Origin of the sequence: Streptomyces siamensis (genome assembly GCF_039543605.1) — a bacterium.
In the GTDB taxonomy this organism is placed as follows: Bacteria; Actinomycetota; Actinomycetes; order Streptomycetales; family Streptomycetaceae; genus Streptomyces; species Streptomyces siamensis.
Map to the genome: position 1 here is coordinate 284,534 of NZ_BAABKB010000005.1, position 56,438 is coordinate 340,971.

Annotated in this window: 51 protein-coding genes (2 of these 51 running past the window's edge); 25 read left to right on the top strand and 26 right to left on the bottom strand. The window is 71.6% G+C overall.

The window, feature by feature from the left end:
- From ABEB03_RS13045 to ABEB03_RS13055, 3 genes are all read left to right on the top strand, one after another.
- A protein-coding gene (locus ABEB03_RS13045) for an ABC transporter ATP-binding protein (protein ID WP_345646685.1) crosses the window boundary here: on the top strand, positions 1–693 show its 3' portion. Its footprint begins 444 nt before the window's first position; 693 of the gene's 1,137 nt are visible here — the last part of the coding sequence; its start codon lies beyond the left edge, outside the window; its stop codon occupies positions 691–693.
- 226 nt (positions 694–919) lie between these two features.
- Positions 920–1,378: a hypothetical protein gene (locus ABEB03_RS13050; protein WP_345646688.1), complete on the top strand. Its 459-nt coding sequence runs from the start codon at positions 920–922 to the stop codon at positions 1,376–1,378.
- 145 nt (positions 1,379–1,523) lie between these two features.
- Positions 1,524–2,255: a nucleotidyltransferase family protein gene (locus ABEB03_RS13055; RefSeq protein WP_345646691.1), complete on the top strand. Its 732-nt coding sequence runs from the start codon at positions 1,524–1,526 to the stop codon at positions 2,253–2,255.
- Positions 2,256–2,386: 131 nt separating this feature from the next.
- On the opposite strand, the gene ABEB03_RS13060 is transcribed toward ABEB03_RS13055, so the two are convergent.
- The 6 genes from ABEB03_RS13060 to ABEB03_RS13085 all read right to left on the bottom strand — a co-directional run bounded on the left by ABEB03_RS13060 (position 2,387) and on the right by ABEB03_RS13085 (position 8,906).
- On the bottom strand, positions 2,387–4,069 hold the full coding sequence (locus ABEB03_RS13060) for a DoxX family protein (protein WP_345646694.1): 1,683 nt from the start codon (positions 4,067–4,069) through the stop codon (positions 2,387–2,389).
- Positions 4,070–4,186: 117 nt separating this feature from the next.
- On the bottom strand, positions 4,187–5,128 hold the full coding sequence (gene rlmB, locus ABEB03_RS13065; protein WP_345646697.1) for a 23S rRNA (guanosine(2251)-2'-O)-methyltransferase RlmB: 942 nt from the start codon (positions 5,126–5,128) through the stop codon (positions 4,187–4,189).
- Between the two features lie 99 nt (positions 5,129–5,227).
- A complete protein-coding gene (gene cysS / locus ABEB03_RS13070; protein WP_345646700.1) occupies positions 5,228–6,628 on the bottom strand; it encodes a cysteine--tRNA ligase in 1,401 nt (466 codons plus the stop codon).
- Positions 6,629–6,794: 166 nt separating this feature from the next.
- Positions 6,795–7,289 (bottom strand): 2-C-methyl-D-erythritol 2,4-cyclodiphosphate synthase, encoded by a 495-nt coding sequence (gene ispF / locus ABEB03_RS13075; protein WP_345646703.1) that lies wholly within the window; start codon positions 7,287–7,289, stop codon positions 6,795–6,797.
- Complete coding sequence (gene ispD, locus ABEB03_RS13080; RefSeq protein WP_345646705.1) at positions 7,279–8,055, bottom strand: 2-C-methyl-D-erythritol 4-phosphate cytidylyltransferase; 777 nt, start codon at positions 8,053–8,055, stop codon at positions 7,279–7,281. The genes ispF and ispD overlap by 11 nt, the downstream gene beginning before the upstream one ends.
- 368 nt (positions 8,056–8,423) lie before the next feature.
- Positions 8,424–8,906 carry a CarD family transcriptional regulator gene (locus ABEB03_RS13085; protein ID WP_003953493.1) on the bottom strand — a complete coding sequence of 161 codons (483 nt, stop codon included), beginning with the start codon at positions 8,904–8,906 and terminating at the stop codon, positions 8,424–8,426.
- Between the two features lie 684 nt (positions 8,907–9,590).
- Between ABEB03_RS13085 and ABEB03_RS13090 the strand changes: the two genes are divergently transcribed.
- A complete protein-coding gene (locus ABEB03_RS13090; protein ID WP_345646708.1) occupies positions 9,591–10,277 on the top strand; it encodes a DUF461 domain-containing protein in 687 nt (228 codons plus the stop codon).
- A 118-nt stretch (positions 10,278–10,395) separates the two neighbouring features.
- On the opposite strand, the gene ABEB03_RS13095 is transcribed toward ABEB03_RS13090, so the two are convergent.
- Together ABEB03_RS13095 and ABEB03_RS13100 are read right to left on the bottom strand one after the other, a co-directional pair.
- Positions 10,396–11,076, bottom strand: coding sequence for a response regulator transcription factor (locus ABEB03_RS13095; RefSeq protein ID WP_009340348.1), 681 nt, complete (start codon positions 11,074–11,076; stop codon positions 10,396–10,398).
- On the bottom strand, positions 11,073–12,350 hold the full coding sequence (locus ABEB03_RS13100) for a sensor histidine kinase (RefSeq protein WP_345646711.1): 1,278 nt from the start codon (positions 12,348–12,350) through the stop codon (positions 11,073–11,075). The genes ABEB03_RS13095 and ABEB03_RS13100 overlap by 4 nt, the downstream gene beginning before the upstream one ends.
- A gap of 222 nt (positions 12,351–12,572) precedes the next feature.
- Here ABEB03_RS13100 and phoU point away from each other — a divergent pair, with 222 nt between their 5' ends.
- Together phoU and ABEB03_RS13110 are read left to right on the top strand one after the other, a co-directional pair.
- Complete coding sequence (gene phoU / locus ABEB03_RS13105; RefSeq protein WP_345646714.1) at positions 12,573–13,262, top strand: phosphate signaling complex protein PhoU; 690 nt, start codon at positions 12,573–12,575, stop codon at positions 13,260–13,262.
- 309 nt (positions 13,263–13,571) lie between these two features.
- Positions 13,572–13,724 carry a hypothetical protein gene (locus tag ABEB03_RS13110; protein WP_345646716.1) on the top strand — a complete coding sequence of 51 codons (153 nt, stop codon included), beginning with the start codon at positions 13,572–13,574 and terminating at the stop codon, positions 13,722–13,724.
- Positions 13,725–13,930: 206 nt separating this feature from the next.
- On the opposite strand, the gene ABEB03_RS13115 is transcribed toward ABEB03_RS13110, so the two are convergent.
- A complete protein-coding gene (locus ABEB03_RS13115; protein ID WP_345646719.1) occupies positions 13,931–15,103 on the bottom strand; it encodes a hypothetical protein in 1,173 nt (390 codons plus the stop codon).
- Positions 15,104–15,803: 700 nt separating this feature from the next.
- On the opposite strand from ABEB03_RS13115, the gene ABEB03_RS13120 reads away from it, so the two are divergent.
- From ABEB03_RS13120 to ABEB03_RS13135, 4 genes are all read left to right on the top strand, one after another.
- Positions 15,804–17,717 carry a glycoside hydrolase family 15 protein gene (locus tag ABEB03_RS13120; RefSeq protein WP_345646722.1) on the top strand — a complete coding sequence of 638 codons (1,914 nt, stop codon included), beginning with the start codon at positions 15,804–15,806 and terminating at the stop codon, positions 17,715–17,717.
- Positions 17,710–19,107: an MFS transporter gene (locus ABEB03_RS13125; RefSeq protein WP_345646725.1), complete on the top strand. Its 1,398-nt coding sequence runs from the start codon at positions 17,710–17,712 to the stop codon at positions 19,105–19,107. The genes ABEB03_RS13120 and ABEB03_RS13125 overlap by 8 nt, the downstream gene beginning before the upstream one ends.
- A gap of 342 nt (positions 19,108–19,449) precedes the next feature.
- Positions 19,450–20,985 (top strand): calcium-binding protein, encoded by a 1,536-nt coding sequence (locus ABEB03_RS13130; RefSeq protein ID WP_345646726.1) that lies wholly within the window; start codon positions 19,450–19,452, stop codon positions 20,983–20,985.
- 187 nt (positions 20,986–21,172) lie between these two features.
- Positions 21,173–21,763 carry a hypothetical protein gene (locus ABEB03_RS13135; RefSeq protein WP_345646728.1) on the top strand — a complete coding sequence of 197 codons (591 nt, stop codon included), beginning with the start codon at positions 21,173–21,175 and terminating at the stop codon, positions 21,761–21,763.
- Between the two features lie 107 nt (positions 21,764–21,870).
- Here the strand turns inward: ABEB03_RS13135 and ABEB03_RS13140 are convergent, their stop codons facing one another.
- A complete protein-coding gene (locus ABEB03_RS13140; RefSeq protein ID WP_345646731.1) occupies positions 21,871–22,632 on the bottom strand; it encodes a phosphoglyceromutase in 762 nt (253 codons plus the stop codon).
- A 183-nt stretch (positions 22,633–22,815) separates the two neighbouring features.
- Here ABEB03_RS13140 and ABEB03_RS13145 point away from each other — a divergent pair, with 183 nt between their 5' ends.
- A complete protein-coding gene (locus ABEB03_RS13145; RefSeq protein ID WP_345646734.1) occupies positions 22,816–24,096 on the top strand; it encodes an MDR family MFS transporter in 1,281 nt (426 codons plus the stop codon).
- Between the two features lie 172 nt (positions 24,097–24,268).
- Here ABEB03_RS13145 and ABEB03_RS13150 read toward each other — a convergent pair whose 3' ends face one another.
- Entirely contained in the window at positions 24,269–24,715 is a 447-nt protein-coding gene (locus ABEB03_RS13150) for a DUF2000 domain-containing protein (RefSeq protein ID WP_345646736.1), read from the bottom strand.
- Between the two features lie 49 nt (positions 24,716–24,764).
- Here ABEB03_RS13150 and ABEB03_RS13155 point away from each other — a divergent pair, with 49 nt between their 5' ends.
- On the top strand, positions 24,765–25,586 hold the full coding sequence (locus tag ABEB03_RS13155) for a helix-turn-helix transcriptional regulator (RefSeq protein ID WP_345646738.1): 822 nt from the start codon (positions 24,765–24,767) through the stop codon (positions 25,584–25,586).
- Here ABEB03_RS13155 and ABEB03_RS13160 read toward each other — a convergent pair.
- The 3 genes from ABEB03_RS13160 to mshA form a co-directional block, all read right to left on the bottom strand.
- Entirely contained in the window at positions 25,583–27,373 is a 1,791-nt protein-coding gene (locus tag ABEB03_RS13160; protein WP_345646741.1) for a glycosyl hydrolase family 28-related protein, read from the bottom strand. The genes ABEB03_RS13155 and ABEB03_RS13160 overlap by 4 nt on opposite strands.
- Positions 27,374–27,499: 126 nt before the next feature.
- The gene (locus ABEB03_RS13165) at positions 27,500–28,000 is read right to left on the bottom strand and encodes a type III secretion system chaperone family protein (protein WP_345646744.1); all 501 of its coding nucleotides are present in this window, start codon (positions 27,998–28,000) and stop codon (positions 27,500–27,502) included.
- A 162-nt stretch (positions 28,001–28,162) separates the two neighbouring features.
- Positions 28,163–29,500 carry a D-inositol-3-phosphate glycosyltransferase gene (gene mshA / locus ABEB03_RS13170; RefSeq protein WP_345646747.1) on the bottom strand — a complete coding sequence of 446 codons (1,338 nt, stop codon included), beginning with the start codon at positions 29,498–29,500 and terminating at the stop codon, positions 28,163–28,165.
- 317 nt (positions 29,501–29,817) lie between these two features.
- Here mshA and ABEB03_RS13175 point away from each other — a divergent pair, with 317 nt between their 5' ends.
- The 3 genes from ABEB03_RS13175 to ABEB03_RS13185 all read left to right on the top strand — a co-directional run bounded on the left by ABEB03_RS13175 (position 29,818) and on the right by ABEB03_RS13185 (position 33,658).
- Positions 29,818–30,657 (top strand): class I SAM-dependent methyltransferase, encoded by an 840-nt coding sequence (locus ABEB03_RS13175; RefSeq protein ID WP_345646750.1) that lies wholly within the window; start codon positions 29,818–29,820, stop codon positions 30,655–30,657.
- 252 nt (positions 30,658–30,909) lie between these two features.
- A complete protein-coding gene (locus tag ABEB03_RS13180; protein WP_345646753.1) occupies positions 30,910–31,995 on the top strand; it encodes a C40 family peptidase in 1,086 nt (361 codons plus the stop codon).
- A gap of 334 nt (positions 31,996–32,329) precedes the next feature.
- A complete protein-coding gene (locus tag ABEB03_RS13185; RefSeq protein WP_345646756.1) occupies positions 32,330–33,658 on the top strand; it encodes a PP2C family protein-serine/threonine phosphatase in 1,329 nt (442 codons plus the stop codon).
- Between the two features lie 199 nt (positions 33,659–33,857).
- On the opposite strand, the gene ABEB03_RS13190 is transcribed toward ABEB03_RS13185, so the two are convergent.
- The 4 genes from ABEB03_RS13190 to ABEB03_RS13205 all read right to left on the bottom strand — a co-directional run bounded on the left by ABEB03_RS13190 (position 33,858) and on the right by ABEB03_RS13205 (position 36,869).
- On the bottom strand, positions 33,858–34,184 hold the full coding sequence (locus ABEB03_RS13190; RefSeq protein ID WP_373557557.1) for a DUF2516 family protein: 327 nt from the start codon (positions 34,182–34,184) through the stop codon (positions 33,858–33,860).
- 164 nt (positions 34,185–34,348) lie between these two features.
- Positions 34,349–34,942, bottom strand: coding sequence for a hypothetical protein (locus ABEB03_RS13195; RefSeq protein WP_345646761.1), 594 nt, complete (start codon positions 34,940–34,942; stop codon positions 34,349–34,351).
- A 106-nt stretch (positions 34,943–35,048) separates the two neighbouring features.
- Positions 35,049–35,561: a helix-turn-helix domain-containing protein gene (locus tag ABEB03_RS13200; RefSeq protein WP_345646764.1), complete on the bottom strand. Its 513-nt coding sequence runs from the start codon at positions 35,559–35,561 to the stop codon at positions 35,049–35,051.
- Between the two features lie 303 nt (positions 35,562–35,864).
- Positions 35,865–36,869 carry an ArsR/SmtB family transcription factor gene (locus ABEB03_RS13205; RefSeq protein ID WP_345647032.1) on the bottom strand — a complete coding sequence of 335 codons (1,005 nt, stop codon included), beginning with the start codon at positions 36,867–36,869 and terminating at the stop codon, positions 35,865–35,867.
- 67 nt (positions 36,870–36,936) lie between these two features.
- Between ABEB03_RS13205 and ABEB03_RS13210 the strand changes: the two genes are divergently transcribed.
- The 5 genes from ABEB03_RS13210 (at position 36,937) to ABEB03_RS13230 (ending at position 41,875) form a co-directional block, all read left to right on the top strand.
- Positions 36,937–38,157, top strand: coding sequence for an MFS transporter (locus ABEB03_RS13210; protein WP_345646767.1), 1,221 nt, complete (start codon positions 36,937–36,939; stop codon positions 38,155–38,157).
- 374 nt (positions 38,158–38,531) lie between these two features.
- Positions 38,532–39,050, top strand: coding sequence for a toxin-antitoxin system HicB family antitoxin (locus ABEB03_RS13215; protein ID WP_345646770.1), 519 nt, complete (start codon positions 38,532–38,534; stop codon positions 39,048–39,050).
- An 82-nt stretch (positions 39,051–39,132) separates the two neighbouring features.
- Entirely contained in the window at positions 39,133–39,975 is an 843-nt protein-coding gene (locus ABEB03_RS13220) for a DUF4097 family beta strand repeat-containing protein (protein ID WP_345646773.1), read from the top strand.
- A 125-nt stretch (positions 39,976–40,100) separates the two neighbouring features.
- The gene (locus tag ABEB03_RS13225) at positions 40,101–41,087 is read left to right on the top strand and encodes an ATP-binding cassette domain-containing protein (RefSeq protein WP_345647035.1); all 987 of its coding nucleotides are present in this window, start codon (positions 40,101–40,103) and stop codon (positions 41,085–41,087) included.
- Positions 41,084–41,875: an ABC transporter permease gene (locus ABEB03_RS13230; protein ID WP_345646776.1), complete on the top strand. Its 792-nt coding sequence runs from the start codon at positions 41,084–41,086 to the stop codon at positions 41,873–41,875. The genes ABEB03_RS13225 and ABEB03_RS13230 overlap by 4 nt, the downstream gene beginning before the upstream one ends.
- A 130-nt stretch (positions 41,876–42,005) precedes the next feature.
- Here the strand turns inward: ABEB03_RS13230 and rox are convergent, their stop codons facing one another.
- The 3 genes from rox to ABEB03_RS13245 all read right to left on the bottom strand — a co-directional run bounded on the left by rox (position 42,006) and on the right by ABEB03_RS13245 (position 45,145).
- Positions 42,006–43,433, bottom strand: coding sequence for a rifampin monooxygenase (gene rox, locus ABEB03_RS13235; protein ID WP_345647038.1), 1,428 nt, complete (start codon positions 43,431–43,433; stop codon positions 42,006–42,008).
- A 316-nt stretch (positions 43,434–43,749) separates the two neighbouring features.
- Positions 43,750–44,292 (bottom strand): GNAT family N-acetyltransferase, encoded by a 543-nt coding sequence (locus ABEB03_RS13240; protein ID WP_345646779.1) that lies wholly within the window; start codon positions 44,290–44,292, stop codon positions 43,750–43,752.
- Positions 44,293–44,299: 7 nt separating this feature from the next.
- Positions 44,300–45,145, bottom strand: a complete 846-nt coding sequence (locus ABEB03_RS13245; protein ID WP_345646781.1) for an SDR family oxidoreductase — start codon at positions 45,143–45,145, stop codon at positions 44,300–44,302.
- Between the two features lie 106 nt (positions 45,146–45,251).
- Here ABEB03_RS13245 and ABEB03_RS13250 point away from each other — a divergent pair, with 106 nt between their 5' ends.
- From ABEB03_RS13250 to ABEB03_RS13260, 3 genes are all read left to right on the top strand, one after another.
- Positions 45,252–46,181: a sigma-70 family RNA polymerase sigma factor gene (locus ABEB03_RS13250; protein WP_425589226.1), complete on the top strand. Its 930-nt coding sequence runs from the start codon at positions 45,252–45,254 to the stop codon at positions 46,179–46,181.
- Positions 46,182–46,644: 463 nt separating this feature from the next.
- Positions 46,645–47,505 carry a nitroreductase/quinone reductase family protein gene (locus tag ABEB03_RS13255; protein ID WP_345646784.1) on the top strand — a complete coding sequence of 287 codons (861 nt, stop codon included), beginning with the start codon at positions 46,645–46,647 and terminating at the stop codon, positions 47,503–47,505.
- A complete protein-coding gene (locus ABEB03_RS13260) occupies positions 47,502–48,179 on the top strand; it encodes an SDR family NAD(P)-dependent oxidoreductase (protein ID WP_345646787.1) in 678 nt (225 codons plus the stop codon). Before ABEB03_RS13255 ends, ABEB03_RS13260 begins: the two co-directional genes overlap by 4 nt.
- Positions 48,180–48,228: 49 nt before the next feature.
- Here ABEB03_RS13260 and ABEB03_RS13265 read toward each other — a convergent pair whose 3' ends face one another.
- Positions 48,229–50,289 (bottom strand): HelD family protein, encoded by a 2,061-nt coding sequence (locus tag ABEB03_RS13265; protein ID WP_345646789.1) that lies wholly within the window; start codon positions 50,287–50,289, stop codon positions 48,229–48,231.
- Between the two features lie 36 nt (positions 50,290–50,325).
- Positions 50,326–50,961: a TetR/AcrR family transcriptional regulator gene (locus ABEB03_RS13270; protein WP_345646791.1), complete on the bottom strand. Its 636-nt coding sequence runs from the start codon at positions 50,959–50,961 to the stop codon at positions 50,326–50,328.
- Between the two features lie 138 nt (positions 50,962–51,099).
- On the opposite strand from ABEB03_RS13270, the gene ABEB03_RS13275 reads away from it, so the two are divergent.
- Positions 51,100–52,071 (top strand): zinc-binding dehydrogenase, encoded by a 972-nt coding sequence (locus tag ABEB03_RS13275; RefSeq protein WP_345646794.1) that lies wholly within the window; start codon positions 51,100–51,102, stop codon positions 52,069–52,071.
- Between the two features lie 138 nt (positions 52,072–52,209).
- Here the strand turns inward: ABEB03_RS13275 and ABEB03_RS13280 are convergent, their stop codons facing one another.
- Both ABEB03_RS13280 and ABEB03_RS13285 read right to left on the bottom strand, forming a co-directional pair.
- Entirely contained in the window at positions 52,210–54,444 is a 2,235-nt protein-coding gene (locus ABEB03_RS13280) for a phosphotransferase family protein (RefSeq protein ID WP_425589227.1), read from the bottom strand.
- A gap of 240 nt (positions 54,445–54,684) precedes the next feature.
- Entirely contained in the window at positions 54,685–55,587 is a 903-nt protein-coding gene (locus ABEB03_RS13285) for a winged helix-turn-helix domain-containing protein (RefSeq protein WP_345646796.1), read from the bottom strand.
- 193 nt (positions 55,588–55,780) lie between these two features.
- Here ABEB03_RS13285 and ABEB03_RS13290 point away from each other — a divergent pair, with 193 nt between their 5' ends.
- Positions 55,781–56,005: a hypothetical protein gene (locus tag ABEB03_RS13290; RefSeq protein WP_345646798.1), complete on the top strand. Its 225-nt coding sequence runs from the start codon at positions 55,781–55,783 to the stop codon at positions 56,003–56,005.
- A gap of 95 nt (positions 56,006–56,100) precedes the next feature.
- Here the strand turns inward: ABEB03_RS13290 and ABEB03_RS13295 are convergent, their stop codons facing one another.
- A protein-coding gene (locus ABEB03_RS13295) for an HAD family hydrolase (RefSeq protein WP_345646801.1) crosses the window boundary here: on the bottom strand, positions 56,101–56,438 show its end. It continues 400 nt past the right edge of the window; the window shows 338 of its 738 coding nt (coding positions 401–738); its start codon lies beyond the right edge, outside the window; its stop codon occupies positions 56,101–56,103.

Below are 56,438 nucleotides of genomic sequence, written 5' to 3' on the forward strand. Positions count from 1 at the left end.
GCCATCGTGCGTGAGCCCCAGGTCTTCCTCATGGACGAGCCGCTGTCGAACCTCGACGCCAAGCTCCGCGTCTCGACCCGTACGCAGATCGCGTCGCTCCAGCGCCGCCTCGGCATCACCACCGTCTACGTCACCCACGACCAGGTCGAGGCCATGACGATGGGCGACCGCGTGGCGGTGCTCAAGGACGGTCTGCTCCAGCAGGTCGACTCGCCGCGCAACATGTACGACCGCCCGGCCAACCTCTTCGTCGCCGGCTTCATCGGCTCCCCGGCCATGAACCTGGTCGAGGTCCCGATCACCGACGGCGGTGTGAAGTTCGGCAACAGCGTCGTCCCGGTCAACCGTGAGGCCCTCAAGGCCGCCGCCGACAAGGGCGACCGCACGGTCACCGTCGGCGTCCGCCCCGAGCACTTCGACATCGTCGAGCAGAACGGCGGCGCCGCGAAGACCCTCTCCAAGGAGACCGAGGACGCCCCGGCCGGCCTCGCCGTGTCGGTGAACGTGGTCGAGGAGCTCGGCGCCGACGGCTACGTCTACGGCAGCGCCAAGGTCGGCGACGAGCACAAGGACCTCGTCGTCCGCGTCAGCGGCCGCGCGGTCCCGGAGAAGGGCGCCACGCTGCACGTCGTGCCGCGTCCGGGCGAGACCCACGTGTTCTCCACCTCGACGGGCGAGCGTCTCTCCGACTGACACCGCCGAGGCGGATTCCACACCCGCAGGGGTGGAATTCACCCAAGTTGACGAAGAGGGCCCCGCAGCCTGCTGCGGGGCCCTCTTCGTTGTCGACAAATACCCCGGCAGACCGGGCATTTCGATACGCGTGCGTCAACTCACTACCCACAGAACGCCGTTTTCTCATCCCCCGAACCGGTGACTAAATGTCGCCAAATCATCACCCCGCGCTACCCTCACTCGCGTGAAGCACTCCACCACTAACCAACGGACCCGGCGTGGCCGTGGCCCCGCCCGCCGGATCGGCCGCACCCTCGCCCTCGTTCTGCCTGTCGTCCTGGTGCTCTCCGGGACCCTCGCGGTCACCCGAGTCAACTGGTCGGGGAACCCCGCGGACTCGGTGCTCACCGCGGCCGAAGCCTCGTCGGCGGACGTCTCCACCCGGGCCGCCTCCCGCACCCCGCAGGACGTCCTGCGCGACAAACTGCTCCTGGAACTCCAGGAGAAGGATCCGGGCGTCGCCCTCACCCACCTCCAGGAAGCGGTGAACGGACGGCCGTCGCTGGCGAAGCACTGCGTGTCCATCGCCCGCGCGCTGGGCCGGGCCGCCGTCCGCGCCTACGGCCCGACGCGCGCCCAGGCCTTCGCCCGGCCGGTGTGCGACACCTCGTTCGCCTCCGGGGTCGCGACCACCCGTCTCTGAACCGCGGCACTCCCCCGCTCGGCGGGCGGGGGCAGTCCGGCCGACGACCGGCGCGGAACAGCCCGTTCAGGGCCGCCGGGGAACGGCTGGTCAAGGAACGGTTGCCACCGGAAGCCACGAGCGGGGCGCCACGTACAGTTCGGGCATGACCGATCCGAACGCCGCGTCGCGCCCCGTTCAAGCCGTCGTCCTGGCCGGCGGCCAGGGATCCCGGCTGCGTCCGTACACCGACGACCGGCCCAAGCCGATGGTCGAGATCCCCGGCACCGGGACCCCGATCATCGGACACCAGCTGACCTGGCTCGCCGAGGAAGGCGTCACCGACGTCGTCATCTCCTGCGGCCATCTCGCCGACGTCCTGCAGACGTGGCTGGACTCGGCGGACCTCCCGGTCACCGTCAAGACGGTCGTGGAGACCGAGCCGCTCGGCCGCGGCGGCGGCCTCAAGTACGCCGCCGCGCACCTCCCTCACCCCGACAGGCCCTGGTACGCGACGAACGGCGACATCTGGACCCGTTTCTCGCTGCGCGAGATGGCGGACTTCCACACCGAGCGCGACGCCGTCGCGACCCTCGCGCTGGCCCGGCCGCGCATCCCTTGGGGCGCCGTGCAGACCGACGGGTTCGGCCACATCACGGACTTCATCGAGGCACCGCCCTCCACGTTCGAGATCAATGCGGGCGTCTACGTCTTCTCGCCGGAGTTCGCCGACCTGCTCCCCGAACGCGGCGACCACGAGCGCACCACGTTCCCGCACCTGGCCCGCGAACGCCGCCTGGCCGGCTTCCCGATCCCCCAGGGCGCCTACTGGCGCGCCATCGACACGGCGAAGGACCTGACCGAGGCGGCCAGGGAGCTCGCGGCTCTGGGACGCTGAGCGGCCTCCGCCCGACCACACCCCGTACGACGACGAGGGGCCCCGCACGCTGTTGCGTGCGGGGCCCCTCGTCGTCGTGGCCGGACGGCGTCCGCCCCGGTGACGGGGCGTCGGACCGGCGGCCGGTGGGGTCAGCCCAGCAGTCCGCCCACCAGGCCCGGCTGGCCGCCGGAGGAGCTGCCGCCGCCGCTGCCGGAGCCGCCGCCCGTCGAACCTCCGGTGGTGCCGCCGCTAGCGGTGCCGCCACCGGACGTCGGTCCCGCGCTGGTGCTCGGGGCCTGGTCCACGGGGGAGGACTGCTGGGGCGGGGCCTGGCCGGTGCCCTGGGTCTGGCTGGGCCCGCTGGTGACCGTGCCGCTGCCGCGGGTCGCGCCGGGCGTGGTGGCCGCCGCGCTGGACGGGGACGAGGAACTGCCCTGCGTGGGCGCTTCGGAGGAGGCCGACGGGGACGCCTTGTGGTGGCGCTCGCCGGGCGTCTCGGGGAGCGGGGAGCCGGGCAGTTCGTTGCGCGGTGCCTCGCCGGGGCCGGGCACGACCACGCGGCCGGCGTCGCGGACGGCACCGCCGAGGAGGGAGCCGACGAGCAGGGTGAGGCCGACGACGACGGTCGACACGAGCGCGCCGCGGCGCAGCACGCGCCGTCGCAGTTCCCCGAGCTCCGCGCGCGGCCCGAGCGTGCGCCATGCCTCGCCGGACAGGCGTCCGTCGACGGAGTAGACGGGGGCCCCGGCGATGATCAGCGGGGACCAGGCGGCGAGGTAGATGATGTCCGGCGCGTCGTAGGCGGGGACCGTCTTCCAGCTCACGGTGACGATGAGGGCGGCGGACAGCATCGCGCCCACGACGGCGGCGACCCGCTGCCACAGCCCGAGCACCGTGAGGACGCCGACGATGACCTGGAAGAAGGCGATGACGAGACCGGCGCCGACAGGGTGCTGGAGCGCGAACTGCCGCAGCGGCTCGGCGACTTCCCAGGGGTGCAGGGTGTCGAGCCACTTCACCATGGAGCCGCGCTTGCCGCCGTCGAAGTAGACGGGGTCGCAGAGCTTGCCCATGCCGGCGTAGATGGAGATGAATCCGAGGAAGACGCGCAGCGGGAGCAGCACGACCCCGAGGTTCATGCGGCGGCCGGGGTAGTAGGCGTGCCGGACGCTCCCCGAGGAGGCGCCCGACGCCGCCCTGGAGCCGCGCCGCTCGTCCTGGTCCTCGTCGTCCGCCTCGTCGAGTTCGTCCTCGTACTCGTATGCGTACTCGTCGAACTGGTCGTCGGTGTAAGGGGGTTCGTCGTAGGCGCTGCCCACGGTGCGCATGCGCGGCAGCAGCCGGGTCTCACCGGCTTCCGGGGTGCGCTGGCTGCCGACGATGGGCGTCTCGACCGTGTCGACGCCCATGTCGGCCGCGTAGCCGGGGTGTTCGTCGACACGCGGGATGACCTGGGTCGCCCCGGCGTCGGCCGGACCCACGCTGGAGCCGCGGACGGCCTGGAGCAGCCGGTGGGCGCCGGTGTCGTCCGGGGCGGACCGCCCGCTCCAGACGACGGGTGCGCGGCGGCGGCCCCCGGCCGCCGACCCCGCTCTGCCCGCCGCGCCGACGGCGGGGATGCGCGCGGCGTCACCGGTGGAACTCAAGTGCCGCGCGATGCGCGGGGATTGTTTCCGCGCCGGGGCGCCTAGCTGCACGCGGAAGCTCGCATGATTGACGATGACCTGCGCCGGATCGCTCGGCACCTTCACCATGCTCAGCGCGGGAGCGTCGTCGAATCCCGACGAGCGGTCCCCCGTGGGTGTGCGGGGTGTTCTGGTGTCCACACTCATCTAACCGAGTGATGTGTGTTTAGGACACTGCTTTGACCGCACCGATCTGTCCGGACCGCGTCAAGGTCGTCCCGAACGTCCGGATCGACCCGCGGGGGTGACGACGCGCACGCTTGTTCAGGCGCGCCGCCGTGCCGCCTCGTACAGCACAACTCCCGCCGCGACACCGGCGTTCAGCGACTCGGCGCCACCAGGCATCGGGATCCGCACCCGGAAGTCGCAGGTCTCGCCGACGAGTCGGGAGAGGCCCTTGCCCTCGCTGCCGACGACGACGACCACGGGGCCGCCGAGCGCTTCGAGTTCGCCGAGCTCGACCTCACCGTCCGCGGCGAGGCCGACGACCATGAGACCCGCCTTCTTGTACGCCTCCAGGGCGCGGGTCAGGTTGGAGGCACGGGCGACCGGGGTGCGGGCCGCGGTGCCCGCGGACGTCTTCCAGGCGCCGGCGGTCATGCCGGCCGCGCGCCGCTCGGGCACCACGACACCGTGGCCGCCGAACGCGGAGACCGAGCGCACCACGGCGCCCAGGTTGCGCGGGTCGGTCACCCCGTCGAGGGCGACGATCAGCGGGTCGACGCCCTCGTCGTACGCGGCGGCGGCGAGGTCCTCGGGGTGCGCGTACTCGTACGGCGGGACCTGGAGGACGAGCCCCTGGTGGTTGAGCCCGTTGGTCATGCGGTCGAGCTCGGGGCGCGGGGCCTCCATCAGATGGATGCCGCCGCGCTCGCCGGCGAGCTGGAGCGCCTCGCGCACCCGCTCGTCGTTGTCGATGAACTGCTGGACGTACAGCGTCGTGGCGGGCACGCCCTCGCGCAGCGCCTCCACGACGGGGTTGCGGCCGACGACCATCTCCGAGGTGCCCTTGCCGCCCCGGCCGCGCGGCGCGGGACGGCGCTGCGCCTGCTTGGTCTTGGCGGTGGCGATGCGGTTCTTCTTGTGTCCCTTGCGCATCTCGGCGGGCGGGGTCGGGCCCTTGCCCTCCAGGCCACGGCGCCGCTGACCGCCACTGCCGATCTGCGCGCCCTTCTTGCCGGACATGCGGCGGTTGTTAGCGGCCATGACCTACCTGTCTGTGTGAAGCGTGCGTATGTACGTATATGAAGTGTGCCGCCCGGAGGCCCGGACGGCACAATCGATCAAGGTCGACGGAGCGGGCCGCTAGCGCGGTCCGAGCGTCCAGCGCGGCCCCTGGGGGCTGTCCTCGATGACGAGACCCGACTGGTTGAGCTGGTCACGGATCGCGTCGGCGGTCGTCCAGTCCTTGCGGCCGCGAGCCGCCTCACGCTGCTGGAGCACGAGGCGTACGAGGGTGTCGACGACGCCGTGCAGGTCCTCGCCCCGGTCGCCCTCGCCGACCCACTGCGCGTCCAGCGGGTCGAGTCCGAGGACGCCGAGCATGGCCCTGACCTCGGCGAGGCGGGCGACGGCGGCCTCCTTGTCGTCGGCGGCCAGGGCGGAGTTCCCCTGGCGCACCGTGGTGTGCACCACGGCGAGCGCCTGCGGGACGCCCAGGTCGTCGTCCATCGCCTCCGCGAAGGCGGGCGGCACCTCGTCGGCCGGGGCCACCGCCCCGCCCGCCTTCTCCACCACGCGCTGCACGAAGCCCTCGATGCGCGCGAACGCCGACTCGGCCTCGCGCAGGGCCTCTTCGCTGTACTCGATCATCGAGCGGTAGTGCGGGGTGCCCAGGTAGTACCGCAGCACGATGGGCCGCCACCGCTTGGTCATCTCGCTCACGAGCACCGAGTTGCCGAGCGACTTCGACATCTTCTCGCCGCTCATGGTGACCCAGGCGTTGTGCACCCAGTACTCGGCGAACTCGTCGCCGAAGGCCTTGGCCTGCGCGATCTCGTTCTCGTGGTGGGGGAAGATCAGGTCGATCCCGCCGCCGTGGATGTCGAACGCGGAGCCCAGGTACTTGTGGGCCATGGCGGAGCACTCCAGATGCCAGCCGGGGCGTCCGCGGCCCCACGGCGTCTCCCAGCTCGGCTCCCCCGGCTTCACCGCCTTCCACATGGCGAAGTCGCGCGGGTCGCGCTTGCCGGTCTCGCCCTCGCCGGACGGCTGGAGCAGGTTGTCCAGCTCCTGGTTGGACAGCGACAGATACCCCTCGAACGAGCGCACGTCGAAGTAGACGTTGCCGTCGGCCTCGTAGGCGTGGCCGCGTTCGATGAGCCCGCGCATCATCTCGACCATCTCGGTGATGTGGCCGGTGGCACGCGGTTCGTAGGTGGGCGGGAGGCAGCCGAGGGCGTCGTAGCCGTCGTTGAAGGCGCGCTCGTTCTCGTAGCCGATGGACCACCACGGGCGGCCCTGCTCGGCCGACTTGGTGATGATCTTGTCGTCGATGTCCGTGACGTTCCTGATGAACGTCACGTCGTAGCCGCGGTACTCGAACCAGCGGCGCATGATGTCGAAGTTGAGACCCGAGCGGATGTGCCCGATGTGCGGCGCCGCCTGCACGGTGGCACCACACAGGTAGATCGAGACGCAACCCGGCACGAGCGGGGTGAAGTCACGGATCTGCCGGGCGCTGGTGTCGTACAGGCGAATAGTCACCACTCCAGGGTAGTGGCCCCCGGGTAGTGCCCCGCGACCCTTCCGGCTCAAGGGGCACGTATTCGTGACATGCAGGGGTGACACCCGGGCAAGTCGGGCCCGCCCCGGGGGTCCGAAGGGTGACACCCCGGCAGGTCGGCCCTGCTCCGGGGTACCCGCCCCGGCCTCAGCCGGTGCGCACCACCAGTGCCGTGGCGACCGCCATCAGCCCCTCGTCCCGTCCGGGGAAGCCGAGACCGTCCGTCGTGGCACCGGAGACCGACACGGGCGCCCCGACCGCTTCCGACAGCAGCTTCTGCGCCTCCTCGCGGCGCTTGCCGATCTTCGGCCGGGGGCCGACGACCTGCACGGCGACGTTGCCGACGGTGAAGCCCGCCTCGCGGACGATCCGGGCCGCCTCGGTCAGCAGCGTGACGCCCGAGGCGCCGGACCACTCGGGCCGCCCGGTCCCGAAGTGGGCGCCGAGGTCACCGAGCCCGGCCGCCGAGAACAGCGCGTTGCACGCGGCGTGCGCGACGACGTCGGCGTCGGAGTGGCCGGCGAGGCCGGGGCCCTCCCCTTCCCACTTCAGGCCGGCGCACCACAGCTCTCGGCCTTCCTCGAAGGCGTGGATGTCGGTGCCGATCCCGACGAGCGGGATCACGGGTGCCTCAGAACCCATCGTTGAGCCTCCGTCGCGCGAGAACCGCCTCGGCGAGGACGAGGTCGAGGGGGCGCGTCACCTTGAACGCCTCTTCGTGTCCGGGCACGACCACGACCTGCAGTCCCAGCTGCTCGACCATGCTGGCGTCGTCGGTCACGTCGTCCGTCACGGTCTCGTGGGCCCGTACGAGCGTGTCGCGGTCGAAGCCCTGCGGCGTCTGCACGGCGCGCAGCCGCGCCCGCACGGGCGTGGCCACGACCGGCTCGGGCGACCCGGGGACGGCCGTGGGCTCGACCTCCTTGACGGTGTCGGCGAGCGGCAGGGCCGGTACGACGGCGGGAGCGCCGTCGCGTACCGCCTCGATGACGGCGTCCACGGTGTCGACGGGCACGAGGGGACGGGCCGCGTCGTGCACCAGGACGATGTCGATGCCGGGCGGCAGCGCGTCGAGCCCGTACTTCACGGACTCCTGGCGGCTGTCGCCGCCGGGGACGACGAGGAAGTCGGTCTTCCCCCAGCTGCCGCTGGGGTTGTCCCCGGGCAGGGCGTGCGTGTCGAGCAGCGCCTTCACCTCGGCCGCGCCGTCGGGCGGGGCCACCACGACGACCAGGGACACGGCGCGGGACGCGGCCATCGCGCGTACCGCGTGGATGAGCATGGGGGTGCCGTTCAGCGCGCGGAGCGCCTTGGGGGCGCCCGGACCGAGGCGCACGCCCCGGCCGGCGGCCGGAATCACGACCGCGGTACGTGCGCCCGACGGCGAAGGGCGCGAATCGTCAGACATCGGTTCCTGTCAGGTTTGTGTGCTCGGCCTTGATGGGTATGGCCCTGGGGGTAACCCCCGGCTCACCGAGCTCGGGGGAGTGCCGGGCGCGACGCCTCGACCGGAACCCTTCCGTGACATCCGGTCGAGCGACTGCACGGGCCCGGCACGCCAGTATCGGGCACTTCGGTCACCCGGGACCGGATTCCCGGGTGAACACCGAGTGGGCGCGGGTGAAAGATTTCCGCGGGTACGAACATGCCGCAGCGCCCGGCGACAGCAAATGCGTCATCGGGCACCGCGGCATTTCGTTGCGCAGCTGCGCGGGCGTGTGCGTAGTCGCAAGGACCGCCGTCGAAAGGCGACCGTCTCGGCAACCGCGGCCTACGTCAGGACGCGAGAACCTCGTCGAGCAGGGCCTCCGCCTTGTCCTCGTTCGTGTTCTCCGCGAGAGCGAGCTCGCTCACCAGGATCTGGCGGGCCTTGGCGAGCATGCGCTTCTCACCGGCGGAGAGTCCGCGCTCGCGCTCGCGACGCCACAGGTCACGCACGACTTCCGCGACCTTGATGACATCGCCGGAGGCGAGCTTCTCCAGATTTGCCTTGTAGCGACGCGACCAGTTCGTGGGCTCCTCGGCGTACGGCGCGCGCAGCACCTCGAAGACCCGGTCCAGCCCGTCCTGACCGACCACATCACGCACGCCGACGAACTCCGCATTGTCCGCTGGCACACGCACCGTCAGGTCGCCCTGGGCGACCTTCAGCACCAAGTAGGTCTTGTCCACGCCTTTGATCTGGCGAGTTTCGATGGCCTCGATCAGCGCGGCCCCGTGATGGGGATAGACCACGGTGTCGCCAACCTTGAACGTCATGTGACAGGTACCCCTTCCGTGGCTATCCAGGGTAACACGGATACGGCGTCTTCTGAATGGCGTTTTCGCAGGTCAGGGCATATCTCGGGGCTTGACAACCACAACAGGAACGTGCTGCGAGGGGCGAGCGGAAGAGGGTATTCGCAGGTCGGAGCCGCTGTCCAGGGGGAGCGAAACGCGCACGTTACACACACCGAGAGCCCCTGACCAGCGTCCGAACATCCCGTTTTGTCCCGCTCCAAGGGTGCGACTTCCGCTACTCCGTTCGGTGAGCGGAGCCGAGTACGAGTCGAATCCGGAATTGATCAAGAAGGCCGGTGATCGCCCGCCGATCTGCCGGCCATCCGGCCGCGATCAACCAGTGTTCAGTCCGTGATCGATTTTAGGGAGCGCCGAGCATTCCTTCATCCCCTTACGACGCCTTACGGGAAAATCCGCACGCCGATGACGGGGGAACTTATGTGAATGGCGGACCAGCATGTCACCAAAAGAGTCCCGCCGCGTCGGTGAAGGTGCGACGGACGCACCGTGCACCCCGTGCGGCGGAGCCCGTCGACGCTTAGAGGCGGGTCGGGTGCGGTGGCGTGGGAACGGCTCGGTAACCTAAGGCCGCTGACAGACCCTTAGGGCGGCTTTACAACGAAGTCGCCCTGCTTCGCCCACGTTCAAGGAGTTGCCGCCGCCGTGAGCAGCAGCCTTCGACGCGGCGCTCTCGCCGCCGCCGCCATCGCGTTCTCGATCGCCTCGCTCGCCGCGTGCGGTGCCGGCAACAACGCACAGACGCTGGAGGTCAAGCCGGACAACGCGGCCACCTCCGTCGGCACCATCAAGATCCAGAACGCCACCGTGATCACGCAGCCCGACCTCCAGTCGACGGGCCCCGCCGTGATCTCCGCGACCATCTTCAACAACGGCCGCACCCCGCAGACGCTGGACTCGATCACCATCGCCGAGACGAACAAGGCGGCCACGATCTCGCCCGCCAAGGGCTCCGGCAAGCTGACCATCCCCGCCGGCGGCTCGGTCGTCATCGGCGGCAAGGGCAACGCCTCCGCGGTCCTGGACAACAGCAGCGAGGCCGTCCAGGACGGCAACGCCCAGAAGGTCACCTTCGGCTTCAGCAGCACCGGGGACGTGAGCCTGCGCGCCTTCGTCGTCCCGGCCGAGAGCTACTTCTCCAAGTGGGGCCCGAGCGACATCCCGGCGGCCCCGGGTGCCTCCAGGACGGCCACGGCGACCACCAAGCCGTCCGGCACCGCGAGCGGCTCGCCGTCCGGGTCCGCCTCGGGCAAGCCCACGGACGCCGCCTCGTCGAGTGCGACGGCCACGGCGACCGCCACGGGCACGGCGACCGCCTCGGCCGGTCACTGACCTGTCCCTACGACGAAGGGCGGGACCCCGGAAGAGGGGTCCCGCCCTTCGTCGTACTCGCGCGACCGGGCCGCCTCGACGGCACCGCGCCTCACACGCGCCCGGACGTGAGGCCGGTCTACGGCTCGAACTTGTAGCCGAGGCCGCGCACCGTCACCAGGTACCGCGGCGCACCGGGGTCGGGCTCGATCTTCGCGCGCAGCCGCTTCACGTGGACGTCGAGCGTCTTGGTGTCGCCCACGTAGTCGGCGCCCCAGACCCGGTCGATGAGCTGCATACGGGTCAGCACCCGGCCGGCGTTGCGCAGCAGCATCTCCAGCAGGTCGAACTCCTTCAGCGGGAGGTCGACCTTGGAGCCGGAGACGGTGACCACGTGACGGTCGACGTCCATGCGGACCGGTCCGGCCTCCAGCGCGGCCGGGGTGACCTCCTCGGGCTCCCCGCGGCGCCGCAGGACGGCGCGGATGCGGGCGACCAGCTCACGGGAGGAGAACGGCTTGGTGACGTAGTCGTCGGCTCCTATTTCGAGCCCCACGACCTTGTCGATCTCACTGTCCTTGGCGGTGACCATGATCACCGGGACGTTGGAGCGGCCGCGCAGCTGACGGCACACCTCCGTGCCGGGCAGCCCCGGCAGCATCAGGTCGAGGAGGACGAGGTCGGCGCCGTTGCGCTCGAACTCGTCGAGTCCGTCGGGCCCGGTGGTCGCGATGGCGACCTCGAAGCCCTCCTTGCGAAGCATGTACGACAGGGCGTCGGAGAAGGACTCCTCGTCCTCGACGACGAGCACACGGGTCACGGAAGGACCTCCGGGGCAGGAAGCGGTTCGTACGGGGATGAGACGGTGGTCGTCCCGTCGGGCTGCTCGGTCTCGTCCTCTTCGTCGAGTCCGGGCATGTGGTGTTCGTGCGCACGGTCGCGGGCCGCGCCCGCCTCCGGCAGCCGCAGGGTGAACGTGGAGCCCTGACCCTCGGAGCTCCAGACCGTGACCTCTCCGGCGTGCGAGGCGGCCACGTGCTTGACGATCGCGAGGCCGAGGCCCGTACCGCCGGTCTGGCGGGAACGGGCCGGGTCCACGCGGTAGAAGCGCTCGAAGATGCGCTCCTTGTCCTTGTCGGAGATGCCGATGCCCTGGTCGGTCACGGCGATCTCGATGAGGTCCCCGCCCGGCGCGGTCACCCTGCGTGCGGCTATGCCCACACGGGTACGGGCCGGGGAGTAGTTGACGGCGTTCTCGACGAGGTTGCCGAGGGCCGCGGCCAGCTGGCCGCGGTTCCCCCAGATGCTCAGGTCGGCGGTGCCGCCCGCGGCCATGGTGATCTGCTTGGTGCCGGCCTGGTGACGGCACCGGTCGATCGCCTCGGCGACGAGCTCGTCGACCCGCACCGGCTCGGCGTCCTCCAGGGGGTCGTCGTTCTGCACCCGTGACAGGTCGATGAGCTCCTGGACCAGGTTGGTCAGCCGGGTGGCCTCTATCTGCATGCGCCCGGCGAAGCGCTCCACCGCCTCCGGATCGTCCGAGGCGTCCATGACCGCCTCGGAGAGCAGGGAGAGGGCGCCCACCGGGGTCTTGAGCTCATGGCTGACGTTCGCGACGAAGTCGCGCCGTACGGCCTCGATGCGCCGGGCCTCCGTCAGGTCCTCCACGAGCAGGAGCACGAGCCGCGAGCCGAGCGGCGCCACGCGGGCGGAGACGGCGAGGGCCTCGCCCCGGCCCGTCCCACGTCGCGGGAGGTCCAGCTCGACCTGGCGTATCTCCCCGTCGCGGCGGGTGTCACGTGCCATCTGGAGCATCGGCTCCACGGACAGCTTGCCGCCGCGCACGAGCCCGAGGGCGTACGCCGCCGAGCTGGCCTTGACCACGGCGTCCGCCTCGTCGAGCACGACGGCGGAGGACCGGAGCACGGAGAGCACGGTGTCGACACCGGGCGGAAGCACCGGGTCCGTGTGCAGGGAAGTACGGGTAGGGCGTTTCTGGTCGCGCTCGCTCCAGCGGAACGCCAGCATGGCGATGACACCGGTGAGCACTCCGGCGATCGCTGCCGCTGCGGCGACCGCCGCGTTCACGTCCATGCGTCCAGGTTAGGCATGCCGTCATGCCTGGCCACAGCCATCAAGGTGCGACCTCGAACACTCGTCGCCCAGAGTTCACCTAGGAGCTAGGGTCGGTTCACTTGAGGTGACGGAAACGGACGCGTACGGGCCGGAACGTGGGAGCGTGGGGTTCATGGGGCCTGTCCGAGGTCAGGGCCCTGCCCCCGGACCCCCCGGCAGACGTGAGAGAGGGACAACCAGATGCGGGACGCGTACCACGAGGAACTGGACTCGATCGGCGAGGGCCTGGTCGAGATGGCCCGGCTCGTCGGGTCGGCGATCGGGCGCGCCACGACGGCCATCCTCGACACCGACCTGAAGCTCGCCGAGAGCGTGATCGCGGCCGACCAGAAGGTCGACGATCTGCAGCACGACCTGGAAGCCCGGGCGATAGCCCTGCTGGCCCGGCAGCAGCCGGTGGCGACGGACCTGCGCATCGTCGTCACCTCCCTGCGCATGTCGGCGGACCTGGAGCGCTCCGGCGACCTGGCCCAGCACGTCGCGAAGCTGGCCCGGCTGCGCTTCCCGGAGCGCGCGGTCCCCAGCGACCTGCACGCCACCGTCCTGGAGATGGGCCAGCTCGCCCAGCGACTGATGGCCAAGGCCGCCGAGGTCGTCATCACCAAGGACGTCGACCTGGCGCTCCAGCTGGAGCAGGACGACGACGAGATGGACCTGCTGCACCGCACGCTCTTCCAGCACCTGCTGGACGACCGCTGGAAGCACGGCATCGAGACGGCCGTCGACGTCACGCTGCTGGGCCGCTACTACGAGCGCTTCGCCGACCACGCGGTCTCGGTCGCCAAGCGGGTGGTGTACCTGGTCACGGGCGAGCACGCGGACGACCTCCAGCAGGACATCCAGCCGGTGACGGGCGTCGAGGGAGCCTGATCGGGACCTCGCCGGGGCCCGACCGGGGCCTGCTGGCTGCTCGGTCGCGGTCCCTCCGGGGCTCGGTCGAGGTCTGCGCGGGGGCTCGGTCGAGGTCTGCGCGGGGGCTCCGTCGAGGTCCGTGCGGGAGCACGATCGGGGTTCCGCGGGGGCACGATCGGGGTTCGTCCGGCGGTCTTCGTCCCGCCGTGGGGCGCGTGCGCACCTCAATGCGCCGTTGATGCGCCCGCCGTACTGGGCATGAAATGGGCGACAGGAGCTGTGCGGTGCAGTGTGCCTCGCACGCCTTCGCGCCTGAAGGAGGGACCTATGGCCGAATCGCCCAGCACGCCCGACCCCACGCAGGACCGCGACACCGAGCAGCCCGCCGAGATCAAGAGCCTCCCACTGTTCGGAGCCTGCGGATGCGGCTCCGGCTGCGGGTGCGGCTGCCAGTCGGGCAATCCGTGCCAGTGCGGCTGACCGAGTAGGACGACGAAGGGCCCCGCTCGTGCGAGCGGGGCCCTTCGTCGTCGCGCCCGTCGGCTCGGGCCTTTCGACCCCGGGCCGACGACACGACGACGGGGTGAAGGCCTTCGAGACCTCCACCCCGTCGAGGTGGGTTCCGCGGGCCGGGCGTCAGGAGCCCGTCCGGTCCGTCGGTGAGGGGCGGTCAGCGGGTGCGACCGTCACTCACCACCGGAGTCCATCGATCCGCCGTCCATCGATCCACCGTCCGACGAACCGGCGTCCGACGAACCCTGGTCCGATGAGCCCTGGTCCATCGAGCCCTGGTCGGACGAGCCCTCATCGGACGGGCCGGCCTCGGTCCCCGGGTCGGTCTGGCTGCCGTCGGTACCGGGGTCGGTCTGGCTGCCGTCGGTACCGGGGTCGGTCTGGCTACCGTCGGTACCCGGATCGGTCTGGCCGGGGTCCGTCTGGCCCGGATCGGTCTGGCCCGGATCGGTCTGGCCCGGATCGGTCTGGCCCGGGTCCGCCTGACCGGGGTCGGTCTGGCCGGGGTCCGTCTGGCCCGGATCGGTCTGGCCCGGGTCGGTCTGGCCCGGGTCGGTCTGACCGGGATCAGTCTGACCAGGATCGGTCTCCGGATCCGTCTGACCAGGATCGGTCTTCGGGTCCGTCTGACCAGGATCGGTCTCCGGATCCGTCTGACCAGGGTCAGTCTTCGGGTCCGTCTGACCAGGATCGGTCTTCGGGTCCGTCTTCGGATCCGTCTTCGGATCCGTCTTCGGATCCGTCTTCGGATCCGTGCCCGGCTCTCCCGGCTTACCCGGTTCCCCAGGCTTACCCGGTTCCCCAGGCTTACCCGGTTCCCCAGGCTTGCCCGGCTCTCCCGGCTTACCGGGCTCTCCCGGCTTACCCGGTTCCCCAGGCTTGCCCGGCTCACCAGGCTTGCCCGGCTCACCCGGCTTGCCGACCTGGCCCTCGTCCTTCCAGTGGTCCTTGTCCTTGGTGTTCCAGTGGTCCTTGTGGTGCTTCCAGTAGTAGTGGTTGTTGTGGGTGTCCCAGAAGTAGTACACGTGGGTGCCCTGCCACGTGTAGTAGCACTTGTGGTGGTCGTCCCAGTAGTACTTGTAGTGGTCGCCCCAGCAGTAGTGCTTCCTGTGCTTCTTGTCCCAGTGACCCTTGCCCTTGCTCCAGCAGTAGTGCTTCCCCTTGCCCTTGCCGTGGTGTGCGGCGGCATTGGTCACCATCGAGGCGTCGGACATCGGAGCCGCCGATGCGGCCGCGGCCGGCAGAACCACGCCACCGGCGACCACGACGGACGACGCCACGATCGTGGCGATGCTCAGCCGGCGCTTAGGACGGACGGCGCCGTGCTTTCGGATGATAGGGGCCATGATTTGTTTCCTCCTGGCGGTGAATTCGCTTTGTGCGACTCGGTCCCTCGTTTTCTTTCCGGTGTTTCCGGTGAGGGCCGCACCACCAGTAGGCCCGAATCGCGCAGCAGGATCACGTTCCGAGGGTTCGGGACTTGACGAGCGCCAGGACAACGGGTAAAAGCCGCATAAGGGGTACTTCCACGGATCACCCCCACTCCACAAAAGTGGCACTTGAGCTGCGACGACGGCGTCGATGACATGCCGTCCCCGGCACGCCGAACGCGCTCGGCGCCGAAGCGCGCCGCGGAGGACACCGGGCTGATCCGGATCGCGGACGCGCCGCGCAGAGACCGACCGGGAAAAATCAATCCACCCCGATGTCAATCCACTTCGATATCGAAGAAATTCGGAATGGGCCCGGGATTTCACGGACGCGACCGCAGCCACGCCCTCATCACCGCCCCGCCATCACCGCCCCGCCATCGCCACGTCGTCATCGCCACGTCGCCATCGCCGTGCCGCCGTCGCCGTGCCGCCGTCGTCACGCGACCGGAATTCCCGGCCGGGTCACGGCCGTACGCCGGCCGGAGGGCCGTCGCTCCGCCCGGTCTCACCCTCGGAGGGTGATGTCCTGGCGACGCCCCTGGGGAACGCTGGACGCGTGCCGGACGGCCACGCGCGCTCGCCGTGGCCGCATCGGCGCGTCGGAGGAGGGCCCGTGAACCAGTACCCGCCCATCGCGGAGCACGGAATGGTCGGCGATCTCCAGACGGCGGCCCTGGTGTCGTCCGGCGGGACGGTCGACTGGTGGTGCACCCCCCGCTTCGACTCGCCCAGTGTCTTCGCCTCGCTCCTGGACAGCGAGTGCGGCGGCCACTGCCGTCTCGCCGCCGATGAGGCGGACCGGAACGGCATGACGGTCCGCCAGTTGTACCTGTCCGACACGGCCGTCCTCGTCACCCGGTTCATGGGGCCCGGTGGCGTCGGCGAGGTCGCGGACTTCATGGAGCCGATCGATTCCCCCACGCCGACGGACCGTCACCGGCTGGTCCGGATCGCCCGCGTCGTGCGGGGCAGTCTGTCCTTCACCCTCGACTGCCGTCCGCGCTTCGACTACGCGCGGGCCCCGCACACGCTGTCCCTCGGCGACGACCACTCCGCCGTCCTCCACGGCCCCGGGACGGATCTTCATGTGCAGTCCACCGCCGGTGTCCCCCTCCGGCCCGACGGCGACGACCTCACCGCCCACTTCACCCTCGACGTCGGCCAGGCGGCCGCCATCGTGCTGACCAGCACCGCGAGCGGCGGTCCCGCTCCGGCGCCGCCCACGCTGGACGGCATCGCCGAGGCGCTGGAGTCGTGCCGGACGTTCTGGCAGTCGTGGCTGCGCTCGTGCACGTACCGCGGACGCTGGCAGGACATGGTGAACCGCTCCGCGATCACCCTCAAGCTGCTCACGTACGCGCCCACGGGGGCGCCCGTCGCCGCGGCCACCATGGGGCTGCCCGAACAGGTCGGCGGCGAACGCAACTGGGACTACCGCTACACCTGGATCCGTGACGCCTCCCTGTCGGTGAGGGCCCTGATCGATCTCGGCTTCGACACGGAGGCGCACGCGTTCCGCCGCTGGCTGCGCCATCGCATCGAGGCCGGCGGCAACGCCTCCGGCGACCCGCTGCAGATCATGTACCGCGTCGACGGCGACCCCCACCTGGCCGAGGAGACCCTCGACCACCTTGAGGGCTACATGGGTTCGAGGCCGGTGCGCGCGGGCAACGGCGCGGCCGGTCAACTCCAGCTCGACATCTACGGCGAGGCCTCCGACGCGCTCGTCGTGGCCGGCGACATGGGGGCGATCCGCGGCTGGAATTCGCTGCGAGACGTGCTGGACTGGCTCACCGACCACTGGGACCAGCCCGACGAGGGCATCTGGGAGACCCGCGGGGGCCGACAGGACTTCACGTACAGCCGGCTGATGACGTGGGTGGCGTTCCAGCGCGGTGTCCACGCGGCCACCCACTTCTCCCGCCCCGCCGACGTCGCCCGCTGGACCGAGGCCCGCGACGCGGTCTTCCGCCAGATCATCGAGAAGGGCTGGCACGACAAACGACAGGCCTTCGTCCAGCACTTCGGCACCGACGTCCTGGACGCCTCGCTGCTCCTGATGCCCCGGGTCGGCTTCCTGTCGCCGCGGGACCCGGACTGGCTCAGCACGCTCGACGCGATGGACGAGGACCTGGTGAGCGACAGCCTGGTCTACCGGTACGACCCCGCGGCCTCGCCGGACGGACTGCGCGGCTCCGAGGGGACGTTCAACCTGTGCAGCTTCCTGTACGTGGAGGCCCTGGCCCGTGCCGGGCGGCTCACCCAGGCCCGGTACGCCTTCGACAAGATGCTCACGTACGCGAACCCCGTCGGCCTGTTCGCCGAGGAGATCGGCCCCTCGGGCGAACAACTCGGCAACTTCCCGCAGGCGTTCACCCATCTCGCCCTGATCACCGCCGCCACGGCTCTGGACGAGCAACTCGCCGAGGCGGAGGCGGATCACGGCGCAGGCCGCCCGGCGCCGCTCCGCTACCGCTACACGGTGCCCCCCGAGGGCAGGACCGGCGCAGGCGGCACCGGTGGCTGAGACGGTCGCGGCGGGGCGACGGAGCGGACACCGGCGGGAGTTGGCGGCCCTCGCCCTCGCCCAGTTCACCTGCAGCTTCGCCGGCTCCAACATGAACGTGATGATCAACGACATCAGCCGCGACCTGGACACCACCGTGCAGGGCGTGCAGGTGGCGATCACGATCTTCCTGCTGGTCATGGCCGCCCTGATGATCCCCGGCGGCAAACTGACCGACCGCTACGGCCGCAAGCGGTGCCTTCTGACGGGCCTCGTCGTGTACGGCGTCGGCGCGCTGCTCAGCGCCGTCGCTCCGGGCCTGGGCGTGCTCATCCTCGGCAACTCGATCCTGGAGGGCGTCGGCACGGCGCTGCTCATCCCGCCCGTCTACATCCTCACGACGCTCCTCTTCCACGACATGACCTCCCGCGCCCGCGCGTTCGGGGTGATCATGGCTCTGGGCGGCATCGGGGCCGCCGCCGGTCCGCTGATCGGCGGACTCATCACGACGGGTATCAGCTGGCGGGCGGCCTTCGTGTTCCAGGCCCTGGTGATCGTGGTGATCGTCGTGCTGAGCCGGGGCATCGAGGATCCGCTGCCGCCCGAGCCGGACCGTCCCTTCGACACCGTCGGCGCAGTCCTGTCCGCGGTCGGTCTGGTCCTGATCGTCATGGGCATCCTGGCCGCGGACAACGATGTGTGGCTGATGCTCGGTCTGCTGTGCCTCGGCGTCTTCATGCTCTGGTGGTTCTTCCACTGGGTGCGCGCCAGGGAGGCGTCCGGCAAGGAACCGCTGCTCTCGCTCGCCCTGTTCCACAACCGCACCTCGAACCTGGGGCTCGTGACGCAGAACGTCCAGTGGCTGCTGCTCATGGGCTCGTCGTTCACGGTGGCCGCCTACCTCCAGGTGGTACGCGGCTACGACGCCATCGGGACCGGTGTCATCTTCACGTCGGCGACGCTCGGGCTGCTGGTCTCGTCGCTGGCGGCCGAACGTCTCGCCCGGCGGCGCCCGCAGCGGACGCTGATCATGACCGGCTTCGCCGTCTCCGTGGTGGGCGTGGCCGTCCTGATCGTCCTGGCCGGCAGCCTGTCCTCGGCCTGGGCCTTCGCCCCCGGTCTCCTGCTCCTCGGCCTCGGTCTGGGCGTGATGCTCACCCCGTCGGTGAACGTCGTCCAGTCGAGCTTCCCCGAGGAACAGCAGGGCGAGATCTCCGGTCTGTCCCGAAGCGTCTCGAACCTGGGCTCCTCCTTCGGCACGGCGATCGCCGGCACCATCCTGGTCTCCGGCCTCACCAGGGGCGCCTACGCCGCGGCGATGCTCGTCCTCGCGGCGATCGGCCTCGCCGGCCTGGCGGCAGCCGCCCTCCTCCCCCACGACCGGCCTCGGCCTCCGGCCCACCCCTCCTGATCACCGGCGCACCAGCCGGTCGTCATCGGTCGCTGCCGGTCCGCGCCGCCGGACGCGCCCAGGAAGACCATAAAAAGAACGTATTTGCCGTTACCACTCTTTCCGTCACATATAGTGCGCCTGCGTGCACCGTGAGGTATGGGGCGCCCGCCCGCCGCCGACCGCGCACGAGTGCTGACACGTCTGACACCAGAAGGCTGGGAGAGATCGGTGAACGGAAGGCACATGTGGCGGTCTTCGACCACGCCGTCGGAGCGACGGCGCGAGGGGCCCGGCAACGGTCGGCGAAGGTACGGGGCAGGCGCCGCGACAGCCCTGTGCGTGGTCCTGTCCGGCGCCGGAATGGCTCCGGCTGCGACCGCCACGGCATCACCCCGTGCGGTCGACATCACTCGGACCTTCACCTTCACGGGTGCCCCCGAGAGCTTCACCCTCCCGGCGAACGCGGTGGCGACGATCACCGCTGACGGCGCCGGCGGCGGCAGTGCCGTCAGGGGAACCTGCCCCAATGGAGGGACGGGTGGCACCGGGGCGCGGGTGGTCACCACTCTCCCGGCCTCCGCCACCCCGACGGTCGTCACCGTCAATGTGGGTGGTTCCGGCGGCGCGGCCTGTACCGGTGCCGGCGGCGCCGGTGGCTACAACGGCGGAGGCGCCGGCGGAAACGGAACCACCACTCCCGTGTCCACCGGCTCCGGCGGGGGCGGGGCGTCGAGCGTGGCGACGGGCGGAAGCCTCCTCGTGGTGGCGGGTGGAGGAGGTGGCAGCGGCGGGCGCAATCTCCCCACTCAGGGAGGCAATGGCGGAACCCCCGACGGCACCGCCGGAGGTACGGGCGGGACTCTCGGCGGCTCGCCCGGGGGCGGTGGTGGCGGAGCCACCACCGGCACGGCGGGCACGGGAGGCGCGGGAGCCGTCGTCGGGTCCTGTACGGGCCGGCCCGGCGACACCGGAGGCGGATCCTCCGGTGCGACGGTCGGCGCAGGAGGCGCCGGCGGCAACTACTCCGGCTGCGGCACCGACATCGTCGTCAGTGGGGGCGGAGGCGGCGGAGGCGGCTACTTCGGCGGTGGCGGTGGCGGCGCTTCGGCCACCACCCTCGGTGCGGCCGGCGGAGGCAGCGGTGGCGGAGGCAGCAGTTTCGCCACCTCCACGGGATCCGGCACCACGTACACCACCTCGCCGATCGGAACCCCCAGCACCAACGGCCAGGTGACGATCAGCTACACGATCCAGGATCTGGCCTTCGTCACCACCAGCCCGCTGCCCGACGCCACCCAGAACGTCTCCTACTCCACCACCCTGCAGACCAGCGGCGGCACCGGATCCCCCGCCTTCGCGGTCACCGAAGGCTCCCTGCCTCCCGGGCTGAGCCTCGACCCGACGAGCGGAGTGATCTCCGGCACTCCGACGACGGCCGGCACGTACACGTTCACCGTGACGGCCACCGACCCCGCTTCCGACGTACCCACGGCCTCAAGGCAGTTCACGCTCACCGTCCGTCCGCCCGCCACCCTCACCTGCGCCAACGCGACGCCCACCATCGTCGGCACCGACCGGGCCGACCTCCTCGTCGGTACGCCCGGCAACGACGTCGTCTTCGGCCTCGGCGGCAACGACGTCATCGACGGTCGCGGCGGCAACGACATCCTGTGCGGTGGCGACGGCACCGACGCCGTCAGCGGCGGCGACGGCAACGACCGCGTCGAGGGCCAGGACGGCGCCGACATCCTCAAGGGCGGCAACGGCGACGACGCCCTCTTCGGCGGCAACGGCATCGACGCCCTCGACGGCGGCCCCGGCACCAACACCAACAGCGGCGGCGCCTCGCCCAACGTCTGCGTCCGCCCCCTCAACGGCCCCGGCTGCACCGTCTGACGACAGCCGGCACGGCATCAAGCCCCCTGCCCGCGGGAGAACCGCGGACAGGGGGCTTCTTCAGCGCCCTGCACGTCTAGGCCGCTGGGATGCCTTCTGGCGTGTCCCGTTCCCGGAGGCACGCCCGGCGCAGCTGCCGCTGCGAGAGTTCCCTGACGTCCGTACGGCCTGCTTCCGGGAGAATCTCGTGTTCCGTTCCTCAAGGATCGCCGCCGCTGCCACGTTCCTCGCCGTGCTCCTCACGACGAGTACGGGTGTGGGCGCGAGCCCTGCCGTGGCCGACGGCTCAGGGGACTCCGACGGAATCACCGCGCCGGCCTTCGTCGTCGTCACGGGGGACAACAACCACGTCGGTGTCTCGGGCCGGGACAGTCACGTCGGGGCCGGCCAGGTCTCAGGCACCGGACACACGGTCGGCAGCCCCCAGGCACCCCAGGACACCGTCAACTTCTTCGTCCGCAACGACAGTGACTACACCCTCCACCTCACGAGCATCACCGGAATCGCCGGTAGCGTCACAGGGCCGATCGACCTTCCTCCGCACAGTTCCCCGACCGCCTTCCAGCAGTTCCCGATGCCTTCCACGCTCGGTTCCAGCGGCGGTGCGGCGACGTACGACGTACGCCGGAACGGCACCAGCGTCGGGTCGCTGAAGGTCGCGATGGTCTCGGCCATCCTCGGGGCGGCCACGGAGATGGGCTGCAACCCGCAGAATCCCGTGGTCAACTGCCCGTCGCCGACGAACACGACGAGCGTCAACATCGTCAATAGCCCTTGAGCGAAGGTCCGTCGGTTCTCGTCCACGGAGAACGCCTGGTTCTCCCGGGCCACGAAAACGCCCCCGATCCGCACCATAAGTGCAGGTCGGGGGCATGATCACAAAACCTACTTCTTCTTGCCCTGGTTCTTGACCGCCTCGATGGCGGCCGCGGCGGCCTCCGGGTCGAGGTAGGTGCCGCCGGGCTTGACCGGCTTGAAGTCGGCGTCCAGCTCGTAGGCGAGGGGGATGCCGGTCGGGATGTTCAGGCCCGCGATGTCGGCGTCGGAGATGCCGTCGAGGTGCTTGACGAGGGCGCGCAGGCTGTTGCCGTGGGCGGCGACCAGGACCGTGCGGCCGGTGAGGAGGTCCGGGACGATGCCGTCGAACCAGTACGGAAGCATGCGGACGACGACGTCCTTCAGGCACTCCGTCTGCGGGCGCAGCTCCGGCGGGAGCGTCGCGTAGCGCGCGTCGTCGAACTGGGAGTACTCGGCGTCACGCGCGAGCGGCGGGGGCGGGGTGTCGTACGAGCGGCGCCAGAGCATGAACTGCTCCTCGCCGAACTCGGCGAGCGTCTGCGCCTTGTCCTTGCCCTGGAGGGCGCCGTAGTGCCGCTCGTTCAGGCGCCAGGAGCGGTGGACCGGGATCCAGTGGCGGTCGGCGGCCTCCAGCGCGAGCTGCGCCGTGCGGATCGCGCGCTTCTGGAGCGACGTGTGGACCACGTCGGGCAGCAGGCCGGCGTCCTTGAGCAGCTCACCGCCGCGGACTGCCTCCTTCTCGCCCTTCTCGTTGAGGTTGACGTCCACCCAACCGGTGAACAGGTTCTTCGCGTTCCATTCGCTCTCGCCGTGGCGGAGGAGGATCAGCTTGTACGGTGCGTCGGCCATGGCCCCGAGCGTAATCGAACCCGCTGATCGCTCGCGCCCTCGCCCGGCAGGCGGACAGCGCGGCCCGTCGTCGCCGGTCGGTTGACGGCATCTGTTAATCGAGTGGCCTTCCGGCTCCCTCTCTTCGTAAGTTGTGCTCACCGCTTGAGCCGCTTACTCGCCTGCCTGACCGGGGGGTCCCGCATGTCACTCGTCTCGCTGAGACGCGCCGCCCGAGAGACCGTCTCGGGGCTCCCCCGTGAGTTCTGGTGGCTGTGGACCAGCACCCTCGTGAACCGGCTCGGCGCCTTCGTCGCGACCTTCATGGCGCTGTACCTCACCCTGGACCGCGGGTACTCCGCCTCGTACGCGGGTCTGGTGGCGTCCCTGCACGGCCTGGGCGGTGTCGTCTCCTCGCTCGGCGGCGGTGTGATGACCGACCGCCTGGGCCGCCGGCCCACCCTGCTGATCTCCCAGCTGTCCACGGCCTTCGCGGTCGCACTGCTCGGCTTCGTGCACGACCCCGTGGCGATCGCCGCGGTCGCCTTCCTGGTGGGCATGGCCTCGAACGCCTCCCGGCCCGCCGTGCAGGCGATGATGGCCGACATCGTCCGCCCGGAGGACCGCGTGCGCGCGTTCTCCCTCAACTACTGGGCGATCAACCTGGGGTTCGCCGTCTCCTCCATGGCGGCCGGATTCATCGCCGAGTTCAGTTACCTCGCGGGCTTCCTGATCGAGGCCGGGATGACGCTGGTCTGCGCCGTCGTCGTGTTCGTGAAGCTGCCGGAGTCCCGGCCGGTGCTCACCGACAAGGCCACGGCTCAACCGGCGGTCGGTCTCGGGACCGTGCTGCGCGACGGACGGTTCATGAGCGTCGTCGGGCTGTCCTTCCTCGTCGCCCTCGTCTTCCAGCAGGGGTCCGTGGGGCTTCCGGTCGCGATGGGCGAGGCGGGCTTCACCCCGGCCGACTACGGCATGGCGGTCGCCGTCAACGGCGTCCTCATCGTCGCCCTCCAGATCCCGGTCACCCGTTTCATCGAGCACCGGGACCCGAAGCGGCTGCTCGTGGTCTCGTCGCTGCTCGCCGGGTACGGCTTCGGCCTCACCGCCTTCGCCGGCTCGGTCGGGGTCTTCGCCCTGACGGTGTGCGTGTGGACACTCGCGGAGATCGTCAACGCGCCCACCCAGACGGGGCTGGTCGTCCGCCTCTCCCCGGTGCACGGCCGTGGCCGCTACCAGGGCATGTACACCCTGTCCTGGTCCCTCGCCGCGCTCGTCGCTCCCCTGATGTCCGGTCTGGTCATCGACCGGTTCGGCGCGGAGTGGCTGTGGGGGCTGTGCGCCGTGGTCGGCACGGCGGCGGGGCTGGGGTACGCGATGCTGATGCGGAGCCTGCCCGCGGAGGAGCCCTCCTTCGCGGAGACGCCGGTCGCGTCCTCCGCCGCGCCGCCGGTCTCCCCGCCGACGGAGGTCGGAGCCGCCTGACGCCGGGGCACGGACGACGGGACGACGGGACGGAGAGACACACGGCACAGGGCACAGGGACACCGGTGCGATGCGGGGCGGGCGGGGACAATCGACAACCCCCGTGCGGCCGGCGCACCGGGGCTCTCCGACCGCCCCGGCGTTCCGCCGTAGATGTCCGGCCCGCCCGTGTTCAGTGGTGCATCCGCGCGCCCTTCATCACCTTGTCCACCCCGTTGCGCGGCCCGTACACGGCCATCCCCACGAGGTCCAGGTCCGCCGCCGGCACGGCCCGCACGGCCGCCCGGTTGTCCCGGTCGTTGCCGGTGGCGAACAGGTCGGAGGTGAAGACGGCCCGCGGCAGCTGCCGGGACAGCGCACGGCCGTGGGCGGCGGTCAGGGTCTCCTTGGACCCCTCGAAGACGAGGACGGGCTGCCGGAACATGGCCAGATAGGCGGTCCCGTCGGCGTCCTCGTACGGCTCGCCGATCACCTCGGGGACGGCGCTGCCGAGGCCGCTGACGAGGAACGCGGTCACATTGAGCCGCTGCCAGGGCTCCAGGTCGTCCCGCAACAGGACGGCGATCTTGGTGTCGAAGCGGATGGGTTCGATGTCCGGGCTGCCGGTGCCGCTGCTCATGCGTCGAGACTGCCGACCGCCCTACCGCGTCGTCTTGTACGTTCTTTGCATGGCCCCGCATCGGGAGATCACGGCGTGGCGTCCGGGAGTCCCGGGTGTCGTGGAGGTCTTCCACGCCCACTACACCGAGTACGCGTACCCGATGCACGTCCACGAGGCGTGGACGCTGCTGATCGTCGACGACGGGGCGGTGCGGTACGACCTCGACCGGCACGAACACGGCACCCCGCACGACACGGTCTCGCTGCTCCCGCCGTACGTCCCCCACAACGGTTCGCCGGTCACCGAGCACGGCTTCCGCAAGCGCGTCCTCTACCTCGACCTGAGCATGCTCGACGAGAGCTGGATCGGGCCCGCGATGGACGGGCCGGACCTCGTCGATCCGGTGCTGCGACGCCGTGTCGGGCAGATGCACACCACGCTCGCGCACCCGGGGGACGAACTGGAGGCGGAGAGCAGGCTGACGCTGGTCGCGGAGCGGCTGCGCGGCCGGCTGCGCCCCCGGGCGGCCGGCGCACCGGCGCGCCCCGACCGCCCGCTCGCCCGCCGGCTGCGCGAACTCCTCGACGAGCGGCTGGTCGCGGGCCTCACCCTCGACGAGGCGGCCGGGCTGGTGCACGCCCATCCCGCCCATCTGGTGCGGGCGTTCAGCGAGGCGTACGGCATCGCCCCGCACCAGTACCTGATGTCCCGTCGCGTCGACCGCGCCCGCCGTCTGCTGCTCGACGGCGGGGCGCCGGGCGACGTCGCCGCCGCGACCGGCTTCTACGACCAGTCCCATCTCGGCCGCCATTTCAAGCGGTTGGTGGGGGTGACTCCGGGCCGGTACGCGCGCACCGGCCTCGGCCGGCCGGTCGGGGGGCCGTTCTAGAGGTCGCGCTGGGCCTCGTACAGATTGCGCGGGCGCACCACGTCCGTGGTCCCGTACAGCTCCAGACGGGAGTGCAGGTCCCCGGTGAAGTCCGGTACGTCGATCTGGTCGAACTCGCTGACCTCGTCGACCCCTACGGTGGCGCTGCGGGGCGCGAGGCCGTCGATCTTGATGAGGCCGGCGCGGCCGTTGGTCACGCGGATGTTCCAGTGGGTGAAGCGCGCGCCGAACAGCGGTCCGGCGGAGGCGTCGCCGCCGTGGCGGCCGTTGTTGTTCACCGTGATGTCGGTGCGGACGTTCGCGAACGGCAGCCCGCGGTGGCTGTCGAAGGTGCCCATCTGCATGTCTCCGCGCGACCAGACGTTGTACGAGGACAGGCCTTCGACGTTGATGCCGTGGAGCTGGGTCCCCGCGGGGGCGGGTACCGTGCGCTGCTCGACGGTGAAGTCCTCGACGAGGTTGTCGTGCGAGCCTTCGCGGCAGAAGTACGGGTGGTGCGAGCCGCGGCCGGCGACCCTGGTGCGGCGCAGGGTGCAGGCGGAGGCGGCGACGAGGCCGAAGCCGTTGTCCACGTGGCGCACGACGACGTCGTCGGCCCAGCAGTCGTAGGCGCACTGGAAGACGACGCCGTTGTACCCCTTGTCGAGCAGGTGCGGGGACTGCGGGGTCTCGACGGCCTCCAGGGTGAGTCCCTCGACCCCCGAGCCGGTCAGTTCCGGCACGTGCGTGGTCAGGCGCGGATCCCATTCGGGCCGGACGTCGAGCGGGAGGGGGCGCTCCAGGGTGACTTTGCGGCCGCGGACGTGTGTGATGCGCACGGGCCACTCGTAGGGGACGTACGAGGTGAGTTTCGTCTTGTCGTCCCAGTAGTACGCCTCGGGGCCGGGGCCTCCGCCCGACATGTGCTCCAGGAGCGTGTGGCCGGCGTCGTCGGCGAGGCGGAGCAGCACGAGTCCGCCGGGCCGCAGCCGGGACGCGTCGGCGACCGTCACGGTCCAGGAGCCCTGGCGGGCGGGTTCGACCGTCGTGAGGGTCTCCCACTCGTCGCGCCTGTTGCCGGTCCAGCCCTCGAAGGGCCAGGCCTTCGCCCTGATCGCGGCGACGAGCGACTCCCAACGGGCGGTCGGGGCAAGCCAGATGAGGCCGCCCGCCCAGGACCAGGACGACTTGTCGCCGCCGTAGCGGGAGCCGTAGGCGCCGATCAGCTCGGTGAGGTTCCGGGTCGCGTACAGCTTCGTACGGTCGCTGCCGGCACCGCGCAGGACGACGTTCGAGTGCCCGAGGCGAATCAGGTCGTCGATGCGGAAGGTGCCGGGCGGGATGAGAACCGTGCCACCGCCGGCCCTCCCGGCAGCGGCGATGGCACGGTTGATCGCGGGGGCGCAGTCGGTGCTGCCGTCGTCCGTCACGTCGCCGTGGTCGCGGATGTCGGCGACGACGGGGCGACGGGGGAAGCGCGCCGCCCCGCCGCCGCGGCCGGACCGGCCGACGTACGGGATCTGCGGGTGGGTGAACGGCGTGCGGGTGAACTCGTGCCAGAGGGCGGGGACTTGGCCCTGTCCCGCGGCGGGGGCGTGGCCCTGGCGTGCGGGGGACGCGGCGGCCGTACCCGCCGCGCCGGTCACGGCGACGGCGGCCACGGCGGTGGCGCCGGCGAGCAGGCGCCGTCTGGTGACGGTGCCGCGCCCGCTGTTCCCCTCGCCGCGGTCGAGCGCTGCGTTCCCGCCGTTCTGGCCGTTCTGGCCGTTCTCGCCGTCCCCGTTGTTCCCGAAGCTCCCGTTGCTCATACCCGTCCGCCCTCCATTGTTTCCATGGATGTGAACGACGTTCAGATCTGCGTCGGCGGCGAGCATGCCACGAGGACTCCGGGCGGGGAAGAGGGTGTGCGACCCCTAATTGCCGAGCGGGGTCGGTCAGTTGGCGGGACGCTGGGTCAGATGACTGAACGCGTCCAGATTGCGGGTCGACTCGCCGCGGGACACCCGCCAGGCGTACTCCCTGCGGATCGCTGACGCGAAACCGAGCTCCAGAAGGGTGTTGAAGGCACCGTCGGCGGCCTCCAGGACGGAGCCGAGCAGCCGGTCGACCTCCTGCGGGGTGACCGCGGCCAGCGGCAGCTTGCCGACCAGGTAGACGTCCCCGAGCGGGTCGACCGCGTAACCGACCCCGTAGAGCTTCAGGTTGCGCTCCAGCAGCCAGCGGTGGACCGCTTCCGCGTTCTCGTCGGGGTGGCGGATCACGAACGCGTTCAGCGACAGCGAGTGCTTGCCGACGATCAGCGAGACGGTCGTGGACAGCTTCCGGGTGCCGGGGAGCTTGACCACGTACGTGCCGGGCTCGGGGCTCTCCCACTCGAGCTCGGCGTCCTTGAAGACCCCCTCGATGACCTGTGCCGCCTGCTGTACGTCCGCCATGCAGGGAGCGTACGTCAGAGCGGGCACGGCCCGGAGGCCGGTGCGACCGCGGCGGCCGGCGCCGCCGCGGGCCGGTGCCGGCCGGGGCGGGCACGCACCCCGACCCCCGCGGACGAGTGTCGGCGGTGACGGGCACGCACCCGCCACCGCCGCGGCCAGGTGTCAGCCGGTGCGCGCACGCACCCGGCGCCGGTGGGCCTGCGCCGCGGCCGTGTACACGTCCGCCGTGGCACCGGCGGCGGCGTCCCAGCCGAAGCATTCCGCGTGACGTGCGGCGGCGGCGCCCATCCGGTCCGTGAGCTCCCGGTCGTCCGCGAAACGGCGCAGCAGGCGTGCGTAGGCGGCGGGTTCATGGCCCTGCACGAGGAAGCCGGTCTTCTGGTCGCACACGGCGACGGGCAGTCCGCCGACCGACGCCGCGAGCACCGGCGTACCGGCCGCCTGCGCCTCGATGGCGACCAGGCCGAAGGACTCGCTGTACGAGGGCATGACCAGCACCGACGCCGCCCGGAACCAGTCCGCCAGCTGCTCCTGGCCGACGGGCGGCCGGAAGCGCACGACGTCGGCGATGCCCAGCCGCGCGGCGAGCTTCTGCAGCCCCTCGGGCTTGGCGAGACCGCTGCCGCTGGGGCCGCCGACCACGGGGACGACGATCCTGCCGCGCAGTTCCGGACGCTCGTCGAGCAGGACGGCGACGGCGCGCAGCAGCACGTCGGGGGCCTTCAGGGGCTGTATGCGGCCCGCGAAGAGGGGGATCAGCGCGTCCTGCGGGAGCCCGAGGCGGGCCCGGGCGGCGGCGCGGCCGTCGGCGGGACGGAAGCGGTCGAGGTTGACGCCGGGGTGGACGACGGCGACCTTTCCGGGTTCGGCGTCGTAGTGGCGGACGAGTTCGTCCGCCTCCTCCGCGGTGTTCGCGATGAGGCGGTCGGCGGCGCGCACGATCTGGGTCTCGCCGATGACACGGGCGGCCGGCTCGGGGGTGTCGCCCTCGGCCAGCGCGGCGTTCTTGACCTTCGCCATGGTGTGCATCGCGTGCACCAGGGGCGCGCCCCAGCGCTCGGCGGCGAGCCAGCCGACGTGGCCGGAGAGCCAGTAGTGCGAGTGGACCAGGTCGTAGTAGCCGGGGCGGTGACCGGCCCAGGCCTGCATCACGCCGTGCGTGAAGGCGCACAGCTGGGCGGGCAGGTCTTCCTTGGCGAGGCCTTCGTAGGGGCCCGCGTCGACGTGCCGGACGAGGACGCCGGGGGCCAGCTCGACGGCCGGCGGCAGGGCGCCGGTGGTGGCGCGCGTGAAGATCTCGACCTCGATGTTGATCGCGGCGAGGCGCTGCGCGAGCTCCACGATGTACACGTTCATGCCGCCGGCGTCGCCCGTGCCGGGCTGGTGCAGCGGCGAGGTGTGCACGGAGAGCATCGCGACGCGACGGGGCCTGCGGTGCAGCCTGAGCCGTGCGGACGCCGTCGGGGAGCGACGCCCGAGCCTGCCGACGTACTGGCTCACGTGGCGTTCCTCCTTGCTGCGGGCATGCCGGTCGGAGGACGCGGCACGCCCTCCGAAGAGGGGGAACGCCGGAGCGGCCTGCTCCATTTCCTCTTTGCCGAATCATTACCCCAGCTCGCTCAACCGTTCGATAGCTGGATGCGTACACCGCCGCGCCCCGGGGGCGTACGCGCTCCGAGGCGGTCCTCCGGGGCGGGCACCCTCCGGGGGCGCCCAGGGGCGGTGGGCCGGGATGTTTTCCACAGGTGTGGGCAAGGGGCCGGGAGGTTGTCCACAGGCGTGACCGGCCCCCGCCGGACGCGCCTACTCTCGTACGCATGACAACCCGCGCCGCGTCCCGCCCCGTGGGTACGGTGACGCGCGGGACGACCAACCCCAACCGCCTGCGTCGCATGGACCGCTGGATCGCGGCCGTCCACGGCGCCGAACTGCGCAGGTCCACCGACCCGGTGGCCGTCGACCTCGGGTACGGCGCGGCGCCCTGGACGGCGGTCGAGCTCCTGGCCCGTCTGCGCACCACGGCACCGCGCACCCGCGTGGTGGGCGTGGAGATCGAACCGGCCCGCGTCGCGGCAGCCCGTCCGTACGAGCGCGAGGGCCTCACCTTCCGGCACGGCGGCTTCGAGGTGCCCGTGCCCGGCAGCCCGACCCTCATCCGCGCCGCCAACGTGCTGCGCCAGTACGACGAGGAGCAGGTCGCCGAGGTCTGGCGGCGCCTGTGCGCCCGCCTCGCGCCGGCCGGACCCGCCGGCCGGGGCGGGCTGCTCGTCGAGGGCACCTGCGACGAGATCGGCCGCCGGCACGTCTGGGTCGCCCTCGGCCCGGAGGGCCCCCGCACCGTCACCTTCGCCACCCGGCTCGGCTCCCTGGACCGACCGTCCGACCTGGCCGAGCGCCTGCCGAAGGCCCTCATCCACCGCAATGTCCCGGGCGAGCCCGTCCACGCCTTCCTGCGCGACTTCGACCGCGCCTGGGCGGCCGCCGCGCCCTACGCCTCGTACGGCGCGCGACAGCGCTGGATACGCACGGTCCGCGACCTGAAGGCCGACTGGCCGGTGACCGACGGCGTGACGCGCTGGCGGCAGGGCGAAGTGACGGTGCGCTGGGAGGCGTTGGCGCCGGGCACGGCCCAGGAGTCCTGCTCCGCCCGGTTCTGACACCGGGACAACTCGGCTCCGGAGCTCTGCCCGACGGCCGCCAGGGGGCCATGACCTGCCGCGCTCCGGCACCACGGCGCGAGCGGAACGAATTCGGTGACTGATTCGTCACACCGGCGGGGAGATCGTCTTGCGGAAGCGGGTGCGGGGGAAGGGAGTTCTTGCCCGCCTCTGTCGCATTGCGCTCCGACATGGCACGATCCCCGATGCATCCGTAAGTTACTGACGGTAAATCAGCTTGGGGGCGGGTACATGGGATCCGGCAAGCGGAGCCTGACCACGGCAGCCATGGCCCTGGCCTGCGCATGTGCCTGCGCGGTGCTGGCAACACCGGGCGTGGCGTACGCGAGTCCGACACCGACACCGACCCGGACACCCACCGCGACCCCGACGCCGGCGGCCGACAAGGACCTCGAAGCGGTCCGCGCGAAGCTGGACAAGCTCTACCACGACGCGGCACTCGCCACGGATGCCTACAACGCGGCCGAGGAGAAGGCGAAGAAGCAGTCCGCCGAACTCGTCGACCTGGCCCGCGAGATCGTCAAGGGCCAGGCCAAACTGGACAAACTGAAGGACCGGGCGGGCGCCGCGGCGCGGGCGCAGTACCGCGGCGGAGGGCTGCCCCCCGAGGCACGGCTGTGGCTGAGCGACGACCCGCAGGAGTTCCTGGACGGCGCGGGACGCGTGCGGCAGGGCCAGCACGCGACCAAGGGGCTGCTCGGCGAGCTGACGCGCACCCAGCAGGACTTGGAGCAGTACGCGAAGGACGCCTCCGCGCAGTGGCAGAAGCTGGAGGCCAACCGCAAGGCCAAGGCCGCGGCCAAGAAGAAGATCAAGCAGCGCATCTCCGACGCCGAGAAGCTGGAGTCCCAGCTGGAGAAGGAGGAGAAGGAGCGGCTGGCGAAGCTGGAGGAGGAGGCCGCCTACCAGGCGCAGACGGCCTGGCTGAGCTCCGGCGTCCTCGCCGAGATCAACAGCGAGGCGTCCGCGCAGGGCAAGAAGGCCGTGAAGTACGCGACCGGCCAGATCGGCAAGCCCTACGAGTGGGGCGCCGAGGGCCCGAAGTCCTACGACTGCTCGGGCCTCACCTCCCAGGCCTGGGCGTCCGCCGGCCACCCCATCCCGCGCACCTCGCAGGAGCAGTGGAAGCAGCTCCACCGCGTCGACATCAAGGACATGCGCCCCGGCGACCTGATCATCTACTTCGACGACGCGAGCCACGTCGGGATGTACATAGGAGACGGCGCGATCGTGCACGCCCCCCGGCCCGGCCGGACGGTGACGATCACCGGAGCCGGTTCGATGCCGATCCTCGGGGTCGTCCGGCCCGACGCGTGACCCCCACACCCCGCCCCGGGGAGCCACGTGACGCGGACCGCACCCCGAAAGCCCCGCCCCGGACCCCACCCCGGGGAGCCGCGTGACCTGTCGCACGTGACCCACCACACGGTTGCCCTCGGGAGTCAACCCGGAGGACGTGACCTTCGTCATCCCCGGTGAGGCCGCGTCCTGTCCAAATGCGTTACGGGATGCGGCATATGACGCTGGCTGTTTGCCGGACGCCGTGCCATACGCCATTCCGCTGCGGCACCGGCTGACGCTATGGTCCCCGTCGGTGGGTCGAGGTCCCTTGCCCCACCACGCCCTCGGGGGGAGGGAAGGAACCCACACGATGCCCGTACCCGTACCGCGGCAGAGAGCGATCCCGGCCGTGGAGAGTGGTCAGGCTCAAGCCGTGTTCTCACCCGGCGGCCCATCCGGACATGCGACCGGAGGCCCCTCCGGGTCAGTCCCGGCGCCTCGCGCCACCGCTCCGGTCGACAGCACCACCAATCTGACCCTGCTGGTCATCGAGGACGATCCGGCCGGTTCCCTCAGCGTGCCCGAAATGCTCGACGCGGCCGGCAAGCCGATCCGCGTCCGTACCGCCCGCAACCTCACCGAGGCCGAGCGGCTGCTCACCGACGACGTCCACTGCATCCTGCTCGACCTCGCGCTGCCCGCGCCGGGCCGGGCGGCGGAGGGCGACGACGAGCTGACCGTGCTCAAGCACGTCCTTCAGCTCGCCCCCCGGCATGCCGTCCTCGCGCTCACCGCGTCCGGCGACGCCGAGCGCGGCGCCGAGGCGGTGCGGGTGGGCGCTCAGGACTACCTCCTGCGCGAGGAACTCGACGGGCGGCTGCTGAGCCGCGCCATCCGGTACGCGGTGGAGCGCAAGCGTTCCGACCGGGCCGAGCGCCGGCTCACCGAGTCGAAGCTCCGCGCCCAGGAGAACGCGCGCCTGGAGCGCGGCCTGCTGCCGACCCCGCTGCTGGAGGGCTCCCCGCTGCGTTTCGCCGCGCGCTACCGTCCGGGCCGCTCCCGCGCCCTGCTCGGCGGCGACTTCTACGACACCGTGCGCACCGCCGACGGCACCGTGCACGCGATGATCGGCGACGTCTGCGGGCACGGGCCCGACGAGGCGGCGCTCGGCGTGGAGCTGCGCATCGCCTGGCGTGCCCTGACCTTCGCGGGCCTGTGCGGCGACGAACTCCTCTCGACGCTCCAGCAGGTCCTGGAGCACGAGCGCGAGAGCGACGAGATCTTCGCGACGCTCTGCACCGTGGACATCGCTCCGGACGGCCGCCGCGCCGGGCTCTGCCTGGCCGGTCACCCGTCCCCGCTGATCTCCCGCCCCGGCCGCCAGGCCGAGCTGCTGCCCTACGACAACAACGGCCCCGCGCTCGGTCTGGTGCCGCACGCGCGCTGGCCGCGCATGCAGGTGGAGCTGGGCGCCGCGTGGAGCCTGATGCTGTACACCGACGGCCTGATCGAGGGCCACATAGGTGAGGGCAAGGACCGGCTCGGCCAGGACGGCATGGTGGACATGGTCCGCCGTCAGCTGGCCCAGGGGCTCCAGGGAGAGGAACTGCTGCGCGCCGCGGTGAGCGAGGTGCGCGAACTCAACGGCGGTGAGCTGACGGACGACGTGGCGGTGCTGCTGCTGGACAGGACGCCCTGAGGCCCGCCTGTCGGATCGTGCCCGGGCCACGGGGTCCGCGGCACGCACACCTGTGCCGTGCGGGGGCGGTGGGACACGGCTGCGGCGGGGCGGTGGGACACGGCTGCGGCGGGGCGGTGGGACACGGCTGCGGCCGGGTCACCGGCCGACGTTCATCCGGTCGGCCGGGTCACCGGGCGCCGCTGTCCGGTCCGCCGGGTCACCGGCCGCCGTTGTACGGGCCGTAGGGGCCGTCGCTGCTGCTTCCGCCGCGGCGGCCGCCGCCGGAGACCTGGCGGAGGGCGGGGCGGACGTCCACGAAGAAGACGATGGTGGCGATCAGACCCGCGATCTGCAGGAACAGCATCGGCACCAGAAGGTTCACGGCGACCGTGACGCCGAGGATGATCAGCCAGAACATCTTGTTCTGCTTGTCGGCGGCGCGGTACGCGTCCTCGCGGGCGACCGCGGCCATCACCAGCGCCACCACGGCGAGCACCAGCATGGCAGTGAAGATCAGCCACATGAAGCCGCCGAATGCCGTCATCAGCACTATGCCCACCGCCCGGGTCGAGTCGTCTCTACGGCCACCGTACCCGGAGAACGGGCCGGGAACTCAGAGAGTGCCCGGCCCGTGCCCACATCGCGACGTGCCGGCCCGAGCGGGCCGGCACGTCGTGCGCTGCTGCCCGCCGGGCGGCGGGCTGCCGCCTACTTCGCGGGCGGGGTGGTCTTCTTCGCCGTGGCCTTGCGGGCCGCCGGGGCCTTCTTCGCCACGGGCTTCTTGGCCGGGGCGGGCTCGGCCACGGCCGTGACGGGCCTGCCCTCGTCCTTGACCTCGACCGGCTCGGCCTTCGGCTCGACGGCCACCGCGAGGTCCTCGATCTCGTCGGCGACCTCGCCGCGCCAGGTCTTCACGGTCTGCTCGCCGCGCTCGGCGACCTTCTCGTAGGTCTCCCGGGCCTTGACGGCGTACTCGGCGGCGACGCCGACACCGCGCAGAGCGAGGTCCTGGGCGGACTCACCGAGCTTCTTCAGGTCGGTGTCGAGGGTGCTGATGAACTCCGTGACCCGGGTCTGGATCGTCTCCTGCGCCTCCTTGGCGCGGGCGGCGGCCTTCTCCTGGACGGCGTTCGGATCGATGTTGCGGACGGTCTCGATGCGTGCCGGGGCCTCGGCACGGATCTGCTCCACGATGCCGGGGACCTTCCGGGCCTGCTCCACGGCCAGGTCGGCGGTGCCGGCGAGGAAGTAGAGCGGGGTCGGGTCGGTGGCGGCCTTGCGGATGTCGTCGGTGATGGCCATGACGATGGTCCTCCCGTGTGGCGTTCGGCTGAGGGTTTTGGTGGTCCGCGGCAAGACCGGCCTGCGTACGGTCGTTCCGGCGGTGCTCGTGCTGCTCATCTGCGGATCAACTGGCGGTCTGCTGCGGATCGGCACCGCTGCCGTCGGCCGTGCGGGGGCCGCGGGCTGCGCTGTCCGGTCTGTCCTGAGCTGCGGGTATGCCGGTGCCGTCGTGCAGATCGACACCGGGCACCTCGGGGCTCCGCGCGTCCTCGTCCGGCCGGGCGATCTCGAACCCGTTCTCCTTGCGGAAGGACTCGTAGATCTGGAGCAGCACCTGCTTCTGCCGCTCGTTCAGCGTGGGATCGGCGAGGATGACGGCGCGCGTCTCCACCTCGTCCCGGTCCCGCTCGGCGTCGAGGATGCCGGCCCGCACGTAGAGCGTCTCGGCGGAGATCCGCAGGGCCTTGGCGACCTGCTGCAACACCTCCGCGCTGGGCTTGCGCAGCCCGCGCTCGATCTGGCTCAGGTACGGATTGGACACTCCGGCGGCGTCGGCGAGCTGCCGCAGCGACAGCTGCGCGTTGCGCCGCTGTTCCCGCAGATACTCACCAAGATTGCCGACGTTGAGCGATGCCATGCCTCCACCTTGCCGCACCCCCGCTAACAATTGCAAGCACCCGCTTGCAAAAGTGCGCCACGCCACGCGGCGACCGCCCCGTCACACAGCGATACGTGTCCTGTCCTCGCGACGTGTGGGCATCCCCGCCCTTCTGTGGGCAGGCGGGACCGGGTCCCGGGCATGTTGCAGGCACGTTCCTGAGAGTCGATGCCGAGGAGGAACCTGGCCCGGGGGCACCGCAGGTCAGGACCTCGCTCCCCCCACCGTTGTGTGAGACGGAAGATCCAGGGCGCACTGGAGGTATCCGCCGGGCCGGCCCGGCTATGGGAACCCCGGTTCCGGCTCCCGGTGACCGGTGCCGGCTCCCGACGCCTCCATGAGCACCTCCCCGGCCGCGGTCCGCGCGTACAGCACGGACCGCCCGGACCGCCGGCGCTCCACCAGCCCCGCGTTCAGCAGTACCCGCAGATGCCGCCCCACCGATCCCAGCCCCTGTCCGGTCACGGCGACCAGCTGGGTCGTGCTCATGGGCGTGCCGAGCAGCACCAGCAGCCCGGCGCGCGCGGCCCCGATGAGCGCCCCGAGCCCGGCCGGCACGGGCCGCCGGTCGTGGTCCTCGGCGAGCACGCCGAGGCACGGGTAGACGACGGCGTACCGCTCGCGCCCCTCCCACGACACCCACCCGGTCCTCGGGGTCACCGGCATGAACAGCAGCTCGGCCCCGGCGGCGATCTCCCGCGGCGGATACGCGTTCAGGTTGACCTGGAACCGGCTCTCCCCGAGCCAGCGGGTCCCCGGCCGGAGCGAGTTCAGCACGGCGGCCCAGCCGCCCCGGCTCACGCGCGCGGTCCGCGCGACCACGTCGGCCTCCAGCACGCGCCGCCGACGCTCCCAGTACGGCCGCACGGTCTCCGTCCAGACGTACGTCAGGAGCGCGGCCGCGCGTTCGGGCAGGTCGTCCCGTTCCAGGGCGGCGGGGAGCGGGCCCCGGAGGGACACGCGGAGGTCGGCCCGCGCGTCCCCGGCCCCGGCCGCCCGCACCCGGGTCACGGTCTCCTCGAAGCTCTCTCCCTCGCACGAGGTGGGGCAGAAGAAGTCGGCGATCCAGGAGGTGCCGAGTGCCGCCCGCACGAGTGGAGCGGCCACCGGGTCGGCCGCGAGGCGCGCGCGGTAGCCGGGCAGGTGCGCGCGCAGCCAGGCCTCCTCGCCCGGATGGGCACCGGTCTCCGCGTGCAGCAGCTTCAGGCTCGCGAAGGTCTCGGCGAACGGCGAGAGCACGAACCGGCTGCCGGCGAGGGTGTCGGTGTCGATCTGCCACAGGCCCATGCCCACGACCTTTCGCATCTCGGCGAAACAGTAAACAAGGCCCCGGGCCGCTCCGAGACTCTGTCGCATGCGCAGCTACCGAACCCTGTTCCGCGTACCGGAGTTCAGACCGTTCCTGCTCTCCTTCGCCGCTTTCGCAGCGGCCCAGACGGTCGGCGCACTGGCCCTCGGCACGCTGATCTTCCGGGCCACCGGCTCCCCGCTGCTGTCGGCGGTGAGCATGTTCGGCCCACAGCTGGCGCAGCTCGTGGGGGGCACGTTCCTGCTCTCGGGCGCCGACCGCCTGCCCCCGCGCGCGATCCTGTCCGGCCTCGCCCTTGCCTTCGCGGCCGGTACGGCGGTGCTGGCGCTGCCCGGTCTGTCGGTCGCGGCGGTCTTCGCCGTCGTGCTCCTGCAGGGCCTGGTCGCGTCGCTGGGCGGCGGTGTCCGCGGGGGACTGCTGAACGAGATCCTGCCCAAGGACGGCTACGTCCTGGGCCGTTCGGTCTTCAACATGCTCTGGGGCCTGACGCAGGTGGCCGGTTTCGCGACGGGCGGCGCCCTGCTGGCGCTCCTGTCCCCACGGACCTGTCTGCTCCTCGCGGCGGCGCTGTATCTGGCGTCGGCCGTCGTGACCCGCCTGGGCCTCACCGCCCGCCCGCCGCGCGCCTCCGGCCGCCCGTCCCTGTCGGCGACCTGGCGCACCAACGCCCTCCTGTGGTCCTCACGCCCCCGCCGCCTCGCGTACCTGGGCCTGTGGGTCCCCAACGGTCTGGTGGTCGGCAGCGATTCGCTCTACGTCTCCTACGCGCCCTCGGCCGCCGGCACGCTGTACGCGTGCGGGGCGCTGGGCATGTTCGTGGGCGACATGGCGGTGGGCCGCCTGGTCCCGCCCGCGGCGCGTGCCCGGCTCGCGACCCCGCTGCGCCTGCTGCTCGCGGCTCCCTACCTCTTCTTCGTCCTGCGGCCGGGAGTGGCGCTGTCGGCCGTGGCCTGCACCGTCGCCTCCGTCGGCTTCGCCGCGAGCCTGGTCCTGCAGGAACGTCTGATGTCCCTCACCCCCGACGACCTCGCGGGCCAGGCCCTCGGCCTGCACGCCAGCGGCATGGCCGCCCTCCAGGGCGTCGGCGCCGCCCTCGCGGGCACGCTGGCCCAACTGACCTCTCCGGCCACGGCGATGACGCTGATGGCGGCCGGCTCGGTCACCGTGACCCTGACCCTCGCGGCATTGGGCCGGCACGAGGACCGACAGCCGGCCGTCACCGGTGCACGTCCGGGCGTCCCGTCGGAGCCGGCCGCCACGGACTGACCCGGACCGTGGGCGGACCGGACGACCACGGGCCATGGCGTGCCCGGTCCGCCCGGGTGAGCACGGTGGCGCCACATGGCACTGGATGGCACTGAGTGGCGCCACGTGACATCGGGTGGCACCGTGCGATGTCATGCGGCGCCATTCTGTGCCACCCGGTGCCACTCGGCGCCACCCGGTGCCACTCGGCGCCACCTGGCGCCACCTGGCGCCATTCGATGCCCCCACGAGGCACGTGAGCACCCCTGACACCACAACGAATCAGACCGCCTTCTTCACGTTTTCGCAGGTCAGAAGCGCACTCTCGCTACCCATCCCGAAGAGGTGGCGCTATGGGCTTGCACATGGCACCACTATGGCGCCATGATGGCGTCATGGACCTCACCCCGTATGTCGACACCCTCCGCCGCGAACTCGCGGTGGCCGCCGAAGCCGGCGGGGACGAAGCCCGCGAGCTGGCCGAGCGGCTCACCGCTCCCCTGGAGTCGGCGACCCGGCTGACCCTGCTCAATGTGCTCTCCGCCGCGATGGACGAGATCACCCGCGAGCTCGCCCCCGGCTCGGTCGACGTACGCCTGCGCGGGCTCGACCCCGACTTCGTGGTGACACCGCCGCCCACCGACGGCCCCGCCCCCGCGGAGCCCGTCGCACTCTTCGAACCGCTCAGGACCCCGGCTCCCGCCGAGGGCGACGAGGGCGCCACCGCCCGCGTCAATCTGCGTCTGCCGGCCCACCTCAAGGCACGCGCCGAGGAGGCCGCGAACCGCGAGGGCCTGTCGGTCAACGCCTGGCTGGTGCGGGCCGTGTCGGCCGCGGTCGACAGCGGCCCCCGGCCGCGTACGACGGAGAAGACCCAGACCGTCGGCCAGAGCTTCACGGGCTGGGTGCGCTAACCGCACCACCGCCCGCACCACCTCACCCACACCGCGTCCCACCAGCGGGGACGACCTGAAGACCCAAGAGGACGGGACAGCCATGCCTTCTTTCGACACTCCCGAAGCGATCTCGGCCACGGCGCACGTGGAGGCCGGTTCCATCCAGTTCACCGCGGGCGACCGCCTCGACACCGTCGTCGAGGTACGGCCCCGCGACCCGAAGAAGGACCTGGACGTGCGGGCGGCCGACCAGACCGAGGTCACCTACGTGAGCGGCGCTCTGACCGTCAGGACGCCCAAGTCCAACCTGTTCGGCCGCACCGGCACCGTCGACGTCACGGTCGAGCTGCCCACCGGCTCGCACATCGACATGACCGGCGCCTGGGCCCAGGTGCTCGGCGAGGGCCGGCTCGGCGAGGTCCGTGTGAAGACCTCGTCCGGCGACGTCCGACTCGACACCACGGGCCCGCTGCACCTGAAGGCGTCGCACGGATCGATCACCGTGGACCGCGTCGAGGGCCTGGCCGAGATCACCACCAGCTCCGGCAGCCTGCGCGTCGGCCTCGTCGACGGCCCCGCCGTCCTGAAGAACTCGCACGGCACCACGACCGTCGGCGCCGCGACCGGCGAACTGCGGGTGAGCGGCGCCAACGGCGACATCGAGATCCGGCGCGCCGAGAACTCGGTCACCGCCACCACCGCGCACGGCACCCTGCGTGTGGGCGAAGTGGCCCGTGGCACGGTCCAGTTGGAGACCAACTACGGCGCCATCGAGGTCGGTGTCCGCGAGGGCACGGCCGCCTGGCTCGACGTCAGCTCGGGCTCCGGCCAGGTCCGCAACGCGCTCACCGCGTCCCAGACCCCGGAGCAGACCGAGGACACCGTCGAGGTCCGCGCCCGCACCCGGCACGGCAACATCGACGTCCGCCGCGCCAAGGCCTGAGCACCGCCCCGTCGATCGGCCCTGAGCACCGCCCCGTCGACCCGCCCTGAGCGCCACGCCGTCGACCGACCCCACTCTCCGCCCACTTCAGCCTTCGAACGGAGGGCTCCATGCCTTCTTCTGTCATGCCCACGCCCAGGCAGGGTGACGGTCCGCAGTCGCCCGCCGCCCTCTCCGCCATCGGTCTGCGCAAGTCGTACGGCGACAAGACCGTCCTCGACGGCATCGATCTGCGCGTCCCCGCCGGGTCCGTGTTCGCGCTGCTCGGGCCGAACGGTGCCGGCAAGACCACCACCGTGCAGATCCTGTCCACGCTCATCACCGCCGACGGCGGCCAGGCCCAGGTCGCGGGACACGACGTGGCCACGTCACCGGACGGAGTACGCGCCGCGATCGGAGTCACCGGCCAGTTCTCCGCCGTCGACGGGCTGATCACCGGCGAGGAGAACATGCTCCTCATGGCCGACCTGCACCACCTGTCCAAGCGGGAGGGACGACGGGTCACCGCCGAACTGCTGGAGCTCTTCGACCTCGCCGACGCGGCGAAGAAGCCCGCCTCCACCTACTCCGGCGGCATGAAGCGCCGCCTCGACATCGCCATGACCCTGGTCGGCAGCCCGCGGATCATCTTCCTCGACGAGCCCACCACCGGCCTGGACCCCCGCTCACGCCACACCATGTGGCAGATCATCCGCGAGCTGGTCACCGACGGCGTCACCGTCTTCCTCACCACCCAGTACCTGGAGGAGGCAGACGAACTCGCCGACGGCATCGCCGTGCTCAACGACGGCAAGATCGTCGCCCACGGCACCGCCGAGGAACTGAAGCGCCTGATCCCCGGAGGCCATGTCCGCCTCCGCTTCACCGATCCGGCCGCGTACCGGAGCGCCGCCACCGCGCTGCCCGAGATCACCGGGGACGACGAGGCCCTGACGCTCCAGATCCCCAGCGACGGCAGCCAGCGGGCACTGCGCGCCCTGCTCGACCGGCTGGACGCGGCGGGTGTCGAGGCCGACGAGCTGACCGTGCACACCCCCGACCTCGACGACGTCTTCTTCGCCCTGACCGGCGGCACCGGCCGGACCGACAAGAAAGGCATGGCTGTCCGATGAGCTCCCTGTCCCTCGCCGTGCGCGACTCGACCACGATGCTGCGCCGCAATCTGCTGCACGTACGGCGCTACCCGTCCCTCACCCTGAACCTGCTGCTCACGCCGGTCATGCTGCTGCTGCTCTTCGTCTATGTCTTCGGCGACGTGATGAGCGCGGGCATCGGCGGCGGCGGTGCCGACCGCTCCGCGTACATCGCCTATCTCGTACCCGGCGTGCTGCTGATGACCGTCGGCGGCACCACGGTCGGCAGCGCGGTGTCCGTCTCCATGGACATGTCCGAGGGCATCATCGCCCGCTTCCGCACGATGGCGATCCACCGCGGCTCCGTGCTCGTCGGACACGTCGTCGGCAGCGTGCTGCAGTGTGTGATGAGCGTGCTCCTCGTCGGGGCCGTCGCGGTGGCCATGGGGTTCCGGGCCACGGACGCCACCGCACTGGAGTGGATCGCGGCGTTCGGGCTGCTCGTACTGTTCTCCCTGGCGCTCACCTGGATCGCGGTCGGGATGGGCATGGTCAGCCCGAACGCGGAGGCGGCCAGCAACAACGCGCTGCCGCTGATCTTCCTCCCGCTCATCTCCAGCGCCTTCGTCCCGGTCGACGCGATGCCGGGCTGGTTCCAGCCGATCGCCGAGTACCAGCCCTTCACCCCCGCCATCGAGACCCTGCGCGGGCTGCTGCTCGGCACCGGGATCGGGCACAACGGATGGCTCGCGGTCGGCTGGTGCCTGGCTCTGTGCGCACTCGGCCACTTCTGGTCGAAGGCGGTCTTCGACCGCGACCCGAAGTAGCCGCGGCGACCGCGCGGGCCGCCCGTCGCGGCCCGTACCGCCCGAGGGCGGCGTACCCCGACTCCCTGTCGGCGTGCGCCGCCCCGTCCGTGTGCACCGGCTCCGCGGCGGCGCCGCCCCCTCCGCCTTCTCAGCCGGCGGCGGCGCCGAACCACTTCGGCAGGCGGCCGAGCAGATCCTGCTGGTCCTCACCGACCCACGCCACGTGGCCGTCCGGCCGGAGCAGCGCCGCGGGCACGTCCAACTCCCCGTCGGCGTCGACGACATGGTCGACCCGGTCCGCCCAGCCCGCGACCGAGAGCCGTCCGGTCCGATCGAGCAGCAGTCCCCGGCCGCCGTGCATCAGCTCGTAGAGACGCCCCTGCCTCAGCTTCACGTCCCGCAGCCGCCGGCCGAGCAGTTCGTGACCCTCGCCGAAGTCGTAGCGGACCCCGACCGCGGTGATCATGCCGGTCACGTACGCGTTCACCTCCTCGAAGTCCATCAGCTTCGAGAACAGCTCCCGCAGGGCGATCGCGCCCGGATCGGTCCCCAGCAGCGTGATCTGCGCGCGAGTGTTGTCCAGCACGGCGGCGCCCACCGGATGGCGTTCGGCGTGATAGCTGTCCAGCAGCCCCTCCGGCGCCCAGCCGTCCACCTCGGCGGCCAGCTTCCAGCCGAGGTTGAACGCGTCCTGCACGCCGAGGTTGAGCCCCTGCCCGCCGGTCGGCGGATGGATGTGCGCCGCGTCGCCGGCCAGCAGCACCCGGCCGACCCGGTAACGCTCGGCCTGCCGGGTGGCGTCCCCGAACCGGGACAGCCAGCGCGGCGAATGCACGCCGAAGTCGGTGCCCGCGACGGCCCGCATCTGCTGCTTGAACTCGTCGAAGGTCGGCGCGGTCGCCCGCTCCTCGGACACACCGGCGGCGGGGACGACGACGCGGTACGTGCCGTCGTCGTTGGCGATGGTGCCGAACCGCAGCTGGGTCTTGCGGACCTCCGCGACGACAGCCTCGACCGTCGCCGGGTCCTCGGCCAGCTCCATGTCGCCCAGCAGCGTCTCGACCGTGGCGGGCACGCCGGGGAAACCCACGCCGATCAGCCTGCGGACCACGCTGCGGCCGCCGTCGCAGCCGACGAGATAGCGCGAACGCAGCCGCGTGCCGTCCGCCAGCCCGACGGTCACCCCGTCGTCGTCCTGGCTCAGCCCGACCACTTCGCAGCCCCGCCGGATCTCGGTACCGAGTTCGAGGGCACGCTCGCGGAGCAGACGCTCGGTGGCCGGCTGGAGGGTGGAGAGTCCGTACGGATGCGCCGTGTCCAGCCGGTCCGGCCACGGCTTGACGATACCGCCGAAGAGTCCGCCGACCTGGAACGTGTCGCTGACCGCGAGGAACCGGTCCAGCAGGCCACGCTGATCCATCACCTCGACGCTGCGCGCGTGCAGACCGCGCCCGCGGGTCTCCTTGGTCGGCTCGGTCAGCTTCTCCAGCACCACCACGTTCACGTCGTGCAGCCGCAGTTCGCAGGCCAGCATCAGGCCGGTCGGTCCGCCGCCGACCACGATCACGTCCATCATCAGCACGCCCATTCAACGAGATTGCGTAAGTGCAGGTCCTGGCCTCGGCGGACGATTGTGCGGCACGGACCGGGCCTTGCCGCAAGACCCCCTGTGCGCTATACGTTGAGAGTGGCAAGGAGCAGGTACTCCTTGCCCTTTGTCGTCTCCGGACCCTTTCTCTCTCCCCCCCCGGGCAGGTTCTCGTCTGCGGGACAGCTCCTCGTCCCAGGAACCGTTCCCGCCGCCGGGTCCGCCCCGCCTCCCGGGCCATGCCCACCTCAGGGCCCGCCCCCGCCTCCCGGGCCGTGCCCGGCGGGCGTCCGCCGCCGGACGGCTACGCCGTCCACTCCTCCTTCAGGAGTCCGAACAGCACCTCGTCGTGCCAGGTGTCGCCCACGCGTACGGCGGCCCGGCGGCGGCCCTCCTCGACGAAACCGGCCGCGCGGAAAGCACGCATGGCGCGCTCGTTGCCGCTCCAGGTCTCCAGGTCGACGCGGCGCAGGCGGCAGGCGCCGAAGAGGTGGCCCAGCAGCAGGCGCAGCGCCTCGGAGCCGTAGCCGCCGCCCCAGCGGTCCCGTTCGCCGATGGTGATGCCGACCGTCGCCCGGCCGGTGAACGGGTTGAGGTCGCGGTAGTCGGCCATGCCGATCGCCCGGCCGTCGGCCAGGTCCTCCACGGTGAACGTGCACTCGGAACGCGGGTCGTCGCGGAGCCGGACCTCGTGGAAGGACGCCAGGGCCTCCCGCGTGACGGGGCCGAACTGCGGATTGCCGCCGGTGGCCCAGTGCACGACCTCCGGGTCGTTCCGCCAGCGCACGTGTGCGTCCAGGTCCTCGGCGCTCAGCGCCCGCAGTCGTACCGACTTGCCTTCGATCATGGGGTGATCATATGGACCGGCGGCCGGGGCCCTGGGCCGTCCGCGAGGCCGGAGAACCGTCCCCGCCGACGTGCTCCGCCAGGAAGTCCTCCCACGTCCGCTTCCCGGTGTCCGCCCCGTCGAGCGTGAGGTTGTCGCCCGCCCGGTAGGCGCGGCCCGCCTTGCCGGGTATGCGGACGGGCATCGTCGGACGACGCTTCCCGGACGCCTTCAGATATCCGCGGGCCAGGTCGCCGAGGCCGTACACCTCGGGTCCCGCGAGGTCGGGCACCAGCCCGGACGGTCCGCCGAGGGCGAGTTCCGCGATGCGGGCCGCCACGTCACGCGCGTCGACCGGCTGCAGGCGCAGCCCGCCCGGCACCGGGAAAACGGGCGACTTCGCCATCGCCCGCACCGTCTTCAGGGTCAGTTCGTGGAACTGGGCCGCCCGCAGCGTCGTCCACGGCAGCCCCGACTCGGCCACCGCCCGTTCGGCGGCCAGCTTCGACCTGAGCCAGGCCAGCGGCACCCGGTCCGCGCCGATGACGGAGATGAGGACGAAGTGCCGTACGTCCGCGGACCGCGCGGCCCGGACCAGGTTGCGGGTCGCGACGTCGTCGCCCTTGGGACCGCCCGCGAGGTGCACCACGGTGCCGAGCCCTTCCAGCGCCGGCCCGATCCCCTCGCCGTCGAGCAGGTCCACGGCCACGTGGTCGACGCCGTCGGCGCCCGCAGCTCCCGCTCTGCCGGTGGGCCGGCCGTGCCGGCTGAGCACCCGCACCTCGCGCCCCGCCTCGCGCAGCAGCGGGACGACGAGCCGTCCGAGCGTGCCGGTACCGCCCGTGACCAGGATGATCGACGTGTCGGAAGCCATTGCCACTCCTTGTTCCATGAGGGCCGGGACGATCGAATTCCGGTGCCCTCAGCGGGTTTTCGGTGTTCTACTTCGCTGACACGCCGCGCGAAGGGAATGTGACACGGTGGGCGAGAGCGCATGGCCGGCCGAGTGGTTCGAGGAGCACCGGACGCATCTGCGGGCCGTCGCGTACCGGATGCTCGGGTCGGTCAGCGAGGCGGAGGACGCCGTCCAGGAGACCTGGTTGCGGGCCGACCGCGCCGGCACCGACGGCGTGGGGAACCCGGCGGGCTGGCTGACCACGATCGTGACGCGGGTGTGCCTCAACATGCTCCGCACCCGTAAGGCGCGGCGCGAGGAACCCCTCGACCTCCGGGCGGTCGACGCACCCGTCCCGCCCGAGGACGGCGGCGACCCCGAGGAGGAGGCCGCGCTCGCCGACTCGGTCGGCGTCGCGATGCTCGTGGTCCTGGACACGCTCTCCCCGGCCGAGCGGCTCGCCTTCGTACTGCACGACATGTTCGCCGTGCCCTTCGACGAGATCGGCCCGATGCTGGAGAAGTCCCCCACCGCGGTACGGCAGCTCGCCAGTCGCGCCCGGCGCCGGGTGAAAGGCGTCTCGCCCCTGCCGGACAGCGATCTGACGCGCCGTCGGCGGGTCGTCGAGGCCTTCCTGGCCGCCACCCGCGGCGGGAACTTCGACGCCCTGGTCGCCCTCCTCCACCCCGACGTGGTCCTGCACGCCGACGCGTCCGTGATCCCCACGCCCGCACCGGTCGTCGTCAGCGGTGCCGTCCCCGTCGCCGAGGGCGCGATGGCCGCCACCGGCCGTGCCCGCTTCACCGGCGTCGCCCTCCTCGACGGCACGGTCGGACTGGCGATGGCTCCCTTCGGCCGCCTCGCCCTGGTCCTCGCCTTCGACTTCGCGGACGACGGCCGCGTCACCACGATCCGCGTCGTCGCCGACCCGGACCGGCTGCGCGAGATCGAGGTCGCGGTTCCGCAGGACCGCGCGCAGCCGGAAGACCCCACGGCGGGGGAGAAGACCTCGTGATCCGGGAGGAGCTGACGCAGCGAAATACCGCTCCCGGAAAAAGCGGGCCGGCCCGGCCGGAATGCCCCGGTGCGGAAATACGGCATTGCGTCGGCGCGGCACGTTCCTTTAATGTGCTCCCATGACTGCCGGGTCGGCCCTGTGCCGTGAGCGAGTTGGTTGCCCGGCCTCCGAGTGAGGCCGGGGCGGGGTAGAGCCCCGCCCTCCCCTTCTTTTCCGTACGCCGTCCGCGTACGCCCTCCGCCTGCGGCGGCATCTCCGTACGACACCGTCCGGCCGCGTCCTCACAGGGCGTCCCCGGACCCTGGTGTCTCCGTACGGCCCTTCCGTACGCCTTCCACGCGCGCCCCCTGCGCAGGACTCCGTCCTCTTCGGTGCGCGCCTTCACACGCATTTCCACAACCGCGTGCCCGAATGCGCCACGCGGCAATTCGACCTGCCCGAAAAAAGGAGTGGGAAAAGAATGCCCAACGAGTTCAACCAGCGGATCGTCGAGGAATTCCGAGCAGGCGGCGGACGGGTCGGCGGCCCCTTCGAGAAGGCCCGGCTGCTCCTGCTGACGACCACCGGCGTCCGGACGGGCGCCCCGCACACGACGCCCCTCGGTTACTACCCCGACGGGGGCGAGCAGGTCCTCGTCATCGCCTCGGCCGGCGGCGCGCCCCGCCACCCGGACTGGTACCGCAATCTCCTCGCACGCCCCCGGGTCACCGTCGAGGACGGCGTCTTCGTCTACGAGGCAAAGGCCCATGTGCTCGAACGCCCGGAACGCGACCGTGTCTTCGCGCGCGCGGTGGAGGCGGACCCGGGGTGGGCGGAGTACCAGGCGAAGACCGACCGGGTGATTCCCGTCGTCGCCCTCCGCGCGATCCCGAAGGACGGCCCGCCGCAGATGAACGCGGGCTCCATGGCCGAGGGGCTGAAGGTGGTCCACGACGCCTTCCGGCGCGAACTCGCCCTGATCCGGGAGGAGGTGGCACGGCAGGGGGCGGCGCTGGGCGCCCAGCTGCGCGTCAACTGCCTCACCCTCTGCCAGGGCCTGCACAACCACCACACCGGTGAGGGCCTCGGCATCTTCCCGATGCTCGCCGACCGCCACCCCCGGCTCGCCCCCGTCCTGGACCGGCTGCGCCGCGAACACGAGAGGATCGCTGAGCTCCTCGAAGAGCTGCGCCGGGTCGTCGCCGACCCCGGCACCGGGCCCGGCCGCGTACGCTCCGACGTGGAACGCCTCACGACCGCACTGGAAGCCCATCTGACCTACGAGGAGGAGCACTTGATTCCCCTCCTGGCCACACCGGCCGCTCCGGGGGCGCCGCGGTGATCGCACTCGTCACCGGCGCCAACCGCGGGATCGGGCGCGAGGTCGCCCGGCAGCTCGCCGCCGCCGGGCACACGGTCCTCGTGACCGCCCGTTCGGCCGAGGCCGCCGCCGAGGCGGCACGGGCCGTCGGTCCGGACGCCCGCCCCCTGCGCCTCGACGTCACCTCCGAGGCCGACATCACCGCCCTCGCCCGCGACCTCGACGCCCTCGGTGTCCTTGATGTCCTCGTCAACAACGCGGCGATCACGTACGACACCTGGCAGCGGGCGACCACCGCCGACCTCGACGTCGTCCGGGAGGCCGCCGAGACGAACCTCTACGGCCCCTGGCGGCTGACCCAGGCGCTGCTCCCCCTGCTCCGCGCGAGCGCGCACCCGCGGATCGTGAACGTGTCCAGCGAGGCCGCGTCCCTTGCCGGCATGGGCGGCGGCACGCCCGCCTACTCCGCGTCCAAGGCGGCCCTCAACGCCCTCACCCGCATGTTCGCCGCCGAACTGCGCGGCGACGGCGTACTGGTGAACGCCGTCTGCCCGGGCTGGGTGGCCACCGACATGGGCGGCCCGGGCGGGCGTCCCGTCGAGGAGGGCGCCGCGAGCGTCGTCTGGGCGGCCACCCTCCCCGACGACGGCCCGACCGGCGGGTTCTTCCGCGACGGCCGCCCCCTGCCCTGGTGAGCCGAACCGGCCGCCCCTGCCCGGTGGCCGCCACGCGCCGGCGGCGGGCTCACCACGGCAGGGGCCGCGCGTGGACGACGTCCAGCCGTGACACGGCCCGGGTCAGCACCACGTACAGCCGGTGCAGCCCGCGGGCCTCGGCCTCCGCGACGGCCGCCGGTTCGACGGCCACGACATGGTCGTACTCGAGTCCCTTGGCCAGGCCGGCCGGCACCACCGCGACGCGTGCGCCCAGTTCGTCGGGGCCCGCCGCCCCGATGCCCGCGGCGGTCAGTGCCTCCCGCACCCGCCCGGCGTCCTCGTCCGCGGCGATGACCCCGACGGAGCCCTCCTGCGTGAGCGCGGCGCGCACCGCGTCGACGGTCGCGGGCAGCACGTCGGGCACGGGCCGGATCGTGACCGCGCCGTCCCGGCGCAGGGCCCGGGCGGGCGGCACCGCCACGTCGAGCCGGTCCAGCAGCCGGTTGGCGATCTCGACGACGGCGCCCGGCACCCGGAAGCCGGTCGTCAGCGGGACGACGGCGGCGTCCGACTTCCCCAGATGGGCGAGGAGTTCGGCCCAGTCGCGCGCCGCCCAGGGCGTGGTGCCCTGCGCGAGGTCGCCGAGCACGGTCAGCGATCCGAACGAGGCCCGCCGCGCGATGGCCCGGCACTCCATGGGCGACAGGTCCTGCGCCTCGTCGATGACGACATGGCCGTACCCCTCGGGGTGTTCCACGAGTCCGGCGATCTCGTCGAGCAGGACCAGGTCGGCGGCGGACCAGCGTGCGGACTTGTGGGAGCGCGGCGGCTTCGCCCACAGGACCGCCTTCTGCTCGTCGGCGGCGAGGATCCCGTCGGCCGCCTCCGCCAGCGCGTCCGCGTCGGTCAGGATCCGGGTGAGCACCTCCTCGGGGCGCTGCCGGGGCCACACCGCGTCGACGTAGGCGGTGACCGGCCGGGCCCGCGCGATCTTCTGTGCCCACGCGTTGGTCTGCGGTCCGGAGCGCCGCTCGGCCTGTTCCCGCACATGACGCACGACCCGTGTCCGCACACGCTCACGGCCGACGGCGTACGGCGGTTCCTCGGCCCGCACGCCGTCCACGATGCGCCGGAGCGCACCGGCCGGGACGCGCCAGCGGTACGAGCCGTCGGGCACCGCCAGCGACTCGACGGGCCGGCCGACGGCGCCGTACAGGGCCCGGTGCAGCACCCGGGCCATCCGTGCGTCGTGCTTGACGACCGCGGCCCGCTCCTCGTCCCGGCCGGTCACCGGGTGCCGGGCGATCTCGTCCCCGACGGTCGACTGCCGCACCCCCGTCTCGCCGAGCGCGGGCAGCACTTCCGAGATGTACGAGAGGAAGGTGCGGTTGGGGCCGAGGATGAGCAGTCCGCCGCGGCGGATGCGCTGCGGATGCGTGTAGAGCAGGTACGCGGCCCGGTGCAGGCCGACGGCCGTCTTGCCGGTGCCCGGAGCGCCCTGCACACAGACCGAGTCCGTGAGGTCACCGCGTACGAGATCGTCCTGGTCGGGCTGGATGGTCGCGGCGATGTCGCGCATGGGGCCGATGCGGGGGCGCTCGATCTCGCCCGTGAGGATCCGGCTGTCGCGCGTCTGCCCCGCTCCGATGTGCTCGTCCTCCAGCCCCGTGAGGTCGGTGGAGTCGCCGCGGCTGCCGGGGGCCCAGCCGAAGCGGCGCCGGACCGCGACGCCCTGCGGGTCGTGGGCGCCCGCCTGGTAGAAGGCGCGCGAGACGGGCGCGCGCCAGTCGACGACGAGCGGCGGGGAGGCGGGGTGCTCGGTGATCCGCAGCCGCCCGATGTGGTAGCTCTGCCCGGCGTGCTCGCCGGCCTGCGCGCCGGTGCGCTCGAAGTCCAGCTTGCCGAAGAACAGCGGCCCGTGGGGCAGTTCGCGCATCTCCTTCGCCCGGCTGCGGAGCTGGTATCCGAGCACTTCGGCGTCGGCTCCGGAAGCGGAGACGTCCTCGCCGGTGAAGACCTGCTCCTGCGCGCCCTCGACCATGGCGGCGAGGGCGGTGCGGCAGGTGTCGTGGTAGGCGCGCTCGCGGTCGAGGGAGCCGCGGAGGGACGGGGCGCCGGGCTGTGCGGGGGCAGGATCGGGTGGCGTCATTCCACCCAGGATAGCGGAATGCGTTACCGAGTTACATTATTTACTTGGTTGTGCAGGCTGGGCCAGCTCGGGCAGTCCTGCCGCCAGCCGCGCGAACGCCCGCTCGGCGGCGGCCACGGCATCCCCCCGCACCTGCGCCGCCGTCTCCCCGTCCGCGATCCGCCGCCAGTTCTCCAGCGCGAGGATGCGCCGCACCGCGGTGATCTGCCCGGCCGCCAGCCGCGCGTCGAGGCCACCGCCCAGGGCCTCGGCGAGCGCCCCCTCGGACCGCTCCAGGTACTCGTACAGCCGCGCCACCAGCGACGGCGTGCCGTAGAGCAGCCGGAGGTAGGCGAGAACGGCGGGATGGTCGTTGAGCCCGGTGACGGGGTCGAGCCGCCCGAGCCCGTCCAGGAAGTGCGCACGCAGCGCGCCGATCACGGACTGCCCCTCCGGACGGCCGACGACCACCTGGGCCGCCTCCGTCTCGTGGTCGGCGAACCGGTACAGCACGAGGTCCTCCTTGGACGGGAAGTACCGGAAGAGGGTCGGCTTGGAGATCTCGGCGGCGGCCGCCACCTCGGCCACCGAGACGGCGTCGAACCCCTTCTCCAGGAACATTCCGATCGCGATCTCGGAGACGTCCTCGTACATCCGCTGCCTCTTGCGCTCGCGCAGTCCGGTCTCACCCATGGTCACGAGCGTACGCACCACCGGGGCCCCCAGGGACGGCGCTTGACCTCAACCGGACTTGAGGTCGAAGACTGCGGGCAGTGATCGACGGCTCGTCCCGAGCCGACCCCGACGGAAGATCATGCTGAGGAGTGACCGATGCGAGCAGCTCAGGTGAAGGCGTTCGGCGGGCCCGAGGTACTCGCCCCCGTGGATCTGCCGGACCCGTCGCCCGCGGCCGGCGAGGTCGTGATCGACGTCGCCTACGCGGACACGATCCATGTGGAGGCCCAGATACGGGCGGGCTGGGGCCGCGAGTTCTTCCCGGTGACACCCCCGTACGTTCCCGGGGGCGGTGTCTCCGGGGTCGTCGCCGCCCTCGGAACGGACGTGCCGGACGAGTGGCTGGGCCGCCGGGTGGTGTCCTTCGTGCAGGGCAGCTACGCGGCACGGGCCGTCGCCCCGGTGTCCGCCCTGACGGTCGTACCGGACTCCGTGGACCTGCTCCTGGCCGCTGCCCTGGTCCACGACGGCGTCACCGCCTCCGGCCTCCTCGAACGGACCGCCGTCAGCGCCGTCGACCGGGTCCTCGTCCTCGGCGCCTCCGGAGGCATGGGCACGCTCCTGATCCAGCTGGCCCGGGCCCGCGAGGCCCGCGTGGTCGGGGTCGCCCGGGGCGCAGCGAAGCTGGACCTGGTACGGGAGTTGGGCGCGGACGCGGTGGTCGACGTGACGCGTCCGGACTGGGTGGCCGCCGCACGTGAGGCCCTCGGCGGCCCGGAGCCGGCCGCGGACGTCGTCCTCGACGGCGTCGGCGGACCACTCGGCGCCGCCGCCTTCCCGCTGACCGCCGACGGCGGCCGCTTCTCCGCCCACGGAGCGCCGACGGGCGCCTTCTCCCCCGTCGACCCGGCCGAGGCCGCCCGCCGCGGCATCACCCTCTTCGGCATCGCGGACGTCCAGTTCTCCCCCGCCGACCTGCGCCGCTTCACCGCCGCCGCCCTGGAGGCAGCCGCGGCGGGACGCCTCCACCCGGTGGTCGGCGAGGTGTTCCCGCTGGACCGCGCGGCCGAGGCGCACGCGGCCATCGAGGACCGGCGGCTGGTGGGGAAGGCGCTGCTGAAGATGTGACGACGGGTGCGGACCGGGGCGGTGGCGGGGTTCAGCTTCCCGGCCCCCGCCGCCAACCCGGCGCGAACGACAGGTTCCACAGGTCGTCGAGATGCTTGGTCCACGCGTCCTGCGGCGCCGTCCGGCCCGGCCGGCCCGTCAGACGTCCGCGGAGACCTCAGCCGTCCGTAGGTCTCCATCGTCGCGGGACATCAACGCACGGGCAAGGTAGGGGTTCGCCGGCACCTTCCTTTTCTTGGGCAGGCCCAGCGCGGCCGTGGCCGCGGCCAGGGTCATCGCGTAGGCATCAACCGCTCGGCGGACGTTGGGGGCCTCCAGGCTGTCGCCGGTCACGAGTCGGTCGAGGTCCACGTACGCCGACCGGACGACCTCCATCCACCGGTACACGCGCCAGTCCTGGTTCCAGCCCTTCGTGCAGTCCTCGGGCAGCGACCGGTACCAGCGGGAGAACAGGCGCTCGCGGATCTCGGAGCGGGTCGGGGTCAGGTGCATGTGGCGCACCAGGTCGTACAGCGGGTCGCCGATCATCGCCATCTCCCAGTCGATGAGGGTCAGCCCCCCGTCGTCCCGCCGGACCAGGTTCCACGGGTTGAGGTCGCCGTGCAGCAGCACCGGACGGCGGGGAACCACGGTGTGGCGTTCGAGGATCTCCATCAGCCGGTAGCTGCTGGGCAGTCCCAGCTCGCGCGCCACCTCCGTGGTGGCCTTGGGCAGCGCGTTCACCATGCGGACCAGCTCGTACTGCAACTCCCAGTAGAACTCCTGCCCCCGCATGAAGGGGTCCAGCTCGGTGCAGTCGACGTCGGTCAGTGCGGCGAGCTGGAACACCAGATCGTCCGCCTCGTGCGGCAGGAGCCCGCTCTCGGGATGGACGGGCGGCCCGAAGCCGTCCGCCGATCCCTCGTACGAGTGGATGGTGAATGGTTCTTTCAGACCGCTGGTGCCGAGAGCGAGCACGCGCGGCGCACGCACCGGCGTTCCCGACCGCTCGATGGCCCTCAGGACGGCGTGCTCGTCGAGAAACCGGCGTTCCCTGGGGTTGGCCGAGCCCACCTTCCGCCGGACCATGACCGGGAACGGGACTCCGGGGACGCGGACCGCCGTGTTCAGATGGGCCGTCCCCTTGAACACGCGGTCCGCGGAGGCCGCGCCCTCCTCGAACAGCGCGTTGTTCACCGCCGTCTCGGAGAACTCGGGATGCACCGGCACCCGCGCGTCGCGCTCCCAGACGATCTGGAAGACGGACCTCTCACGGCTGGCCTTGACCCCGTTGGACTCGTTCCACCGGAAGAGAATGCGTTCGATCTCCCCCTCGTCCGGCACCTTCTTGAGGCGCAACGGTTCCTCAGCGGCGACCAGCGCCCGGTGCACCGCACCCGTCGCGGCGTCCAGGTCACGCTGGTCGAAGGTGTCGCCGAGCAGGGTGGCGGCCCGCATCACGTCCGGGTAGACCGACTGCGCCCGCTCGAAGGCCAGATAGTGCTTCAGGTCCCGGTCGAGGCCGTCGACGGCGTTGCTGCGCCGGCTGCCCATGGCCTCACGCCATGCCTCGATCACCTCGGACCACTGGTAGTCGGGGTACTGCATCCGCACCAGGTGGGTGGCAAGGTCGTGCAGCGGGTCCCCGAAGGACGCCAGCTCCCAGTCGACGCAGATCAGGGGCGGGTCTCCGTGATACGAGACGATCACGTTGTCCCGGTGGAGGTCGGTGTGGAGCAGACTGAAGGGCCGTCTGATCAGCGCGGGCACGCGTTCCGCGAACCGCACCAGCGCGTCGTCCGGGATGCCCAGCATGGCGAACAGGCCGCCGAACTCGCTCCAGTTGCGCTGCCGGATCTGCTCCTCGGCCGCGTGGGCCAGCGCCTGCAGAAATGCCCTGCTGTTCCGGCTGGAGCGGGGCCAGGACAGCGGCAACTCCGGCAGGTGCTGTCTGCGCACCTGGGTCATGTCGGCGAACAGCCCCGCCAGCGCGGCGATGAGGTCGGCGTCGACCGGCTTGCCGTTCGGGCAGATGCTGGAGAGCGGCACACCCTCCACATAGCTGAGGATGGTCATGTCCCCGCGCTTGACCAGGCAGCGCGGCACGTGCGGCAGGAAACGGCGGATCCTGTCGAGGACCTCCGCCTCGTCCTGCCAGGTCCTGATGACGACGGGCAGGGCGGAGGGGATCGGCTCCCGCACGGTGACCGCCGCCCCGTCCTCGCACTCCTTGAGAGCGGAATGGCCCCCGGACAGCGGATGCACCATGTAGTTCAGGTTGTGGTGCCCCCGACCGAACGACCCCAGGGCCCGGGCGTAGCGCACGAATGCGTCGTACTCGGCGTCCGCCGCCCTTGCCGGAGCGGGCCTGAGAGGCAACGGCGGAACGCCCACGGGTCACTCCTGAATAACTGTGCGTCGCCATTGATGTTCATGCGCCGCGAGAGAGGTGAGCACACCTTAGTGCTCGACGGGGATTACGGACGCCCGGACGGCTGCATTCGATACCGACCTGAGAGAGATACCACCCGGGAGCCTCAAGCCGTTCGAAGTCGGCTTGATTCCGAATGCGTTTCAGGATGTGCCCACCTGCACCCGCGCGGGTCGGATCGCCCCATGGTGTGTCAGATCGCTTCAGGGCGTCTCGGCGAGGAGGTTCCAGCAGGAGTCGAACCAGCCCTGCATGCTTTCCATGAAGACGGACCCCGGCGAGTCGGGATCGCCGTCGTCATTGACGTGGCGGGTCAGCGTCGAGCCCAGACCGAGGACGTCGAGCGCGTCGACCTCCGTGCCGTCGTCCAGCAGGATGGGGCGCTCCACCACCTCGTAGGGCCCGAACAGCGCCTCGACGCCGGGCCGCAGATACAGCTTGTACGTCGGGACCAGCGGCACGTAACGGATCACGGCGTCGGCGGACGGGACCAGCCCCTCCGCCTGGAGGTCGAGCAGCGCGACGCGCAGCGAGGTCGTGTGCCGGCGCGTGATGCCCCGCAGCCGCTCCTGCAACCGGTGCGGCCGGCCCTGCTCCTGGAGCTCCTCCTCCGGGTCCGTCACCCGCGCCCGGGGATAGGGGAGGTGGATCGACTCTGCGGGCAGCAGCATGCGCAGCTCGATGCGCTCGGGCCGGATCTCCCCGAGGCGGATGCGCTCGGCCTGGAGACGGATGTGCGCGTCCAGCGACTCCGAGGTGAGGGTGAACACGTCCAATTGGACTACCGGTTGCGCGAAAGCCCGGGCGATGAAGGTGCCGAGCGCCGCACGCACCCGCGGCGGCTCCTGGCTCGACGTACCCGCGTGCGTCGGCCTCTTCACGACGCGCGTGCCACTGCCCTGACGGGACCTGATCCATCCTTCGCTGTTGAGCTCCCGTATCACCCGTTGCACGGTGTCCCTCGACACATCGAACATCTCGGCGAGTTCACGCTGCGGCGGGAGCTGGGAGTCGAGCGGGTAGGTGCCATCGGCTATCCGGGTGCGCAGCTCTCCGAGGACACGGTCGAACTCCGTGCCGCCTCCGCCGCCGCGCTCTTCTCCCACATCGCGACCGTACCGCTCCCCACGCTCGGGCAAACCGCTTTCAGTCACATTGGCGGCCGGATGTGCCGGTCGGCATATCCGGCAGGCGCCTGCCCGTTAAGCGATCAGTCAGGCAGGGCAGACCACTCACAGGGAAATCAGTCCAATTGGACGGCTGGTTGATTGGTTCTCTGAAGCGGACGGGGTGGGGGACGTGGTCTTCTTTCAACTGGTGGGGACGGTCATTCAATTCGCGGTCGGTCACGTGGTGCAGACACGGCTCGGACCGCTCGGCGGTCTGGGACTGTTCCTGCTGGCCCTCGCGCCCGTGCTCATACGGCTCGCGCTCAAGGCGATCAGGCGGACGCTCCGGGAGCACCCGGGCTGGTGGGCGCTCGGGCTCCTCGTCTGTCTGCTGGCGCTGAGCCTTCAGGCCTGAGCCCGACGATGGGCCGTCGGATCCGCTCCCGGCAATGGGCCGTCGGATCCGCTCCTGGCGATGGGCCGTCAGGTCCGATCCGGCGCGCCGAGCCCTCAGCCCTGGTCGCGGACGAGCCGCAGCACCGGCTCCAGCGAATCCACCACATGCTCCGCTCCCGCGTCCCGCAGCAGCTTCCCCTTGTCCTCGTTACGCGCGTAGCCGAGAAACGGAACACCGGCCTGCCGGGCGGCGACGAGATCCGAGGGGGCATCGCCGATCATGAGGGCCGCCGACGGGGCGGCACCCAGGGCGTTCAGGGCACGGTTGAGACAGTGCGGATCGGGCTTGAGGCGGTGCAGGTCGCGCGTACGCCCGTAGATGTTGGGCGCGAAACACTCGGTGAGTCCCCGGCTCGCGAGGTACCCGGCCGCCGTGCGGGGGGAGTTGTTGG

What these genes read in the sequence shown, in the direction of transcription:
- ABEB03_RS13210 (WP_345646767.1), top strand. Translation starts at nt 36,937, where the DNA reads ATGCGCAGCTACCGAACCCTGTTCCGCGTACCGGAGTTCAGACCGTTC.
- ABEB03_RS13205 (WP_345647032.1), bottom strand. Translation starts at nt 36,869, where the DNA reads ATGGGCCTGTGGCAGATCGACACCGACACCCTCGCCGGCAGCCGGTTC.
- ABEB03_RS13195 (WP_345646761.1), bottom strand. Translation starts at nt 34,942, where the DNA reads ATGGCCATCACCGACGACATCCGCAAGGCCGCCACCGACCCGACCCCG.
- ABEB03_RS13185 (WP_345646756.1), top strand. Translation starts at nt 32,330, where the DNA reads ATGCCCGTACCCGTACCGCGGCAGAGAGCGATCCCGGCCGTGGAGAGT.
- ispD (WP_345646705.1), bottom strand. Translation starts at nt 8,055, where the DNA reads ATGTCTGACGATTCGCGCCCTTCGCCGTCGGGCGCACGTACCGCGGTC.
- rox (WP_345647038.1), bottom strand. Translation starts at nt 43,433, where the DNA reads ATGATGGACGTGATCGTGGTCGGCGGCGGACCGACCGGCCTGATGCTG.
- ABEB03_RS13110 (WP_345646716.1), top strand. Translation starts at nt 13,572, where the DNA reads ATGGCCGAATCGCCCAGCACGCCCGACCCCACGCAGGACCGCGACACC.
- ABEB03_RS13055 (WP_345646691.1), top strand. Translation starts at nt 1,524, where the DNA reads ATGACCGATCCGAACGCCGCGTCGCGCCCCGTTCAAGCCGTCGTCCTG.
- ABEB03_RS13230 (WP_345646776.1), top strand. Translation starts at nt 41,084, where the DNA reads ATGAGCTCCCTGTCCCTCGCCGTGCGCGACTCGACCACGATGCTGCGC.
- ABEB03_RS13225 (WP_345647035.1), top strand. Translation starts at nt 40,101, where the DNA reads ATGCCCACGCCCAGGCAGGGTGACGGTCCGCAGTCGCCCGCCGCCCTC.
- ABEB03_RS13240 (WP_345646779.1), bottom strand. Translation starts at nt 44,292, where the DNA reads ATGATCGAAGGCAAGTCGGTACGACTGCGGGCGCTGAGCGCCGAGGAC.
- ABEB03_RS13200 (WP_345646764.1), bottom strand. Translation starts at nt 35,561, where the DNA reads ATGGCATCGCTCAACGTCGGCAATCTTGGTGAGTATCTGCGGGAACAG.
- ABEB03_RS13140 (WP_345646731.1), bottom strand. Translation starts at nt 22,632, where the DNA reads ATGGCCGACGCACCGTACAAGCTGATCCTCCTCCGCCACGGCGAGAGC.
- ABEB03_RS13085 (WP_003953493.1), bottom strand. Translation starts at nt 8,906, where the DNA reads ATGACGTTCAAGGTTGGCGACACCGTGGTCTATCCCCATCACGGGGCC.
- ABEB03_RS13155 (WP_345646738.1), top strand. Translation starts at nt 24,765, where the DNA reads ATGGCCCCGCATCGGGAGATCACGGCGTGGCGTCCGGGAGTCCCGGGT.
- ispF (WP_345646703.1), bottom strand. Translation starts at nt 7,289, where the DNA reads ATGGGTTCTGAGGCACCCGTGATCCCGCTCGTCGGGATCGGCACCGAC.
- ABEB03_RS13255 (WP_345646784.1), top strand. Translation starts at nt 46,645, where the DNA reads ATGCCCAACGAGTTCAACCAGCGGATCGTCGAGGAATTCCGAGCAGGC.
- ABEB03_RS13175 (WP_345646750.1), top strand. Translation starts at nt 29,818, where the DNA reads ATGACAACCCGCGCCGCGTCCCGCCCCGTGGGTACGGTGACGCGCGGG.
- ABEB03_RS13115 (WP_345646719.1), bottom strand. Translation starts at nt 15,103, where the DNA reads ATGGCCCCTATCATCCGAAAGCACGGCGCCGTCCGTCCTAAGCGCCGG.
- ABEB03_RS13275 (WP_345646794.1), top strand. Translation starts at nt 51,100, where the DNA reads ATGCGAGCAGCTCAGGTGAAGGCGTTCGGCGGGCCCGAGGTACTCGCC.
- ABEB03_RS13145 (WP_345646734.1), top strand. Translation starts at nt 22,816, where the DNA reads ATGTCACTCGTCTCGCTGAGACGCGCCGCCCGAGAGACCGTCTCGGGG.
- rlmB (WP_345646697.1), bottom strand. Translation starts at nt 5,128, where the DNA reads ATGGCCGCTAACAACCGCCGCATGTCCGGCAAGAAGGGCGCGCAGATC.
- ABEB03_RS13100 (WP_345646711.1), bottom strand. Translation starts at nt 12,350, where the DNA reads ATGGACGTGAACGCGGCGGTCGCCGCAGCGGCAGCGATCGCCGGAGTG.
- phoU (WP_345646714.1), top strand. Translation starts at nt 12,573, where the DNA reads ATGCGGGACGCGTACCACGAGGAACTGGACTCGATCGGCGAGGGCCTG.
- ABEB03_RS13215 (WP_345646770.1), top strand. Translation starts at nt 38,532, where the DNA reads ATGGACCTCACCCCGTATGTCGACACCCTCCGCCGCGAACTCGCGGTG.
- ABEB03_RS13190 (WP_373557557.1), bottom strand. Translation starts at nt 34,184, where the DNA reads ATGACGGCATTCGGCGGCTTCATGTGGCTGATCTTCACTGCCATGCTG.
- ABEB03_RS13150 (WP_345646736.1), bottom strand. Translation starts at nt 24,715, where the DNA reads ATGAGCAGCGGCACCGGCAGCCCGGACATCGAACCCATCCGCTTCGAC.
- ABEB03_RS13220 (WP_345646773.1), top strand. Translation starts at nt 39,133, where the DNA reads ATGCCTTCTTTCGACACTCCCGAAGCGATCTCGGCCACGGCGCACGTG.
- ABEB03_RS13130 (WP_345646726.1), top strand. Translation starts at nt 19,450, where the DNA reads ATGGCTCCGGCTGCGACCGCCACGGCATCACCCCGTGCGGTCGACATC.
- ABEB03_RS13060 (WP_345646694.1), bottom strand. Translation starts at nt 4,069, where the DNA reads ATGAGTGTGGACACCAGAACACCCCGCACACCCACGGGGGACCGCTCG.
- ABEB03_RS13245 (WP_345646781.1), bottom strand. Translation starts at nt 45,145, where the DNA reads ATGGCTTCCGACACGTCGATCATCCTGGTCACGGGCGGTACCGGCACG.
- ABEB03_RS13180 (WP_345646753.1), top strand. Translation starts at nt 30,910, where the DNA reads ATGGGATCCGGCAAGCGGAGCCTGACCACGGCAGCCATGGCCCTGGCC.
- ABEB03_RS13165 (WP_345646744.1), bottom strand. Translation starts at nt 28,000, where the DNA reads ATGGCGGACGTACAGCAGGCGGCACAGGTCATCGAGGGGGTCTTCAAG.
- ABEB03_RS13265 (WP_345646789.1), bottom strand. Translation starts at nt 50,289, where the DNA reads ATGACGCCACCCGATCCTGCCCCCGCACAGCCCGGCGCCCCGTCCCTC.
- ABEB03_RS13270 (WP_345646791.1), bottom strand. Translation starts at nt 50,961, where the DNA reads ATGGGTGAGACCGGACTGCGCGAGCGCAAGAGGCAGCGGATGTACGAG.
- ABEB03_RS13160 (WP_345646741.1), bottom strand. Translation starts at nt 27,373, where the DNA reads ATGAGCAACGGGAGCTTCGGGAACAACGGGGACGGCGAGAACGGCCAG.